The sequence below is a fragment of the Priestia sp. SRI_019 genome (assembly GCF_057586255.1).
Genome location: NZ_JBYCZN010000001.1, coordinates 1,092,594 through 1,147,391 on the forward strand (window position 1 = coordinate 1,092,594; position 54,798 = coordinate 1,147,391).

Genomic DNA, 54,798 nt, shown 5'->3' on the forward strand with positions numbered 1-54,798 from the left:
GGCTTCGAGGCTTTGAAGCCATTGATGAAAACCATCCTGGCTTTTGGGAGCAAAACGGCTTTCATCTTAGAGGAGATCCGTTTAAAGAAGAGCGTTTTTCTGGAGAAGATTTAGGCATTCCAGAAGATGAGTGGGTACATAAAGACTATGATTAATAAAAATGCCTATGCGCGCGCATAGGCATTTTGTCAGCGCTGGCGGTTTAATTCCCACACAACGTGGCGAAGTTCAGGCAAAATCAGTTTGGTCATAGCTAGGCGAACAGCACCGCTTGATCCTGGTGTAGAAAAAACGGCTTTTTCGTTAATCGTCCCGGCAATTGCTCGGCTCATAATCGCCGCGCTGCCAATGTCTTCGGTGTAGCTCAGCATGCGAAACAGCTCGCCAAATCCAACGATTTCTTTATGAATCAGCGCTTGAACGGCTTCAATCGTAACGTCTCGTTTTGTAATGCCAGTCCCGCCGTTTGTGAGAACAACGTCAATGTCCTCAGCACTGCATCCGGCAAGTATCGCTTGTTGAATCGACGTTTGGTCGTCTTTTACAATTTCATAGGAAGCGATCTGCATGTCGTGTTCTTTCAGAAGTTGGATCATTAGCGCGCCGCTTTTATCGGTTTCTTTTGTACGTGTATCGGATACCGTAATGACTTTGCAGCGAACGGGCTGAGTTGCTTTGGATTTATGTTCATGTACGCTCATTATGTACCTCCTTTACGCTTCCGTACGCTTGTAGTCACCGTTTTTGCCGCCTGATTTTTCAAGCAGATACGTTTCGCCGATAATCATGCCTTTATCAATGGCTTTGCACATATCATAGACAGTTAATGCGCAGGCAGAAGCAGCGGTTAAAGCTTCCATTTCAACGCCCGTTGAGCCTTCCGTTTTAACAGTTGCTTCTATTAATAAACGGTATTGATCATGGCTTGTATCCCAGTCAAATGAAAGGTTTACGCCTTTTAATAAAAGAGGGTGACACATTGGAATAATGTCAGACGTGCGTTTTGCTGCCATGATTCCCGCTACTTGTGCGACAGCAAGGACGTCGCCTTTTCCAATTTTATGTTCTACAATGGCTTCGTGAATTTCTTTGTTAACGAGTATGCTTGAACGAGCTGTTGCAACGCGGCGAGTGATAGATTTTTCGCTAATATCGACCATGTTGGCACGGCCTTGGTCATTAAAGTGTGTAAAAGAAGACATCGGTGTTTTCATCCTTTTTCAGTAAATTTTGTTGTATGATAGAAATAGTGAGATATGCTATGATTTTACACCATAGCATAAAAAGTGAACAGACATAAAGGAAGTGAAGAATGTATGTTAGAAAGCAGAACACCTATTTCAATTCCTGAAGCAATTGAAAAAGTCATGACATATAAAAGAAAAGGCAGCATCGAACGCGTATCCATCACGGAAAGTTACGGACGATATTTAGGAGAAGATATTATCGCCGACCAAAACGTTCCTCATTTTAATAAATCGCTTTATGACGGCTTTGCGGTTCGAGCTCAAGACTGCGCAGAAGTCTCAAATGAACATCCTGTGGAGTTCGAAGTTGTAGGTGAAATCGGTGCAGGCTCTGTTTTTGAAGGAGAAGTAAAGCCGTTTCAAGCGGTGCGTATTATGACAGGAGCGCAAGTGCCTCATTCATGTGATGCGGTTGTAATGCTTGAAGTCACAACTTCGTATGAAAAAGAAGGCAAAACGTATATGGCGTTAAGGCGGCTTGCTTCAAAGTGGGAACACATTGCGTTAAAAGGAGAAGAAACGAAAAAAGGAGACGTGCTTGTTTCCAAAGGAACGCGCATTAATCCAGGCGTCACGGCTTTTTTAGCTACGTTTGGCTATGCGGATGTCGCTGTCGTGAAGCAGCCGGTTGTTGGGGTTTTAACAACGGGCAGTGAGCTGCTTGATGTGAACGAGCCGTTAGAACCAGGAAAAATCCGCAACAGCAACTCCTATATGGCACTTGCGCAAATCGTAAGAAGCGGGGGAATTCCGAAATACTTAGGAAAGCTTGAAGATGATTTTGACCGCTGCTATGAAGCGGTAGAAAAAGCGCTTGAAGAAGTGGATATTTTACTAACGACCGGCGGCGTATCCGTTGGCGACTATGATTATTTGCCGGCTATTTACGAAAAGCTTGGTGCGAACGTGCTGTTTAACAAAATTGCGATGAGACCAGGAAGCGTCACAACAGTCGCAGAACGAAACGGACAGCTGCTGTTTGGACTATCAGGAAATCCATCTGCTTGCTATGTCGGGTTTGAACTGTTTGTTCGTCCGATTGTTCGTAGCTTTTTACATTCACCGGCGCCTCATTTACATAAAACAAAAGCGGTGTTAAACGGCCGTTTTAAAGAGCCTAACGCATTCACAAGAATGGTGCGAGGAGAAATTACAGACGAAGGCGGAAGGCTCTTAGTAACGCCTGTTGGCATAGACAAGTCGGGTGCTATTTCGTCTTTAGCTGCGGCGAATGGCTTGATTGTTCTTCCGGGTGGAGAGCATGGATATGACAAAGGAACAGAAGTGAACGTGCTGCATCTCGAAAACGAAGGAACGAGTTCGCTTTGGGTATAAATAGCATTCTGCTTATTGCTTGTCCTTTTTTTCAATAAGAACTTGAAGCAGCTCTGTAATTCGATCTAATTTGCTTTCAATGCGCACGAGTAAGTAAAAAGATAGCGCAACTGGAAAGCCTAATTCTTTAATATAACTAACCAAGTTTTCTATAATTGCATACCTCCTTCAATTAGAAGATACACTATAATATGTGATTTCTAAGTATTTGTTCACAGGACATACATCCATTTTTAAGACAAAAGTCCTTAAGAAATAAGAAAAAGCAGCCTCGGCATTGGCAAGCGAGGCTGCTTTTTTGTAAGGGTTCATTTATGCGTATCTCAGTATAAATGACTACTAGATTTTAACATGTTTTTAAATGTAAATACTACTTGCGTTATGACAGTTTCATCTAGTTTCCCTTTAACGTACTGGTTAGTTTTTATAGGTTTGGGCATCATATTCATAGCGGGAACATATTTAGTTTTTGTTAAAGAAAAGAAGCAGATCTTTAAATAAAGGTCTGCTTTTTATTTCTACCGAGAACTTATATTGCGGTAACTACTCTACTCGGGTATAGGCCATACCTCAAATACACTAATCTATTAATTAATATATTCCCTGTTTAAATTTCTTCCTTTTCTACTGTTCTCGCACTAATAATTCTGTTCTTATGCGTTTCTCCCCAGTCTTTCATAAGTAAAATGATTGGTTCGAGAGATCTTCCAAATTCGGTTAGGGAGTACTCTACTTTTGGAGGGATTTCTTTATAGATCTCACGGTGGACAATCCCATCTTTTTCTAATTCTCTTAATTGTAAGGTCAGCATCCGCTGTGTAATGGCAGGATACAGTTTTCGGAACTCATTAAAACGTTTCTTTCCATCGATAAGGTGATAAAGAATAATCCCTTTCCATTTTCCTCCTATTACGTCTAATGTGGTTTCGACCGGGCACCCGACTTTAGTGGGGGGATAATTAAATCCTATTTTTTGGTTTCTCATCCATTTTCACTCCCTGTAGTATACAATTTTATACTATGTTTAATTAATGTGCGTACTTCCTCTAATTTATTACAAAATATACAATATAATCATACCAAAAATAATAAGGAGGTCTAGATATGAAAACATTAGTGCTCATTGCACATCCAAATATTGAGTCTTCCCGAGTAAATAAAAAGTGGAAGGAATCAGTTTTGAACGAAACGGATCTAACAGTTCATGACCTTTATGAAACATATTGTGATCAGCCTATTAATGTGGAATTTGAACAACAGCTGCTTCTTGCCCATGATCGTATTGTTTTTCAGTTTCCACTGTACTGGTATAGCAGTCCACCACTTTTAAAACAGTGGTTTGATGAAGTGTTTACCTTTGGCTGGGCTCATGGTCCTGGCGGAACGAAGCTGACAGGAAAGGAGTGGGTATTGGCTATTTCTATCGGTTCACCTGAACATTCTTATCAAGCGGGCGGGTATAATTTATTTTCAATAAGCGAATTAACAAAGCCGTTCCAAGCATCTGCTAGTTTAGTTGGGATGAGCTATCTTCCTCCTTTTGTCGAGTATCGTGCAAATAAAATCAATGACTATGATATCATTCAAAGTTCAATTCGCTATGTAAAGCATATTACAAATACAGAATTAAATCCGAAAATTCGCCTTCGTAACTATTTAAAACAGCTAGCTGAATAATGTGTGAGGAACTGACTTTATAGAATATTTGATTTTACGGGAATTGAGACATTAGATCATTTACTAAGTGGAAGTATTGGATATCTTGAAGATGAAGCGTATAAAGATATGTTAAAAAAGGTGAAGATAAAATTAATCATCAATTCTTGCAAACCAGAAAAAGCTCCCTACGGAAATAGGGAGCTTTTTCTGCTACAAAAATTATTTCTCGCATAGGTCGACGTGTTGCTGCATCTTCAATAGTTTAGGTGAATAGTGGAATATTATTCGCTCTTTAACTTACAGCTTTTAGTTTTGCTTTAGAATTCAAGCTCCATAAGCTAAATAGTACGGTCATTAAACCAAGTATAAGGCTAAGCCAAACTATGCCACCTGTTAATGAATAAATAAAGGGAAAAAGAATAAAACATAATCCGGTAATGAGCGAAATCCAGTTTTGTCATGAATTTCATCCTGGTTTAGTAGTTCCCCAAAAAGAAATAATCATTTGAAGGGTTCCAAATACAATACTTGCTGAAGTAGCACCTGCATCGTATGAAAAACCAAGCATCCATGGGGCAATAACAAACTAAATACCGATTACAGCGTTAATAATACCTCTTGTTTTCACCACTATTTCTCCTCAAAGTATGGCACTCTTCATGCTCTCATTATTAAATTATATGTTTGTAAGGGACGTGTGTTGAGTATTCTTCAACGCCTGTTGAGATTTTTTCAATTTTTAATATAGGAACAAGCACTTCTGTTGATGAGTTCTCATAAGATGTTTCAAAATCAAGTATAAGAAAGAGAGTGGAAAACAAATGTACTATTGTGTTACTTGCTGCAGATTGCAAAATGAAAATCTTATTAAGAGTAAGCTATTTGAAAATGGAGTCTATATAGATCCATTTGTAGGAGAGAAAATCCCTTTAGGTATGTGTGCGCATAGATGTAACCATGAGCTATGCAAAAAAGAAAAAGTGATTAAAAAGATTGCGCCAAAGGAAGTATTTAAATTGAGGAAAGCAATAGAATATTTACCTGCTCATCGTCATGATCAAGAGAAAGTTCCATTTTCACAATAAATAGAGAGCGGTATCCGCGTTCATTTCACTTAATAGAAAGCCGTTGTTATTCCGCAAGCTGATTCATTACCAGTTGTACAGCTATTGCATCGTCTAAATAGCCGATTGGAAAGACATAGTCTGGGATAATATCGGTAGGCAAAATAAAATACAGTAGCGCACTTCCCAATATTGAGCGCTTGGTATCTGATGTTTTTTCATCACAATATTCAAGATACATTTGCTTTAATTGATCAATAAAGGTTCCGACGCTGCCGACTTGCTCTATTTTGGTTTGAAAGTTATTACAAATTATGCTGTGTCCTTCGTCTGTCTGTGCATATTGCTTATATTTTGTTAGTTCTTGTTCGACACGTTCAATCGTAAAGTTTGTATCTACTATATTAAAAGATTTAAGTATTTCTTGAATTTTATCAATGGAGTAATGAATGCCTGTTTCTACTTCATTTTCTGTATTGTTAGCTCCAGCAGGGTCAATTAATGCTTCAAGAGGAGTATTTAAATAGTGCGCAAATTGTTTTAAATGATGTAGATTTGCTTGCTGTTTTCCATTTATAATCCGTGAGATAGTTGCTGTATCAATCCCCGTAAGTGAGCTAAGTTTCCGCATAGATAAAGCATTTTCCTTTAATAAAGACCTTAATAACAAACCAAGACTTTGATCATTTTGGGTGTTAGACATAGCGATTCACCTCTTTATATTTTTCAACGTACAGTGATTATTTTATTGAAGGTTTATCAACAATATATGCAACAAATAAGCAAATCTCCTCAACATTATCAACAAAAGGAGAATACAAAATGGAATGGTTATTCATATTAGGTTTTGCATTATCATCAAGTATAGATAACTTCGGTGTAGGAATATCATACGGAGTTCGAAAGGTAAGGATAAAATGGCTTTCTAATTTACTGATAGCGGCTATTTGTTTCCTCTTTAGCATGGTGGGGATTATGTTTGGCAGGTGGATTTCAACCATCTTGCCAGGGGTGTTCCATGTTATTGTAGCCGTCGTATTATTAACGCTAATTGGGGTTCGTATTATTTTATTAGTTGTATCCCAAAGAAATAACGGAAGTGATGAATTAGATAGTAGTGGTCAAGAAAACGTACGATATATTGGGTGGATCGAAAGCAGTGTCCTAGGTGTTGCACTTTCAGCAAATGCACTCACAAAAGTTCTGGGAGCAGGTTTGCTTGGGTTATCGCTTTTAGCTATTTCGCTTACATCAGCATGTGGCAGTTTTATCACCGTATGGCTAGGAGTAATGGTGGGGAAAAAGCAGCAAATGTTCAAATTGGGAAATTCACCTTGAGTCAATTTGGAACGTTAATGAGCGGAATTACGATTTTAATTGTAGCTTTTACGCAAATATTTTAAAAGAAAAGGCGCCACTTACTAAAGCAAGTGGTGTTTTTTCTTTGTATTTTGTAGTAACTAGTTTTAAATAGGTTATACAAAGTAAAAAATAAATGTCTAATACTCCTATCAATGCTGCATGAGAATTTATTTTAATGATAGGATAAGTAAACTTAAGTCTGTCATTATTTTTTATTAGGTTTTAATCATATTCAAAAAGGGTATAGTATTCTTCAGTCAAGGCATCAGAATAACTGTCTCACCTCAAAATAAAGGCTAGAACATCCAGCTTTGACAGACAAGAGTGCGAAGCGTAAAATCGTTCTAATAGATAGACAGTTTACTAGTTTAAGCATTTTAAAAATCAGGTTGATCTTATATAAGGGAGCGTACACACTTGAAAAATCAGTTTGCTCAATTAATACAGAATAATGAAAGCGTTCATATTTACTACAATATTAATGATATGAGAAATTACGTAGACAATCTTGTGTCTTATATTGTTTCGGGGATTGAACAGGATAGACATACTTTAGTTATTGAAAGTGAAAGAGTAATTCCATTAATTTTTGAAAAATTAGAGGGGATTTTAACTAAAGGCCAATTAACGTACATACATACTATTAATAACTTTGATTATTATTGTTCCAGCGGCAGTTTTCAACCCGCTATCATTTTTGAGCATCTTTCTACACACTTAGATCCTTTCTATAAAAACAGTATGGCTTTTCAAATATGGGCTCATGTAGAATGGGGACAGCAAGAAGGAATAGTCCCTATTTTAGAGGAGTTTGAAAATGAAGCAGATACATTAGTAACGGAAGGCGGATTATATTTAGTATGCGCGTATGATGAAGACAGAGTACCAGAAGCTCTGAAACTCGCTTTAATGAAATGCCATCCATACTTAATTTCAGAAAACAAAATTAGGCCATCTGATTTATATATAATGACAGATGCAGTGTAATTAATAGTGTGCTTGAGCTTTTATTCTTGAAAAACAAAGGTAAATAGAGAACAAATAAAGAGCCTTATTTAAGGCTCTTTGTTTGTTGTTTCCACAGAGTATGGATACCATATACCGAATCTTCAATTAAAATCTCTATCCCTTAAAATGAAGTTTTTCCGTATCTGCTCTGTTTCATTTTCCATAACTTCTGGATAGTGCCTAGATAAGACATTAGCTAAACTTTCTTCTTTAGGTATATGCAAAAAACGTGAATATACTTCCGTACCACTTGGTAACTCATCTTCTTCACACAAGAGAAAGGCATCTAAACTCTCAATCAATTGGAAGTTCACAGTCTGGTCATAAACGTTGGTATAGCTGTCTTCACATTCTTTTGCTTTCTTTTCTGCAATTTCATAGGCTAGGTCAAATGATGGGGCTTTAATTAATAAAATACTTTCTTCAAATATCTGATGTTCTTCATAATTTTCGTCAATCTTTTCTATATTAGGTTTATCCACTATTAAGTACTTATAAAGAACCTTTACGCCATACCACTGGAAGTCTAACTCTTCGCTATTAGTTGTTTTCATATCAACTCTCCATTCTTAACTAAAGGAACTATAATAATTAATTTTATCATCGTATTCCCCATCGTCCTTCCGACTTATATACCTAAGTTTGTATGTCTTGTTCATTCACTAACCTATGATAAAATGGAAATATAATCAAGGTATTTCTATATATTAGGGGGATGTAAAATGGAATATATTGATCAAATAACAAATGCGGCGGTGAATGGAGAAAGCGAAGAGATAAAAGCGTTATTAAATAAAGAGCCATCTTTACTTAACGCTTTTAATTCAGAGGGATGGACGCCTTTACATTTAGCTTGTTATTTTGGGCAATATGTTGTATACAGCATATAAATAGAAAGACTTTTTAATCAGTAAAATAAATATAATTATGTTAAAATATAACTATATTTATTTTTTGGTGGTGAAATAGATGAACAATCGAAGCTTGGGATTACTTTTAGTCGGTACAGGAACAGTCTTTTTGGTTTTAGTTTTAACATTACATATTACGGGATTACTATATGGTGTTATTTTAGGTAGCAGCATCGTATTAAATGTGTCAGGTGCAGGTATACTTATGAAGTTTATAGCTGATGAAAAGCTGGCTAATTTGTAGAGGTCTTATAAAGTAAGGTCTATTTTTTATGAATTTTATGATGAAATTTATTTGATGAGAATGTTTGGGGGTACCTTACTTTGGAAATGAACTTTTTTTGGTTAGCGTTAGGATTAGCTGCCCTTGGTTATTTTATAGGCGATGGTTTAAAGAATTTTAGCAAACCTCAAAGAAAATCAAAATATCCTTATTTAATTAAAGAAAAAGATCTACACTATCACTTTCACTTAAGTAAAGGTGAAATTGAAGAGCTGTTAACAAAATATCCCGGGGCTCCAAAGATTGAGCTGAAAGGGACTACATATTATCCGTATCATCAATTCGTTGACTGGCTGTCGTCTAATGAAATCTATAAGGTGTAAAGGAGGAGAAGCATTTAGTCTTTAAAAGCTAGATGCTTCTTTTTTTGAAGATTGGATTCTAATGCCATCGTCACTAGAAATAAACGCTATATAAATTAAAAAATAATTTAACTTTATTGAGATTCACCATTAAAAAGTGCAAAAGTAGAACCGCATAGAAATACAAAAATATACGTATGTCATGGTTATCTAGGTTATCTTTGCCTAGAATCGTTGTACATATTACATAATCTTTCAATTTTAGGTAATAATATTTCTGAAAATACAGTTTGAGGAGACAATTCATGCGTAAGTACAAAAGAAAATTGATCATTTCTTTAAGCGTGCTAATCTTTCCATGGTTAACCGCGCCTTTTATAGGAACAAAATCATTTGTCCGCTTTTTGCCTGTAGCTACTTTCGCTAACTTATTCATCATTGTGTTTACCGTCATTGCCAATCAGAAAAAATGGTTTAGAAATAACAATCCTTTATTTCCTAAAGCACCTATAGATTTTACTTATATTTTAGGTCCTCACTTAATAGGAACGCTTTGGATATTTAAGCTAACGTACGGCTCTTTTCTAAAATACATACTTGCCAATACGGTGTTAGACTGGTTTAATATTTTTCCTTTTGGTGGTGCCTTGAAAAAAGCGGGTATATTTAAAATGAAAAAGATGCCGCCAAGCATGTACTGGGGAATGACTACGGTTTTAGCCGTTGTTTTATATGGATATCAGTACATCGTGGAAAAAGTAATTAGGCAAACAAATGATTCCCAATCAAGATTACAAACGCTTAAAGCAAACATCCAAAAAAGACCTTCCAGTAGCTGAAGGTCTTCTTTTATTTCTGTAGAGGGTTATGACGTATTTATTTAACTCTATTTATTTTCCATAATAAGTTTGCAAGGAAGGCACTAAAAAAGCCAATAGCAATTAAGCAAAAACCAATTTGATACAAAATAAAATTCCAGCTGTCTCCAAAAGAAAAGAGTGTAATTCTTCCTGATTCTATAATATCAACGATAATAAATAACGACATGGTAATAAAATATATTAAAAAGAACTTACTGTAGAAATAGCTTTTATAATCACTGCTCAATTTGCTCACCTCAACTTAATTTTACGGCAAGTTTATCTATATGTTTATTGTTTTAATTAAAAGGGGCCTAATTCAGGAAAATAATTATCATGAATTATAGCAAAGGCAGGTCTTTGTACTGCGGAGAATGTACATGATAGCAACTGAAAGTACACGGCATATTTATAGATTATAATTTTTTATCTATATTTAATTCTGAATATTTAAATTTATTTACATTTAAAATTGCTATAATAGATAGTAATAAAAATAGAAAGAGAGGCAGAAGTATGTTTAATCAATATCCTATTGGAAAATTTACGGTGAAAGAAAATATTCAGAAAGAAGATATTCAAGGTTGGATTCATGACATTGGAGATGCACCAAAGCAATTAGCTGATGCTGTAGAAGGGCTGACGAAAGAACAATTAGCCACACCTTACCGAGAAGGCGGTTGGACATTAAGTCAAGTTGTTCATCATTTAGCTGATTCACATATAAATGCTTATACTCGTTTTAAATTAGGCTTAACAGAGCAAGCGCCTACTATTAAGGCCTATGATGAAGTGGCTTGGTCGGATCTTCCTGATAATGATTTACCTATAGAAGTTTCTCTTCAACTTTTTTCAGCTTTACATAAGCGTCTTCATAAAGTGTTAAACTCACTTGATGAAATAGATCTAAAGAAAACGATCCACCACCCTGAAAACGGGGAAGTGACGATTGAACAATTAATAGCGACTTACGCTTGGCATGGAAAGCATCATATTGCTCATATTACGACATTAAGAAATCACAAAGGATGGTAGAATGGCATTTAACATATGTTAGAACCAAAAAAGCTCTTTTTAAAGGCTTTTTGGTTCTAATAAATGCCATTATGTTAATTAAAGAATATACAGCTTAAAAACAGAAAAACTCCCTCAATGCGTTAAGGAAGTTATTATCAAATCTGCATAGTAATTCATTCATCCTGTATCTTGCTGGGTGATGACTTATTTTTATAAGCCATCAGATCCAACTTTTGAAACACCTAAGGCAAGGTTTTTCCACAAAGTTTGTTCAACGATTTCGGCGTCCGCAGCATGACAATCAACAATGAGTATGACTTCCGAATGTTTGCCACGCAGAAGTCGTTGATTTTTCCTGATTACTTTAAATATAAATAGTTTAATTCCTAGTCCTAAGATAAATCCGATAAAAGCACTAATAATTCCCCAATAAATAGGGCCCCAGCTTAGTTTAAAGCCAATGCTTGCACCAATGACGGAAAAGGCTGTGGCTAGAGCCATTCCTAAATCAATAAGAGAAACTCCATCGGCTCGATGAAGGCTGTCAAAAATTCGACGATCTTCCGTTCGATTATTAAGAGGAACAATAAATATATCTTCTTTCTTTATCCCTTTTTTTTCTAGCTCTGAAACAGCTAATTCTATGTAACTGGAGTATTCAAATGTAGAAAAGACCTGCATGTTTTCACTCCACCTTTTTTCCTTTCGCAATACAAAAGCTTGGATGTTGATACGTTTTCTCGAAGAAATTTTTTTGCTCTCTTTCCACAAGTTTATTGTTCTCAACAGTATTCATGTAGGAATCAAAAGCAGCAAAACCATATAGAGAAGGGAAAAATAACAACCATTCTTTATTTAAAACGGAGGTAGCCTGTTTTATTTCTCCTAAAAATAGCAGAGAAATCCCTTCAAGCAGGTGAGAATAATAAAAGAAAACAACTGCCCAGATGATAACAAAGAAAGCACCAATGATCCGATGAATATAAAGTTGTCCTAGACCTGGCATCAACAAGGACCAGGCAACGGATAGGATGGGATTCCGTTTATCTAAATAGTTTATTTCCATGGCTCCTATACTAAAGGAGTTGAACCGATGATTTTCTCTTTCAGCTAACACGTATATTTTATTTAAATCAACGGTTGTTCGGTAACTATCCCATATAGCAAAAATATAAACGGGAATGTAAATAAGAAGCCATCTTGTATTAAGCACGTCTTTGGCCATATCAATGTTTCCTTGAAAAGAATAAATCATTGCTAAATTTACATGAGATTTAAGGTTTATGACGACCTCCCATATAAATAACACAAAGCCGCGAAGATATTTAGACAGTAGCAAGTGTCCAAACCCAGGAAAAGCTGCTGACCACCAAGCAACAATATAGGGGTTTCTTAAATGAATTTGAGTCGTTCCAAATATACTAACATGAGCAATATAGCGTCTTGCAGTATTGTCATTTTTATAATTATTCATATACGATCTCCTATGGTTTGGAAGGAAATATACTTTTTATACCTATCATTCATATTTAATATGGTCTTGTTTACTTATTTTATGCAATCCATTGATATACACTTAATCTTTGTCAAAATGGAGAATTTGTTGATAAGAAAAAGCTCTTTATTTATGTTAATAAAGAGGTGGTTAGATGCTTCATGGCGTCTTGATTCGTTTGTTCAAGATATAGAAATATATTCAACTTTATGGCATTGGACATATTGGGTTGCTTTCAAATAGTCAGGTTAACGGGTACATAAAAGAAGGGCTGAATGGCGACGGACAAAATACAAACTAATTATTTTTCAGGTGGACAAGGCAGGCTCGCCTTTTATATATTGGGGATTAGACCGTTTGCCTTTGTGTTTCACCAGTATGGACCTGATGAAACACACCCGAAGTCACAGACAGTATCTCCCCCGTCGAAATAGAGTAGACTGCTAAAAGTACCTCGGTTAATTGAGGTACTTTTATAGGTTCTTATACAAAGAGTCCGTGATTAAAAACTGCTTAAAGTGTTTTTTTAATCACGCATTGCGCCTGCTTCTCGAGAAGTCATTGCACCTTGTCCTTCATTTACGTCTCTTTGGATTTCTTGTTTTACTTTTTGTGGATTTGTTGCAGAAGCTGCTGGTTTTTCAGTAAAGCTAGCATTTTCTTTAGCCGGTTGATTTTGCTGCATATAATCTTTCCTTCCTTTTTTATTCGTACAAAAAGGAAGAGTGGATACCCACTCTTCCTTCAGCCATCAATTATAAAGTTGTCTTAGAAGCGTCCGCCGCCAAGTTGTTGCTCAGCTAATTGCACAAGACGTTTTGTAATTTCGCCACCTACTGAACCATTTGCACGTGCAGTTGTATCAGCACCAAGGTTTACACCAAATTCGCTAGCGATTTCATATTTCATTTGATCGATTGCTTGTTCAGCACCGTATACTACTAATTCATTGTTGTTGCTGCTTTTGTTGTTTGCCATGTTGTGTCACCTCCTTGTTTTTCTTAAGTTTCCTAGAGGCCAAGAGGTATATGTGTGGTAAATGATGGATGTTTATTTTTTTATCAGGATAACATACTAGTTTTTAGAAACAACCGACACTGTAAAAAGTGAAATTAGATGTTTCATTTCCTTGTGAAAAAAACTATATCCTTGCCATGTGTAGGAGAAAGAATGACATTTTGTTTGTCATTCTTTTTTCATGTTCATGTGTATACCATTTAAATGACAAATGACTAACACCTTTTGGTGACCATGAGATGCCCTCCTCGTCATGTAAAAGGATAAAGTGATTAAGCTTATTTATTTTCTTTTCCTTCTTGCTGATTCTGTCCTTTTTCAATTCCAGTGTTTGACTGAAATCCGACTCGATAAGTTCCTGATTTTTGTTGCTTTACTGAATCTGGCATTTGATACTGCTTTAAATCATCCTGAAACTGTCTTGTGCTTGGATTTCTTTCCACTTATATTCCTCCTCAGTAAATTAAGTTTTGACGCTTTAGTTTCCCCATTTCGTAAAACAATTAAGCATGTTGTATATGTCTCTTAGCAACAAGTAGCTAATTAATTCTCGGGAAATAAAAATATAACTTAACCTTCCACTTATTTTATCTTCAAATTTTCAAACAATAGGGCTAGGAGGTGTTTTTATGCCAATGAAAGACTTTAAAGATGTTGATAATTCAGTAATTGCAGAAAGAGTTGATTATAACAACTATAAAAATAAAGATAGCAATAATGATCCTACGCTTAACCGTATTGTCGAAGAAGATGGGCGTGCTCTCGACCCAAGGGAAACCTTAGAAAATTTCTTTACTGACCTTGAAGGTGAAGAGCCACAAGAAATTACAACTTAATAAAAAAAGTAGAAAATGACGGATCTTTTTTAGCGAAAAGACCTATGAAACGCAGATATTTTCATTAAAGAACCTGCTGTAAGCGAGTTAACAGGATTTAGAAAAATGAGGGCTATTAATAGAGGTGAACTTAATGTCGCACACAGAAACTGAACGAACAACGTATATGTATGATCCTTTCACTATACAAGATCTTGAAATGAATATATCTAAAGAAGGCGAAGGCAGCCAACTGCTAATAAATCGTTCAGGACTGAGTACCTCTACGTTCAAAACAAACATGAATAGAAAACATTTTGAACGTTATATTTATTAGCAGGAATATCCTGCAGCTTTTTATCTTATAAAAAGATCCTTCTATTTTATACGCTAGAAGGGTCTTTCCATTAAATATTCTCATTTCAGTATAGTAATCAATTGCTTGTGCCTAACGTATTGGGAAATTCACCTTCGTGCTAGATTTGGATAGGTAACAAAAGTGGTTAGTGTTTTTTTATATACTGTCTGTACATCCATTGTAGAAAGGATTTAACGAAATGCAGAAGCAAACCTTACTTTTTAATTTAGACGATACGCTTGTTCACTGTAATAAATATTTTAGAGACACCATAAATGCTTTTGTGGCTCAATTGCAGGAGTGGTTTGAGAATCTGACTAAGGAAGAAATAAAACAAAAGCAGTTAGAGATAGATTTAAAAAGTATCGAAAAGTATGGCCTTCACTCTTCCCGCTTTCCAGAATCATTAGTAGCTACTTATTTATTTTTTAGTGAACAAAATCATCAAGATATCCATGACGATAGAGTCGAAAGAATCAAAAAAATTGGTCAAAGTGTATTTGAAGTACCGATAGAGCCTTTGCCAAATATGTATGAAGTATTAGATAAGCTAAAAGAACAAGGACATAATCTCTACTTACATACAGGTGGAGACGAGGAAAATCAAGGTAGAAAAATTGTTCAGCTAGAGCTAGCTAAATACTTTGAAAAAAGAGTGTTCATTTCTGAACAGAAAGATACATCTGCATTAAAAGAGATACTAAACCAAATTAAGTACGATCCAAAAAAGACTTGGATGATTGGTAATTCATTAAAAACCGATATAAGACCGGCAGTAGAAGCTGGAATACATGCGATTCACGTGCCTTCTGAACTGGAGTGGAGCTACAACGAAGTTAAAATTGATATTGCGCCAAAAGGTAAATTGATAACCGTTAATTCGTTGCTGGAAGTTCCAGAAATCATTCAAAAGCATGCTCAAGAAACGGTTGTGTCTACCTAATATTAGGTCATATGTAAAAACAATATACAGAAACAGCCAACCGTTGATTAAACCTTATCCAACGGTAGCCAGATAAAATTCTTATGTTTTTTCTAATCAATTCACATACTATACAGAGGAGGTGACTGATATGGCGGATCAATCCAAAGAATCAGAAAAGATGATATGTGAAGATCATAATTCTCCAGTTGACGAAAGAAGCTACGATTTATACGAAGCGACGCGTAATTCACTTTTACGTAATGAATTAGACGATAAAAACAAAACCATTTTAAATAATATTGATAACGCAGCGATGGATGTTAATCTTGAGGAATAATAGGCATTAAAAAACCTTCTATTTCTTAGTCTCATAGCTATGTTACTAAGGATACACGTTTCTTTTTCTCTTGGTAAAGAAGACCCTAAATCATTAGGGTCTTTTTTAGGTATTTGTCCAAACATTCTATGGTTGTTTCACATACAGTAATAGGAGTCTACTAACAGAAAGGAGAAGATTTTTAATATGAGAAACAACTATCCTTATCAGCACTCTAATTACGGTGGTTATCAAGGGGCTATGTATCCTCAGCAAGGTAACTGCGGTTATCCACAAGCTAAACCATGTGGTCAATTGCCTCCTCAAACCATGCCTGCTCAGTATGACCCAGTTAAACAAAACACATCTTTTACTGGTCAAAATGTGTTTGTACCAGTGGTGCATCCTAGTCATATCACAAATGTTTATCAAAAAAATTATAAATATATGCACTCATTCCCGCATACAGAATCCGTTGTATGTCAGGAAACGCATCAGCATTTTTGTGCTCCAAGCTGTCCTCCTAGACCTCGTCCTTGGCGCTGATAGCCGAAAAAGCCCCTTCATTTTTTACTATGTGAAATTGATGGTATCTAGCTATCGTTAAACAAAGTAGCCTATTTTAGAGCAAAATACAATCGATATGAGCTATGTCTACATATAATACCTTAACCCATGTATATTTAAAGTTTTTTCCTTTAGTTAAATACCACGAAAAGAGGTGTTTGTATGTCTAGTTATGGTGGAGCAGGTTCTGGTTTTGCTTTATTAGTTGTTCTGTTTATTCTTCTTGTCATTATTGGATGCAGCTGTTACGGCCGCGGATTTGGCTATTAATAACAATAAAAAAGTCTTTCTCTAATGTGAGAAAGACTTTTTTATTCTAGGTTGTGCGGGGATACTTTTGTACGCAATAGAACTGATTGGGCGGAATTCAAACAATCTATTGCAGAGGGAGTAAAACTCATATATGGGTGGGATCTGAGGATGCTTCATTGTATGTAAAAGAAACTAAAAGGTTATTATTTTTTATTTATAGTGATATAAAACGTAGTCTATCCACTTCGTGGAGCACATTTCGTTTTTCATCATATGCTAAATGTATGAAGAAGAAGGAGGTGAAGTTTATGTTCTTTGGCGGTTATGGCGGAGGTTGTGGCTATGGTTATGGCGGCGGCTGCGGTTACGGCGGTGGCAGTGGTTTTGCTTTAATTATCGTGCTGTTTATCTTATTAATCATTATTGGCTGTGCTTGTTGGGGAGGATTTGGCGGTTGCTAATTATTAGCCTGCCTTTCTCTCTGACTTAAAAAAGTTAGCTTTATGCTAGCTTTTTTTATTTGTTAAATAGGGACATGTATAGTGATTAGTACTAATACTTGCTGTGTTAACTAATGGTTTACAGCTTGTTACTAAGCGTTTATGGAATTTTTTACATATTTATTGTAAGCTAAGCCTTAGAGGTGATGAAGGTGAATTTAGGGGAACAGCTGGAGAAGTTAAGAGAAGAGAAAAAGATGTCCAGGGAAGAATTAGCTGGGGAAATCATGTGAAATGATGATAGGAGGAGGAATGGAAATGAATGGAACAGATGCAATAGTATTAAATATAAAAGAGATTAGAAGAAGAAGTATAAAGGTTTGGCAAGCAATTCCTGATGATAAACTCGATTGGAAGCCAGATAAAGAAGCTATGACATGCATAGAAATGGTTCGTCATGTCTTGGAGTCAGAATACTATTATCATCTAGCTATCGAAAATTTGGGCAGCTTAAAGGAATTTGATTCTCCTTTTGAAAAAAGACCCTTACAATCTATAAAGGATGAATTGGAGTTTACAGCATCATACCACCAACAATTTTTAGACATGGTTACTACTTTTTCTGAAGAAGATTTAACTAACATTCAAATAGACCGTTCAGATGTTGGTTATATTCGTTCTTTAGGGGATATGTTGATGCGGATAGGCTATCATGAATCCGTACACGCTGGACAACTCTTACAGTATTTGAGAATTATGGAGGTTGATCGACCTAGAATATGGGATTAAATCAATTAACTAATATGTATATTATAGATAAAATTAGTTACCGTTTTTAGATAAATTAAAGAAATTTTTTGTGGTGCAAAATTACTCAAATGAAGAAGACCGTGCAACAAATTTAGGTATTTTCACAGAGGAGCTAACCTCTCATAAAAAAGATTTAGGTGATGGAAAGTTTGTAATTGCTGTGACTTCTCATAAATTGAATGAAAAAGGGTTAGACCTAGAGTAATATATTTGATTTAAAAGTGGAACCAAATGGGGTGTAGGCTAACGCGTACACCCCATTTTGATATATAGAATTCACAAGGAGAATTTTTCGCAAAGAAGATTATTTATTGGGGTAATCTGCCTTTAAATATTTTCGTAAGTGAAAATCATGAACTAATTTAATCGTTGGACGAATGAGCAACAGCACGCTCCCAAGAATAAATAACCAAATCCCTATCAAGAAGCCATTAATCGTATTTATAGCTTTATAATGACTAATAATTTTTACAGTGCGATTAAGCGCTTTAATTTATAGGTAGATTAGTAAGCACTCTCATTATGTAATAAAAGAAAACAAAGGGATCCTATATACGGATCCCCAAAAAGAAAGTTACGTTGATGCCTTATTTTGAAAGTTGACTTACAGGACGATGCATGTAGCTTCTTGGTAAAATAAATACTACGCTCAAGACTAATGACAAGATCCCCACTAGTACGACGTATTCTGTACCCATTCCTGATATAAATAGTCCACCTACAGCTGTACCAATCGTTGTTCCTAAGTTAACGGATGCTAAAAATAATCCATTTGCAAAATCAGGTGCTTCAGGAGCTGCTGATGAAATCCAATATTGATTAATATTCGTTCCTATACCAGCGAATATTCCCCAAACTAAAGTCATGATAGCCATAGGCCAAGTAAACTGTCCGGTAAAGAATAAAATGATGTAAACGACTCCCAACGCGAAAGGGAAAACTACTACCGTTTTGATGGCATTTTTCGTAAGTAACTTCCCTGCGATAATGTTTCCAATAATATTTGCCACACCGAATAGAATTAACATGAAGCTAATTAATTTTCCAGAGATGTTCGTAACGCTTTTAAGATACTCAGCAAGATAGCTGTAAACCCCAAATACTGCTGAATTCAGTAAAAGGACAGCAATAATGGAAAGCCAAGTAACGGGGTTCTTTAATACGCTGAGCTGAGTTCCGTAGGAAAGACTTTCTTTAACAGGCATAGAAGGGAAGAATGCCCATGTAGCAATAAATACTATAGCGTTAATGACAGCGAAAAATGTCATTGATAGTTGAAATGAAACTGTGCTTGCAAGAAAGCTTGCGATTGGTACACCAAGTACCATACCTGCAGATACGCCAATAAAGACTTTTGAAACGGCTTTTGGAGCGTCTTCTTTGTTAACGGAGTTCGCAGCCATTGTAAAAGCTGCTGAAAAATAAATTGGATGAAAGATAGCTGGAATCACACGCGCAATGATGGCAACAGCAAAGTTAGAAGTTAAGATAGAGATAATGTTACCTAAAACGAAAATACCAAGTACAAGCAACATCGCTTTCTTGCGGTTGACCCTTGAAAATAATAACGGCATAGTTGGACCGGATATTGATACAGTAAGTGCAAAGAGACTCACCAGCCACCCGGCCTTTGATACACTGATATGAAAGTGATCCGCAATGTAGGGCAGTATCCCTATAACCCCCATTTCGGTATTTATAATCCCGAAAGCTCCTAAGGTTAAGACAAATATAAGTAGCTTATGTTGTTTAGACATAAAATCAATTTCCTTCTTTCTAAAAGAGTTCTGTTCTAGCTGCTTAAAAGCCGGCTGTTTACCGAGCAATTGTCATGTTTTTACTTAGTCACTTTTTCAATGGTAACTGTAAAATCACCATGAATATTTTCAACGTTTTCTTTTCCAGACTCAATTTGACCTAGTATGATAAGGTCATTTGTGGCATCCTCAAAACCTTTATAAAAAATAGCTACATTTCCCCAAGGAGCGTAATAAGCAAAGTCGCCTTTTTTTGATGGATCTCCAGCTTGTCCATCATCTGCTGATAATCTTTTTTGTAAAATACTAATTTTCTCTTTACCTATATAATCTTCAAAAGTGACTGTTAAAGGCAATTGAGCTAGAAAAGCCATACTTGCTGGGTTATCGTACATCCTAATCAAGACTTCTTTATCGTTAAACGTTAATTTGATTCTTGTACCTGAAATAGAATCTTCTTTTGGCTGTTCTGGTGCTTGGTTTGAAGGATTACTTGCATTATGATCTCTGTCCGCTGCAGATGAATTATTGTTGCTACAAGCAGCGAGGCCAAGGCTTGTTACTAAGATAGAAGACAGACATAAAAATTTTTTCATTTTAAACTCCTTTCAATTTTGAATAATTAAAAGTGTTGCTTTCGTGATATGAACTTCGTTGCTATTTATTCTAATGGCTCCTTTTAAATATAGAAAATACTTATATCTTATATCATGGTATGCTTGATAAGCATTTCTGAGATATATATACTAAAGCTTGTGAAAGGAGAAGCGGTATATGGAAGTTCGAGTTTTGCGCTATTTTCTTACGGTTGCAAGAGAAGGAAACATCACGAGAGCTGCTGATTTTTTGCATGTGACACAGCCAACTTTGTCGAGACAATTAAAAGATCTTGAACAAGAGTTAGGTAAAAAACTATTTATTCGCAGCAGTCATAGTGTCATTCTGACAGATGAAGGAATGCTTCTGCGAAACAGGGCAGAAGAAATCGTTAATATGGTGGATAAATTAGAGGCAGAGTTTAGTTCGATGGAAGAAACAATAGGTGGTGATGTCTATATAGGCGGCGGGGAAACTGAAGCAATGAAACATATTGCACGAGTAGCAAAAGATGTACAGGTACGTTATCCCAATATACGATATCACCTTTACAGCGGAAACGAAGAAGATATAACGGAACGGCTTGACAAGGGATTGCTTGATTTCGGTATTTTAATTCAGCCAGCCGATATTTCAAAATACAATTATCTGAATATGCCTGCCAAAGATGTTTGGGGCGTTGTTATGAAAAAAGACAGCTCTCTTGCCGTCAAAGAAGGCATTCAAGCTGAAGATTTAGTAAACGTTCCACTGATTTGTTCACGACAAGCCGTGAAACAGACGTTTTCAAAAAATGAGTTTGCGGATTGGTTTGGCGAAGATTTTCATAAATTAAACATTGTCACTACATACAATCTTGCCTATAATGCGGCGATTATGGTTGAAGAAGGCGTTGGATATGCCATAACACTTGATAAAATCGTCAATACGTCTACGACTAGCAATCTTTGTTTCAAGCCGTTACAGCCAAGACTTGAATCAGGTTTAAATATCGTGTGGAAAAAGCATCATGTTCTTTCAGCTGCGGCGGCTGCGTTTTTAAAAGAACTGCAGGAAGAATTTGCTCCACCTAGAAAATGAAATTTTTGATAGCAGTCTACTTTAAAACAGCCATAAAATTGGCTGTTTTTTATTGTTTGAAAATGTAAAATAACGGTTTCTTTTTTCTTTAATTTATTACAAAAAAATCAAATGTACTTAAGGAATTTCTATCAATTATAGTAACAATTGTTAAATTTTATCTTAAAGGTGATATTCTTATAAATATTCAATCAGTATGCTTTCAAAGCTATTTATGGATTTTATTTATGGATTTAATGTTAGAGTATGAAACAAGTATGGAGAGCCATGATTGCTTTATTATTTTAAACGAAGGATGAGTGATGTATGAACAAGCTTATAATACCAGGCGTATTAGTGATCTTCGCTTTATGGATTTTAGTACAATTGGCTTTAGGAGGGGATATTTTCAAAAATCCTCTAAATTATTTTATTTTAATAACGGTTTTCTTTTTATTTATCCAACAAGCTAAGGAGAAATAGCCTGACATGATCGCTGCTGTGTAGTCTATAGCTATAGACTACTTTTTCTTTTGGGTACGTTAAAATAATTTTAGCTACAAGCTAATTAGAAAAGAAGGTTGAACCTTGCTTTATAAAAAGCACCTTACGACTGTAAAAATGGTTAAAATTCAAAAAAATATTAAACAGTACCTTGCAATAAACAATAGCTGGTGATATATTGTAATTATTAGGAAATCATTATGAATAAGTACTATACAATAAACAGTAGTGAACTGTGAAAAGAAAAGGGTGAAGAACAGTGAACGTACAATTTAAAAAAGGAGTTTTAGAGCTTTGTGTCCTTGTGTTGCTTGATAAAAAAGACCGCTATGGATATGAGCTAGTTCAAAAAATCTCCGATCAAATTGAAATATCAGAAGGGTCCGTATATCCTTTGCTGCGCCGGTTAACCAAAGAAGAATACTTTACAACGTATTTAAAAGAATCTACAGAAGGTCCTTCACGGAAATATTATCAGCTCACAGATAAAGGAAGAGATTATTTATATGAACTTGTCGATGAGTGGAACGAGTTTTCAAGAGGTGTTAATCAATTAATTAAAGAAGGTGTGAACAATGTCAAAGAGTAGCTTTTTACAGCAGTTAAATGAATCCTTAAAACCATTATCCGCAAAAGAACGGGCAGATATTTTACAAGATTATGAAGAACATTTTTCCATCGGCTTAGAAGAAGGAAAAACGGAAGAAGAAATTGTAACGTCGCTAGGTTCTCCGAATCAAATAGCTAAAGAACTGCTGGCAGATTATCATGTTGAGCAAGCAACAGCTAAGGCAACAACTCAAAATATTTTAAGAGCCACTTGGGCCGTAATTGGTTTAGCTTTTTTTAATGTAGTGATTGTTCTTGGGCCCGCCGTGGCATTAGCTGGCTTCATTTTGTCAGCTTGGGCCATAGGTCTATGTTTCTTGCTATCTCCTATTCTAGTTCTCGGTGAGGCTATTGTACATTCGAGCGGCTTTTTTCTCTTTAATCTTTTTATGTCTTTAGCATTTTGCGGACTTGGATATTTTATTATGTTAGGTATGTTAGTTGTGACGAAGCTAGCTATAAAAGGCTTTGTACGTTATCTAAAATACAATGTATCACTCGTGAAAGGCGGTTTAAAACGTGCTGAATAAAAAGAAACTCTCCATTCTTGCAGGTATTCTCATCCTTGTTGGGATTATAGGAGGCCTCCTTACGTATCGTGCTATTGATCCTGAACCTATTTCAAAAGAAAAAGTTATTAAAAGCAATCAAGTATCAAAGGTAAACATCGATACGGATAATACTCGTGTTCATGTATACCCTAGTAAAGGCAATAATATCAAAGTAACATTAAAAGGCGAAACATCTCCTAACATAAAAAGAGACTTCACTACTGACGTTAGAAATTCAACGCTTTTTATCTCCTATAATGAACAACAGCGCAGCTGGGTCAATTTTGACATTGTGAGTGTATTAAAACCGCTATCCATCAACGTTTATCTGCCTGAAAAACAGTATAATTCATTGGGGATTTCCAGCAACAATGGGTATGTGTCTGTTAAAAAATTACGCGCAGCAGATGTTTCCATTCGCGCAAACAACGGACGTGTAGAATTAGAGAACATTGATTCACAAAACTTGAACACCAGCGTACACAATGGACTTACAAGCATAAAAAATGCTGCAGCAAAAACGGTTCAAGCAAAAGGAAATAACGGGAAAATAACGCTGAGTAAAGTGGAAGGTAGTTTAGAAGGCGAAACGCATAACGGAAGCATCGCTCTTGAAACAGAAGAACTTGATCGAGATATTGACTTTAAAACGCACAATGGAAAGATTAAGATTACGACGGAAAAAGAACCAAGTAACGTTCAATTTAACGTTTCTGTCGACAACGGGAAAGTAGATATCTTGAATAAATATGATGGGGACGCTGTTATTGGAAAAGGAAAGAATATCATTAAACTAGCCACTCATAACGGCAGTATTTCAGTAATAAAGTAGCCTGTTAGCTATACGGCACAAAGCGCATCTGCAAAAAAGCAGAGGCACAGCTAGCCGCAGATAATCAAAAAAGGGTTTCACTCATTGAATGTTGATGAGTGGAACCTTTTTTTCTATGCAAGGTTAATACGGTAACAGCTTGTCATGACACGTGTAAATAGGCGTTAATTTCAAATTCTTTTGAATTTTTATTCATTTTAATTTATAATTTGGTAAGTAAATGCAGAATAAAGTTCTATTAGAACAATCTCTCCAAAGTTTGTGTGGAGCAAGATAAAGTACATTTATTTTAGTCTGAAAATTTATAATAGTTTCTTTAAACTTAAGACCACGCATGAAGGAGAGGCATTTACAAAACTAACTTAGGGGGATCAACATGGTATTTGGCGTATTAAAAGATAAGAAAGTGGGAGAATATCGAGTCATTATGACACCTTTAGAGGTTGCTGCTATTAAAGACGATGGCCATACGGTTCTTGTTCAAAAAGATGCTGGCGCCTTAGCGGGATTTACGAATGAACAGTATGAAAAAGAAGGGGCAGAAATAGTAGAAACAACAGAAGAGATGTATGAAAGATGTGACTTTATAGCAAAAGTTAAAGAGATTGAAGAAAATGAGTATAAGTTGCTCAAGGAAAATCAAATTATCTATACGTGTATACATCCAGCGGCACACAAAGAGCAGGTACAGGCTATACTCGATAGCAGATGTATTGCATTCACAGCGGAGGATTCACATCGATTTGGTTCAGTAAACTGTGAAGCAGCAGGAAAACAAGGCGCACTAATGGGGCTGCAAGCCATGCTGACGATTAACGGAGGAAAAGGAAAATTTGTTAGTGGCTTAGCTGGAGCTCCTGGTATGAAGGTACTGATTCTTGGAGGAGGACTAGTAGGAAGGTCAGCTCTGCAGGTGTTACATTCATTAGGCGCGTGGTGTACGGTTATGGATGTAAATTACGGAACGTTAAGAGATATTGGTAAAACGTATAATGAAAAAGTGAATACACAGCTATCAACTAAGCAAAATATTAAAAAATTGCTTCCTGAAACTGATATGGTGATTAACTGTGTGAAATGGCCAAAGGAACGGAAAGATTATTTAATAGATTGTGATATGCTCAATTTAATGGAAAAGGGATCAGTTATTGTAGATATTAGCAATGATACTGATGGTGCAATTGAGTCTTTCCGTGAAACAACTCATGAACATCCTACATATATTGAAAATGGTGTCGTTCATTACTGTGTAAGCAACATTCCTGGAGCGATTGCTAATTCTACTTCTGTAGCTTATGCAGCGTCCGTGCTGCCACATATTCAGTCCATCTTAAATTTGGGTGTAAAATCAGCCTGTATCAAAGATGGATTTTTAAGACGCAGTTTAACAGCTTATAAAGGATACCTTACACATGAAGAAACAAGTGCTATCCAAAATAGACCTTGGATCAGACCAGAGGACGTATTACATATACAAGAGGAGAAACTAGAGCCAGCACCGCCAGCTACATCAACGAGATCAACTAATTTTTTAAGCATGTAACGTGATGAAAGGAGGATATTAATGACTGTATATACGATACTAGTAGATTTTGCTTGTGCCAGCGTTCTGATTTTAATAGGCATGCTGCTTCGTGCAAAATTTAAATTTATCCAAAGAAGTTTTATTCCAGCAAGCTTATTGGCAGGTTTTTTAGGTTTAGCACTAGGACCTAGCTTTCTAAATGTTCTACCTTTTTCTGAAGATATTAGCTCCTATGCAGGGATTATTACCATTTTTGTATTTGCAGCAGTTGGAATAAACGGGTTTTCTTTTTCACCCGGCAATATGAAAAAAGATATTAATCGAATGGGCGCATATGCTACTTATAAAATTCTTTGTATAGGCCTTCAAATGTCTATTCCGATTGTCTTTTCTATTTTAGTGATTTCAAAGTTTGCTCCAGAAATTAATAACGGATTTGGTTTACTTTTAGCAGCCGGATTTTATGGAGGACATGGAACAGCGGCAGCGGTAGGTACAACCTTTGAAAACTTAGGCTGGGAAAATGCAACGGACTTAGGAATGACCGCTGCTACTGGCGGTATTTTAGCAGGTATTTTTGGTGGACTTATTTTTATAAAATGGGCAACTCGAAAGGGATACACTCATTACGTAAAAGACTTCTCGGAAATTTCGGAAGATCTAAAAACTGGATTAGTTCAGCCTAAAAATAGAACGGCAATGGGGAATGACACTATTTCACCAATTGCGATGGATCCATTAGCCTTTCATTTAGCATTATTAGTTGTGCCATCAGGTTTGGGTTATCTATTAAATAACTATATTGCGACTGCTTGGGGACTAGAATTCCCAACGTTTACAATAGCATTTTTAATAGCACTGCTTATGTACATATTGCTAGGCAAAGGAGAAAAAGGAGTTTATAAATACGTCGATAGTAAGATAGTCGACCGTTTGGGCAGTGCAGCAACCGATTTTCTTGTATTTTTCGGTGTAGCTTCAATTAAATTACCTATCGTTGTGGAATATGCACTTCCACTTGGTTTATTAATGCTTTCTGGCATAGCAATAGTAGTGGTGATGCTAGTCGTAATTGGACCAGCCATGAACTATGAAAGCTGGTTTGAACGTTCTATATTTGTGTATGGCTATTCAACAGGTGTATTTGCTATCGGACTTACATTATTAAGAATTATTGACCCTAATAATAAATCAAAAACACTTACAGATACAGCAGTAGTTGGACCGCTTAATACACCGTTAGAATTATTTGCATGGTCAGCAGGGCCTGTTATGCTGCTAAGCGGACAGCACTGGACGTTTGTTGGGATTTTTGCAGGCATATCGATTCTATGTTTCGTCATTGCTAGAATCTTCAAATGGTGGCACTGGAAGGTTCCTTTAGGAGAACGCCCTCCTGTTCCATTAGATAGAAATGAAAGTTTTGTTCAAATAACTGGAGAACATATTGAAAAATAACGTAGATTAAATAAAATATGCATACTAAACTCATTGTATTTATATCTTATGAATGAGAGACAAGAGCCCGTAAACGTATGTTTACGGGCTCTTACAATGCAACGAGAAGCTTGTGATAAGAAGGGGAAATTCTTCAGTTTTCTAACAGGATTTTTCTCTTGTCTTTCCTCCTGAACGAATTGTTCGCAATGGACTTACATTAAGCTTCTGATAAGTCCTATTGTACTCTCCATAAGCAGAAAACTTTAAAAAATGTACCTTCTTTTATGCTGAAAAAGGAATATTTTTTAAAGTGATACGATACTATTTTCTGATACAACCTATTCCTGCGAAAGGAGCAAAAATAAATGAAACGATATGTTGCCTACGGCTTGTTGCTCACAGTGTCTTTAGTATTTGCGGTTTTTTTAATTGTTGATTGGCGCCAATACGAAACTGGGTTAGAACACGCTATTAAGCCTGCTGATAAGAACTATGAGAACAGCGAAAACTATGTTTCTGACAAACGTATGATAGATGTCATTGTAAAGCTAACGGAAGAAAGCCCTGCAACATTTGGAACAAGATTAAAAAGTGCGCAAAGAGTAGATGAGAAACGTGTCCATGTGAATACCAATAAGCTAGAGGGCATTATTGAGTTAAAGGATATAAAAGGTAAGACTTTGGTATGGCGTGTGCTAGACGCCACATCAACTCATTTAATTATAGAAAGTAAGAACTGGGGAAATGAATAAGGGACCTACGGATGGTTTCTTTCTCAATTAAAAGAGGCTGAGATAAAAGTATGTTAGTGATGTCTCAACCTCTTTATGTCCTTCTTATAAGCTGCCATTACCGATTGTTCTTAAAAAATTTAGTCAAAACAGAGGATGAAAGATATTTTTGATTTAATACTCATTAAAGTAGGTTTGAATCTTTTGAGGATCCTTTGTTTTCGTTAAAGCAAGCATTAAAAGAATACGGGCTTTTTGTGGATTTAGCGAATCGGATGTCACAAACGTATCTTTATCATCTGATTCTTCATGTGTCACAACTCCGCTTCCTACCCGGCTAGATCTAACAATAACTACGCCTTTTTTTACCGCATCTCTAGCACCTGTTATGGCAGCATCGGATAGCAGTCCATTTCCTGCTCCTGCAACGACTATTCCTTTTGCTCCAGCTTTTACGGCTGTGTCATAAAAGTTCCTAGAATCGTTTTGATACCCATATATGATATCTACTTGAGGAAGCTTATCTAATTTTGATACATCGAATATTGATTGTGTTGTATGCTTGCGAGTTGGTTTGTTATAAAATATTACCTTATCTCCAGCTATTTCTCCTACATATCCTTGTTCAGGGGATTTAAACGTATCTACTGCCGTTGTATGTGTTTTTGTTATATAACGAGCTGCACCAATTCGATCGTTAAGCGCTACTAAAACGCCGGTATTTCGTGCGTCCTTCGTAGAGGCAATTTTCACTGCATTATACAAGTTTAGCGGTCCATCTGCACTTATAGCGGTAGCTGGTCTCATTGAACCAACCACAACCACAGGCTTATCACTCTTTACTACTAAATTTAGAAAATAAGCCGTTTCCTCCATCGTATCAGATCCGTGCGTCACGACAATTCCATCAACATCCTTAGAAGCTAATAGTGTATTAATTCGCTTCGCTAACTTTAACAAAATGCTGTTATCTATATTTTGACTTCCGATATTTACGACCTGTTCTCCGCTTACATTCGCTATTTTTTTCAACTGAGGAACAGCTTTGATAATTGTTTTAATGTTAAGAGCTCCTGATTCATATCCAGTTGTGTCTGTGCTGCTTTTAGAAGAGCCTGCAATCGTACCTCCAGTGGCCAAAATCTTTATATTAGGCTGCTCTTCTTTCACTGAATGTTTTACAGTCATTTTAGAATCATTTACCGATGCATTGACCAATGATAAAGGTCCCGAAAATAAGATAACGCTTGATAAAAAGGTGATGCTTACTGTTCTTTTCAGTTTCATCGTTACTTAGCTCCTTTTAGGCAAAAGACATGTAACGGTATTATTGGTAATTTGAATTTAAAATATCCAATCATTTGTCCGCACGAAGAATAAATGGATAAACGCATTATTCTTATGAGATCCTTCTTGTTTTTTCTGCTTTTTAAGATACATGATATAAACGTAAAATGGATTTCAGAAAGGGGTAAAGCAGTCTAGTAGCATCCTCTTCCTGTCGGAATATTAGGTATTGGAGAACCACTTATTTATGGAGTTATTCTTCTATTAGGACGCCGTTCATTACGGCTTGTATCGGTGGAGAAATTGGAGGAGCCGTAATTGGAATGTTCGGAAACGTTGGTTCCATCGCTATCGGTCCATCTGGTTTCGCTTTAATTCCATTAATTGCTCACGGTTTATGGCTGAAATATATCATTGCCTTGCCTTACTTGCAGGATATGCTGGAGGGTTCACCTGCACATATTTATTTGGCATACCAAAAGAGGCTATTACAGAAGGCTCTAATAACAAAGAAGTACCTGAAGCGAAGGCAAAAACTAAAGTTGCTGCAACAGGTGAGCAAAAAGAAATGAACGATACAACTTTAGGAAGCGCATTCAAACTTCCGTTTGACGGATATATTGTGCCTCTAGAAGACGTCCCTGATGCTGTTTTTTTCTTCAAAGATGCTGGGAGACGGTTTTGCCATCGAACCAATTAATAATATTCTTGTTTCTCCTATCAATGGGGAGGTTGTTAGCATCTTTCCTACAAAACATGCCATAGGTCTAAAAACAGATCAAGATCTAGAGTTATTAATTCACGTAGGGTTAGAAACAGTGAACTTGAACGGGAAAGGGTTTACATGTCTAATTAAAGAGGGAGAAAAGGTTACACAAGGAACCCCGCTTTTAAAAATAGACCTAAACTACATTAAAGAAAATGCTAAATCACTTGTTACACCAATCATCTTTACAAATTTATCTGAACATAATCAAATACAGTTATTAAAAACAGGGTACAATGAGCAAGGTATAACAAATATTATTGAGCTAGTTTCTAAAAAACAGTAAGTTAATTAAATCTAATTGATTATTTAAGGGTACTTTTCTAAATAGAAGAGTACCCTTTTTTACTGGCGGCAATTCATCACCTCTAGAGAGTAACCAGGGCTGGATTGGCTATTGGTTCGTTTTTGTAATATTAAACATTAAGCAATGATAGGTTACTTTTACGCCATTTTCGTCACGATGATTATTTTCATATAAATTGATCAACTGACGAAAAAAGGAAGGGCGCTGACAGTAGCTTTCCTCGTTACTGTTACTTGCTCCAATCTTTTTTATTGATGTAAAAAATGCCTGGACCGTCGGAAAGTATTGAATCTCTAGGTTCTCCATTTTTAATAGTTTAAATGGATGCTCTCTCAATGGAACTAATGCTTGTTCACAAATTTGAGACAACTCTTCAAGAGAAAAAAACAATTGGCCAGGTGAACTGTTACTGAAAAGACCAAGCTTTTGTTTCGCATGACTGTAGCATGAATGAAGCTCTTGAAATGTACGATTTCCAAAGGTTGAAAATAGCAAGCTGCCTGTAGGCTTAAGTTGTTTATACAATTTTTTGATTGTCGTATGAAGACTATTAAACCACTGAAATGTTGCATTCGAAATAATAAGGTCGTAATGTCCTTCTATACTTATTTCCTCGATATCTCCGCATATGAAAGAAACTCGATTTTCCCTTATTTTTTTCTTTGCTAACTCAATCATTCCTGATGACAAATCAACTGCTGTAATAGCAGCCTTAGGAAATTTTTTGCACAATAATTTTGTTAAATAACCCGTGCCGCAGCCAATTTCAAGAATAGCTATTTCCTGGTTAAAGAAATTGGTGGAAAGCTGATCTATTAACTGGTTTGCCATGCTTTTTTGTACATCGGCATAAGCATCATAAGTTTTAGCATGATTATTGAATCTTTTCTTTAAAAGTTGCTTATTAATCATAAATGAGCTCCTTTTCGAGAAATTTTTCTATAAGTTGCGTACAGTGCTGAGGCTTTGTAAAAAAAGGAATGTGGCCAGCTTTTTCTAAAATACACAGCTGCGCTTTTCCACCAATCCTTTCAGCTATGAAAGAAGAAGACTCAGGTAAACATATTTGATCATCTTTTCCATGGATCAACAAACAAGGAGTTTGAATTTGATTGAGTTGCATTCTAACATCTTTTTGGAGTAAATAATCCAGCCCTGTAAGGAGGGAGTGCGTACTGTCTCCTTGATAATCACGCTGAACAACTTCCATAAATTGATGGTGAAATTCTTCTTCTTTTTCAGATTTAGTGAACATAGCGTTATAAAATGCAATAAGGGTTTTTTCTTTATTACGCTGTAGCTGTTTTTTCATACGTTCAATGATACGTTGCTCCCATCCAAATGTATTATGCACGTCGTTTGTAAAGCGACTAGTTCCGCCAATTAATATGAGTCCTTCTATCTTGTAAGAGTATAAACTTGCAAGTTCAAGCGTTAAAAGGGAACCTAATGACCAACCTATTAAATAAACAGTACCTTGAGTAGAAGTAAGCAATTGGATTGCTCGTTCTCTAAAGTCACTTAGTTCTTTTACATCTCTCCAGTCTGTACACAAAACGTTACATATAGTAGACAATGGTTTTATGATCGGATGAAACGCTGCTTTTTCCATTCCCCATCCGGGAAATATTATAATAGTGGCTTGTTTCATTGAATCACACTCATTTCTTTTCCAATTAGAGAAATTCTCTTTATGGCCCAATTTAAATCTTCTCGAGTATGATCGGCTGTTACAGTAAAACGAATTCTTGCTTTATTCTCAGGAACAGTAGGGGGCCTAACTGGAATAGCAGCAATTCCCTCTTTCTGTAAGCGCTCTGCAAACTGCATTGTTCTTTTGTTTTCTCCTGTCAAAATTGGAATGATTTGAGATTGACTTTCGCATGTGTCGAATCCTTCGTATGTAAGTGCTTTCCTAAAAAATAGTGCATGTTGTTGAAGAATTGCGCGACGCTCTGTGTCTTGTTGCACCTTTTCAATCGCACCCGTTATTGCACCGAGTATAGCAGGGGGAAGAGCAGTTGAATAAATGAGTCCTCGCATTCTATTTTTTAAATAATCTATGAGCCACTGTTTTCCGGTAACATAAGCTCCAAATGACCCCAGCGCTTTACTAAACGTTCCCATTTGAATATCAATTTTATCTTGCAGATCAAGAAAATGCGCATACCCTTCACCACTTTTTCCGTATACACCGCTTGCGTGAGCTTCATCAACCATTAGTAGAGCGTTATACTGCTCTTTTAATTTAACAAGATCCTCGAGCTTGGCAAAGTCACCATCCATGCTGAAAACAGTATCTGTTACAATTAACTTTCGTGACTCCAAGGGAACTTTTTTTAATGAATTTTCCAGGTCGTTCATATCGTTATGGCGATAGCGTTGAATTTTTGCACGGCTCAGTAGGGATCCATCAATGATACTTGCATGATTTAACTTATCGCTGAAGATGAAACCATTACGCGGAACCAAGGCTGAGATGATTCCTAGGTTTGCATTATAACCACTATTGATAATAATTCCTGCCTCAGCTTTCTTCCAATTAACAAGTGCTCTTTCTGCTTTCTCATAAAGAGAGTGATTTCCTATTATTAAGCGTGAAGCTGTTGCTCCTATTCCATATGTCATCACAGCATCACTCATTGTTTTCTTCAGGCCATTATCTCCTGCGTAGCCTAAATAGTTATTAGAGGCAAGGTTTAACATCCTATGTCCATTGACTATAAGCCATGGTTGTTCAGCAAATTCTGTAGTAACAAGGTGCCGTTTTTGAAAAATTTCATCTAAATAGGCAAGTTCTCTTTTAATATCCTCTTCCCAATCCAATACGCTTTCACCACCGACAATAAGATTAGTTAACTTTATTTTTAATATAGTTAACATATATATCTAATCACTCCTTTAGAAGAGTGTCAAGATAAAATGGTTAAGTGTCATGTTAAATCAGGAGACGTAGTTTATAGCTTATTACTTCATAAATCTCAACACTACATGAGATGAAAGAGGTTATAAAAACTCTTAAATAAAAGAAACAAACTCCTAATGGTAGGGAGTTTGCTTCTTTTTGTTTTTTAAATACTCCTGTTTAATAACAAACGTCTTTTCCAACATGTTTTCGATTTATTTACACGCATCATAGTAATCTAGCAATTTTATTTGCTTTACTAAACACTTCATATTGATTATCCTCTTTTTCTTAGTTATAATGTAATTGTTACATTTGTAATAATAATGTAATATATTTGTAACTTATATACATTTTTGCGATGTTAGATAGAATGGTAGCTAATTTTAAAAAATGAAAAGCTGTTTATGGATAAGACCTTAGCGGTTGTGGTAGCAGCCGTGAGGTGAAAACTTTAGATAAAAAGGTGAGGACGATGTTGAAAAAAATATTTATTTTAGTTGTTCTAGGATATATATTCTTGAGTAGCAAGTATTTTCTTCAAAATTATGTGTATGCGGGCACATATGAGCAGGATATAAAGGTTAACGATGACTTGGTGTCGAGTCTTCTTGTAGAAAAAGCTGTTTTTTAACGGCTTTTAAGACGCTGAATTTTATATAAAGAGGTAATGGGTAGAGTTGTAATGTCTTAATATTGTCAGTCTCTTTCCTTATCTTCAAAGGTAAAAAGCAGGCGGTAGTTAAAATGTTTGCAGGACTTCGGGTCCTAATAGATTTTTACATTGCCTAGACAATAACGAAGTAGAGAAGAAAGATGTAATTGAGAAGAGAAGGCTGAGGGAGTAAGAATAAAATGAAAAACTATTTAAATGTGGAAGAAGGAAAAAATAGCTGGAAGCGTTATGTAAGTACAACAATCCTTGCTTCTGTATTTATGCTGTTAGGATCAGTTAGTTATATTATTGCTGAAATGATAATGGTTGCAGCTGATGAAAGTGGAAAATCATATTTTGATTTTGATAGCGGAGTAGCTGATGGTTGCAGCTGATGAAAGTGGAAAATCATATTTTGATTTTGATAGCGGAGTAGCTGTAGGAATCAATGCTAATCTTGATTTTCTGTTGTCTCATATTATGTACATATGCTGGGTTTTTGGTTTATGGATCGGGGTTCGTTTTATTCACAAACGAAGAATGAAATCATTAATCACTGCTAACAAACGTGTGAATTGGAAAAAAGTAATATGGGCTTTTGGAGCTTTTAGCCTGTTACTAATCGTTTCACAATTAATTGATGTCGTGTTTAACCACTCGGATTATTCATGGAATCATGTAAGTTTAAAAGAGTATGCCCTGTTAGTACTGATCACGCTTTTATTAGTACCTATTCAAACAACAACGGAGGAGCTGTTTTTTAGAGGGTTTCTTCTTCAATGGGTGAGTAAGAAAGTGAAGCGTCCTATTTTACTTGCTATTATTGTCGGACTAATGTTTTCAATAGGTCATTTTGCTAATCCTGAAATGAATAAATCGATTATATTGGTGGGACTAGATTATATTGTAGCTGGTTTTGCTCTTACATATATCGCGATTAAAACAAAAAGCTTAGAAATTACCATTGGCGCACACGCAGCCAATAACATGTTTCTCGCTCTATTCCTTACAACAGACGACTCTGTTTTCGGATCTATACCGAGTTTGTTTAAGGTAGCTAACACTGAGCCAGGAGCTAATCTTATTTGGTCGATTGTTATGTTTAGTGTTTTCTATATCTTATGTAGAGGGAAGATAAAAAAGGAAGAAGCAGCTGACAAAGATCAGCTTATTGCTTAAATTAGCAGAACCAATAACTAAACAGGATAGGAGATGTAACAGAGTGAGTGGAAATCACAATGAAAATAAACCATTGACTCGTGCAGAAATGAAGCGAGGCCACTTAGCTACTCAACATCGCATTTTGAATGTACTTATCGTTCTTGCATCGATTGCTGCAGTATATCTAGTAATAAAAACCATACTTTAAAAGAGCAGCATTAAATGCTGCTCTTTTTATTTTGTGAAAACACGCGCACGCAACTACCAATTGAAAAAAGCTTTTAACGAAATCATTGTAGCCGCGTAGATAAGAGATGAGATTAAAAAGGTAGGCAAATGCGCATGTTTTTCAAAAGGGAGCTCTTTACTGATCACGTTAAATAACATTGCACCTGAACTAAAAGCAATCATCGACTCAATAAGCAGTCCTGATGAGGGTCCGAAAACGCCCAGAATGGACCCAAGAAAAGTTGCTCCGGCCAGCATATAGCGGCCTCTAGTTTTGTGTAAGCGCGGATGTTTTTTTCCTAGATGGTAAGACCACCCGATAAAATGAAGGCTGATAGCCAGTCCGTAGAATACTGATTCAACTCGCTTAACATCGGTTGAAAATACGACATAAGAAATGATAAAAGAATAAACCATAAAAAAACTAGCCTGTACCATGTACACGGTCAGTTCCGTTAGGTGTGTGGCTGCTTTTGTCTGAGCAAATGAATACACAGAAAAATAGACGAGTAAGCCGAGAAGACCAAGAAAATATAGTTCAGTATCAAGGGCTAGCGAACCTCCAAACTCTTCTTGTTTCTTATGAAGCGTCGGTAAGATATAAATAAATACATAGGCAATAGCTACACCGCCTGATAATGAGAGCAGCTTTTGCTCCCCGATTGGAGAACGTTCGACAATCGTTAATGCGTATAGTTGAATGAGAATAAAAACAATACCTATTATGATTGATTCAATTGTAACCATGATGGTCTCCTTTTAAGGTTCACTTTTAGGGTTTAATTCCCTTTAATAGAAGAAGAGAAACCATGATTTAGATGGAAACATTGCTCAATTATAGATAGATGTTCGTAAACGTCATACTTTTAAGAATGGTGTTCGTTTATAGTATATACATATTTTACTTACTTATTATTAGCTAGAGAAAGGGTATTTATTATAAAGGAAAGCTGTTGAGTTCGTGGGTGAAGGCATATCCATTCTGTATTTTGGTATAGCTAGAACTTTTAAATGGCGGCCCTGAAGGATTCCTTTAAGAGAACACTTTCCTATTCCTTTTATTTATTATGTTAACTAAGAAACAACATTATGATATAAAATATAGAAAAAATGTTATTATATAGATATTGTTTTAAAAACAAAATGATGTATGGGGGATATCAGCTAATATGTTTTTTGTCATTATAGGATTTATAGCCGTCTTTATCACTTTATGTTCGTTAGAAGCTAAGCTAAGAACGATAGTGAAACAAAATGATAGATTAATTAAATTACTTGAAAAAAAGAACAGATAATAACAAAAAATCACCTAATAGGATAGTTGGGTGCTTTTTTACCGTGGAGGAGGATTTAAATTGAAAAGGAATTTTTTATTTTTAGGACTTATATCTATTTTTTTATTAGTATTGGGTAGCTGTGGTAGCAAAGAAGAAAGTGTGCGTTTCGAAGGTGAAGGAGATCAGTGGAAAGCTTTATATCTTTTAAATAAAGGAGAGAATACTGAAAACGGACAAGGCAGTATTATCTATAAAGGAAAAGACAAAGAGAAAGTAGGAAAAGTTTCTTATGTCGTGGAAGGGGAAACAAGCAAATTATCAGGTACGGATGACGAGACAGGTGGGAAAATTAATTTAAATGGGAGCTGCAGCGGATGTGCGACTCAAAGCAGCAGCACTCCTTTTCATGTGACAGTAAAATGGAATGGGAAAGAAGATAAATTTGATTTAACATCTAAGTAGAGCGATAAAACGTTGTATGTATATGAAACTACAAACCTGACCACATTAATAATGTATTTTTCCTATTCTAATAAAGTTAAAAATCCTTTGCCTACATCAGGGAAGGATTTTTTTAAAAAAATCTTGTATTTATTGGTTGTTTATCTAAATAAAGGGGAATCACATACAGTAAGAGCATACAAAGGGGATAAATAGTAGTGACAAATTATAGGTACTATACGGGATCCCTGTTCGTCAGGGAATTAGAACGTTTAAAAGAAGAATATATTCAACTTGATCTCGACGATGTGAAAAGAATGGTTGAAGAAGATATTTTACTGCTAGAAAAAGCGGTGAATATGTTGTCTACGAATACAGTTTATTAAATGAAGCAACTTACTTAAGATGCAATAAAGCATTATCTAACGACTACTGTTCATTCAATTTTAAAAAAAGCTACCTCTTTTGACTGGGAAGAGGTGGTCGTTTTCAATTTCCAGACTGGATAGGGCATACTAAATAAAAAAACGTTTGAAAGCATTTTATAATATTTTCTAGTTTCTAAGAAATATTGCCCAAACAAAAAAGGACATTTCTTCTATGCCCTGTTCCCTCGTATCAGCCCCGCCTACGCTAAATACTATGACAGCCACTCATGCCATCCAACCTATACTTAGTATAAACGAAAACGTTTACAAAGTAAAGATAATGATGAAATATTCTGTCTATTTTTTATATGAAACTTATCTATTTCGAATAATATCAAATATGATAGGTGACGTTTTTAATGTCTAGAGATTAACTCACTCATTAATCTGTTTAAAGCAATGTGTAATATATCATGTTCTGTATACTCTTGTTCAAAGGCTAGACTTCTTTTTTCTTTTTTCTTCAACAACTTTTTAATTTCATCACATAAATAAATCTGAGAATCCAAAAGCTTTATTTCTTTTCTATCCTCTATTTGTTTAGACATGAAATCAACTCCTTTATGACTCTTTAAGAAACTATTCTATCTTAAAAAGTAAAAATCCTTCTTCTATTACATCGGAATAACATAATAGGGTTTATCAGAAGGAACAACCTTAGATTAGAGAAAAATGGATCCTGTTTTTTTGTTTTTGAGAAACAATGTGTCAACAATGCTACAAGATGTTTTATTTTTTGGCTGAAAAAAGGTAGGTCTTTTCTGTTTTGACTCTGTATATCGTGTTCAATCTTAGTTACTATAATCATTTTTAAAGGAACCAATCAAGTAGAAGAATTCTTGGATCAGTTCTGTTTGCTGTCCAAGGTTCTTTTTCCGGAATAAGCAGCTTTGCATCATACATTCTTGATATGCAAACGTTCCTCTGAGAAGCGAGTAGTGAAAGACATTACGCTTACAAGCAGCACGAGTGAAATGATATATTTAGAATAATAATATTATTGGTGAAAATGATTTAGGAGAGAAAACTATGGAACTCAAACAGTTAAAAATTTTTCAAATTGCTGCCAGAGAACTAAACTTTACTCGAACAGCTGAAATCCTTCACTATGCTCAATCAAGTGTAACAGCTCAGATTAAATCTCTTGAGGAAGAACTTGCTGTCCGACTTTTTGACCGGTTAGGGAAACGGGTTATCTTAACTGACGCTGGAAAGCGCTTCAAGCTATATACGGACAAAGTGCTTGATTTAACCGAAGAGGCAAGGGAGACTGTAGGTGGGAATGAAGAGCCTAGCGGGACGTTAACAATATGTGCTTCAGAAACCCAATGCACCTATCGCTTACCAGCTTTGCTGAAACTATTTCAAGCTCGTTTTCCTAAAGTAAAACTGATTTTCCGACCTGGAATTTCTGAAAATGATTTTGAGGATTTACTTGCTCAAGGTCTCATAGATGCTGTTTTAATGTCTATGACTCGCATTAACTCGGACAAGCTGATTGCCGAGCAGCTTGTCTCGGAACCTATTGTTATAGTAAGTCCGCCGAATCATCCTTTAGCTGATAAATCTGAAGTAAGACCTGCGGACCTAGACGGTCAGTCGCTGCTTTTTACTGAGAAATGTGATTATCGGAATATATTTGAAGCATCACTTGTTGATGCAGCCGTTCAACCGTTATGTGATCTTGAACTTGGTGATGTAGAAGCCATCAAAAAATGTGTAATAGCTGGAATTGGAATAGCAGCATTACCTAAGCTAGCAGTGGAGAAGGAAATAGAGGAAGGGAGCATGAGTGTATTAAGATGGAAAGGTCCAGAGTTTCCAATTGTAACTCAGCTGGTCTGGCATAAAGACAAATGGGTGTCTCCAGCTTTGAGTGCTTTTTTAGATGTAACTAGAGAAGTAATACTGGATCATTAAGGGGATTAGTATTTGAATCTATTTTTATTGAACACCAAGATTGGTTTGCATAAATAAATTGATTACATAGTATAGAGATTACTAATCGTTTTTTTAGATAGTAACCATCTGAATATTCATCTGTCCTGATTGAGAATAGACTTGTATTATATATGATAAGAAGTTTGTTGGATATACATATAGTTTATTTATGTTCTCTACTACCTTGCTATTCTGTATGTGTATTGCCTAAACTATCATCAGTATAAGTTATCTGCAGCCTAACAGTTGAATCTGCTAATGGTAGAGAAGGTTAGGTTAAAATTTAATTAAGAGATGTATTAGAATTTAGACAATAGGAGGGGTATAAATGAAATCCTATAACTATTTTTGTTCTACTCAAATTGAGGTAGGAACGGGAAAAGCTAAAGAATTGCCAGAAATGCTAAAATCCCTAAATATTGGTTCATCCATTTTAATTGTGAGTGATCCAGGTGTGGTTCATGCAGGACTAGTTTCACCAATTACAACGGCCCTGGAGGCTTCTGGTTACCGAGTATTGTTATTCGACTCCATTGAACAAAATCCTCGAGATACAAATTGTTTGGAAGGTGCAAAATTATTTTGTGACTTTGGTGCAGATGCAGTTGTTGCCATTGGTGGCGGAAGTGCAATGGATACAGGAAAAGCTATTGCGCTGTGCGGCCCAAACGGCGGGAAACCATCTGACTATGCAGACGGCCGACTTCTGTATTCAAACATCGCGCCAGTTATTTGTATTCCAACTACTTCAGGCACAGGATCAGAGGTAACTCGTTCTGCCGTAATTACGGAAGCATCTACACATCGGAAAATGACACTCAAACATGCTTCATTAAGACCTGTCTTGGCGATTCTTGATCCTGAACTAACATTAAGTCTTCCGCCGTCAGTTACTGCTGCTACTGGCATTGATGCACTCGTTCATGCGATTGAAGGTTATACGTGTAAAGTAACAAATCCTATTTCACAAGCGCTCGGGGCTCAAGCAATGAGAACCATTGTTTCGGCATTGCCTATCGTTTTCCGCGACGGCAAAAATGAAGCGGCTCGTCAAGACATGCTGGAAGGAAGTCTCTTAGCAGGCCTTTGTTTTGGATCTGCAGATGTTGCCTCAGTACACTGCTTAGCAGAAGCGCTTGGAGGACTTTATGATACCCCGCATGGAGTTGCCAACGCAGTGTTTTTACCATATGTATTAAAGTTCAATTCTATGGAGAATAAGCACTTACATGCGACATTAGCAAGGTATATGAACTTTGCCAAGGATTCAGATTCAGATGAAATAGCTGTTGAAAAATTAATTCAAGGGATTATAGAGCTAACCGAATTATTAAATATTCCTAAATTAAAAGATTTAGAGGGTGTAAAGAAAGAAGACTTTCCGAGCATTGTAAGGTTGGCCATGCAAAACAACTCAACATCAAGTAACGTCCGTTTAATTACGGAGACTGATTATATGCAAATTCTTGAACAAGCTTACTTTAACTCTGTAGATCGAAATTGGGATTCTGGAGTAGAGAGCTTGAATTAAAGAATGAAACTTAAAAACTAGCCCCTAATTGTCAGGCTATGCCTAACGATTGGGGACTAGTTTTTAAGTAGTATCTTTTTTCAATAGGAAGATACATAATACCAGTTCTTATGTACTTTCTCTATTTGTTTAAAATCTCCGTCAAAATCGCTTTTTGAAGGTTTATGATCATTTGGGTCATAGACGAATCCTGAAAAATTGTCTAGCATCCCGCGGTACGTAAAGAAAAGAATTGATGTTTCTTTTCCTTTGGTTTCTAATACAATTTCTCCTCCACCTTTAGACAATTGAGTATACTCTTTAGGTAATTGAATAAGTGATGGACTATCAGACAAGTTAGGTTTAATCACGTCATTTTCTATTTTAGCCGCAATCTCTTCTCTCTTACCTTGGTGGACTTTGAAGTTCAAATCCAAGTTTACTTGATCAAAGGGAAAGAAGAACCATAATCCGATAGTAATGAGCTGAATAACAAACGGCTCCCACTTTCTACTATCATATCAACGAGATCCCACTGGAACAACGATACCAGAATAACTAACAAACTACTAAATAACGATAAAAGCAACAATTGACTACGTTTCACACATTTTCCTCTTTCTAAAATCATTCTTTTTATATTAAAAGCCTTATGTATCATAATGTGAATTTTGTGAGAGGCAAAAGCCAATCTTAATTAAACTTTCTTTCTGTTAAAAATCTTGTTCATGAGTAGCAAAATATGATAAAAAGTATTAGCTGCAAGAATACCTAAAGCAAAAAAATAAAATAATAATTGGTAATCTACCTGAATTCCTTCAAACAGAAAGTAAAATGCTAAAGCAGGAACTAATCCTGCTAACGAGTACATTAATAGTTTAGAAAAGTACATTTTTCTTGTCTGCATGTTACGTGCTACCATATCAATTAGATAGGAACAGATAATTCCAACAACTATATAAACGGGCAAAGTATACATGAACGTAAATACGAATGTATCTGTAAAGCTAAAGTAATAAACATTAGGTTCTTTTTCACTTTCAGGTGTTAAGCTAATGATTCCGTAGACAGTACTAAAAATAGCGGTAGATAAAATGGATATAACAACTAATTTTATAAAACGACTCAAGATAGTTCTCCTTTAATTCTATACTCATTTCAGCAGTTTATCTTTCCTAGTCTTCTTGTTTACTTCAATTGAATTTCAGCAGAGATAAATCGCTAGTGCTAAATAAATCTGTGGGCTATCTTGACCCACCCCAAGTAAGAGATTCCTAAAATAAAAGCCCAAAGAAATGCTACACGAATAGTTCTAGGTATAGAAATCCACAGCTTTAGCATGTTCCAAAGTAAGTGATCTTTATTCAATTTTTTCATTCTCTTCACCTCAATTATGTGATAGCTTTGATTCTTTATATGTTGATATTATTAGTGTAAAAAAGACCTCCTAACAAAAGAAGGTCTTTTTATTTAACTAAAGAAATGAAAATAATGCTAGTCTGAAATAGACAGAATGGCTCGCGGAACAGTGTAAAAACAATCATTTTAGTATGTTCCTTGTTCTTAATTCTCTTTTTTTATGTGTACACTGTTCAATACATTTTTGTTTTAAGAAACTTTTTAGCTTGTTTTCTTTTTTATTTAGTTCCTGTATCACTATGAATATACTTGTAGCAACTGAGAAGATTAGTCCTTCAAATATAACGATTAATCCCTTTACATATACATCTATAAGGTCAAATCCACTTATCTTATGAGAAGCGTAAAAAATTAAAAACAAACCAAATAATAAAGTAATTAAAGAAATTAAAAGAGACATTATGCTTTTTTTAAGAACGATATTTACAAAAAATATGAAAGCGGAAATTATGCCGATACCTAATCAATTGGTAAGAATAAAAGACATACACATTCCTTTAATCTGATTCCTTTTTATACCATTTTACCATAATTATATAGAAGAAACTCATCAAAAAGAAGCCCTTCCTATAGTTAGCGAGAGCTTTCAAAATGAATATGATTAGCCTAAAAGTTATTCATTCTCATTATTTATTAAATGTTTATACTCATTAAGAACAGGTAAATCAGTAGTAAACGATGTTTTCAAGGAGGAATACGATTATGCCCTACAATTCATTAAAAGAATTGCCTGATGGAGTAAAAGATAACCTTCCTCATCATGCTCAGGAAATTTATAAAGAAGCATTTAATTCAGCTAGTGACGAATACAAAGAAGAAGCTACGGCTCATAAAGTCGCTTGGAATGCAGTGAAAACAAAGTACAAAAAAGATGATGATGACAACTGGGTGAAAAAGTAGCGAGAAAAGAGCTTAAGAGTAGTTTAGTGGAATGGAGATCCGAATGATAAAATGTTCGGATCTTTTTATTGTGATTGTGAACGTAGGTTTCGTGTATGCAGGTGCTTCTAGCTGGTGCATACTCAATTAAGTGACTGATTTCACCATTACCATTTCTTTTGAACGTTTCTACAAAAGATTTTGTTCCTGCGCTCACGCCATCCATATCTAACAACCAAATGATTCGTTCTTAATCAGTTTTTGATATTGACAGACTGGTTATATTTTGTGAGACTTAATATACATGATGTTCATTAGTTTACATCATGTGCAGAATGTGTGTTGAGCATACATGGTAGTTTAAATAGTTAATTACTAGAAAAGGCCTAAATGGCTGCACCTATACAAGTCCCAATCATATGTCTAATACTTAATAAAAGTTATACAAGGAGACGAATGATGTTTAAAAAAGCAAAAGTAGATCCCAGGATAAAAAGAACAAATAAATACTTAAGAGACGCTTTAGTCGAACTTCTTAAAGAGAAAGACGTTACATCCATTACGATTCAAGAAATTACGGAAAAAGCGGAATTAACGCGGGGAACATTTTATTTGCATTACCAAGATAAGCAAGACTTTCTCATGCAGAGTATGAATGAAGTTCTAGAAGAGCTAATAGAGAAAGTAAAACCAAAACAAAATAATGAGGATTCCTCAGAAGTAGAAGAAAACGATGAATCCGTTTCTTTCTTAAAGCTTTTTGAATTCATCTATGACCATGCCGATTATTTTAAAGTTATGCTAAGTGATCGAGGATTACCTCAATTTAGAAGTCATATGACGGAAATTGTAAAGAGAAGAGTGTACGGAGAGCTAATCTCTTCGATTGGAGAAGCAGAGGATGGACTTGATATCCCTAAAGATATCCTGATTAGCTATATCACATCAGCTCATATAGGTGTGATTTGTTCTTGGTTAGAAAGTGATATGAAGTTTAGCCCTGCATTTATGGCTGATAAATTAACCAGGCTAACACTTTTAGGGCCAATTCGAGTGGCAGGCTTAGAAAATAAAATAAAGCTTCCTTACTGAAGCTTTATTTTTTAGTTTGTTCAAATAAAGATATTATTTTTAGTTTTTTACAATCATGAAAGGCAGAAAGGAATTGTAGTATGAAAATAGAAAAACACTGGGGGATTTCCTTACTGGCAGTTTTAGCTATTGGTCCTGGTTTAATGTTAAACACGTCATTAAATTCTATACGTGAAATTCTCCAACAAACGTTTAACAATCAATCTTATATTTCGATAACACCGGTTTTAATAGGGGTTATAAGCTTTGCATTTTTTATTCCGTTTGGACCTATCCTTCGACACAGAATAGGGGAGAGAAGGACTTATGTTCTTTCGATGTGTTTGTTTCTTATCGGAGCTATCGTAAGTATTGTGTCTAACAGCTTCTTAGGAATGGACATTGGTCGTTTTTTACAAGGAACAGGAACGGGTTTAGCACTTATGATGATGATTCCAATGCTGGTTCTTTCTTTTCCAATTCAGAAACGGAACTTGGCATTACTGATTCTTATTGGCGGATTTTATGGATCTAGCGTTGTGGGTATTTTTCTCGGAATGCTAGTGAACAGCTACGGACACTGGAGATGGTTATTTTATATAGCGGCCGTACTTTCCTTACTGGGAATAGGTTTTAGCTACAAATTTTTAACAAATGATCACGCCAAGCAACAGCACAAACATCATGAACCATTTGACATCATCGGTGTAGCGTTAATGTTTATGGTTACCGTATTTATTACGTTTACATTACTTAACCTTCAAAAATCAGGATGGGCATCTACTTATGTATGGATAGGCATAGTGGGAAGCATCACTTTTTTATGCTTTTTATTCGCAGCAGAATGGCATATTAAAAATCCGTTAATTCCCTTTCGATTAGTGGCTTCTCGAAAACCAGCTCTTGCTATCTTAATTGCTGTTATAGGCAATATTAGTATGAGTTTAACTCTTTTATCTCTACAAGGATTGCTTAAAAGCGGATCCGGTTTTGATAAAGGAGACACTTCACTGATCTATATCGGGCTTTTTGCGGGAATAGCAATTGCGGCCGTATTAAGTGCCGTATTATATGATAAAGTTGGACCGGGAGTATTAGGTATTATAGGAGCGGTCATTATTATGGGAGTGAACATACAGTGGATGTATGTAGACGGTCATGCTTCTGCTTTCCTCTTTGTTAGCAGCTTTGCCGCTTTAATCGCAGGAGTAGGGTTCACAGTTGCTGCAGGTCTTATGGGTGCAGCTTTAGGCGGACCACTACCAAGTTTAGTCCCTCGGATGGTCACGGTTCAATTTATAAGAGTTACAGTATCTGCAGTCATCCCTGTAATCAGCAGCATCGTCTTTGCCAAAGTGTATAAAGATCACCTTGCAACAGTAAGCGCAGAGAGCCAGATGGCTAGTAAAGAAAATTTCGCGCAATCTCTACATGTAAAATCTGAAATCATTACGTATCATACATTTTCTACGTTTTCGTGTGTATTGAGCATTGTGGTATTAATTCTCTCGTTTTTGATGTTCCTAACAGGTAAAGGCCACAAGCTGGCTCATAAGCCTCATGACAAAGAAACACATAAAGAAAAGCAGAGTACCGAAGAGGTTCCCAATAAAAAAGCTGCTCCCGTTTTTGAGCGTTCGCCTAAAGAGACTGTTTCGAATGGAGTCATTGGTGACAGCGAGTATAGAGCAGCGCTAAAAAAATTTGGTCAGTCTAAACCTTCTGCTGATAAAGTGCTGCATATGAGAGATCAAGACTATAGAAAAGCTCTTAAAAGGATGAAGGATATGGGGCAAGAAGTTAAACTGAAGAAATTTCAATAAAGAACAAAAAGAGCAAACTCGCGTGGCAGTGAGTTTGCTTTTTTCATTTCTACGGGTGCGCTTTACAGAATACAAAAATACAGAGGAGAACCTAGATGAATTCCGTCATTTATTAAAAGGGAGACACTGAATTCAATAATTCTGTTCAGAGCTACCCATTACCCACATAAATTTTAACTATAATATTCTTCTGCTTAGAAGAATATCTTTTTAGTTAGATGAATTTAGTATGTGAATTGAAGTTGGAGAAAAAATGTTAGTGACCCGAATAGGAAAAAAGAGACTACCCTATAAGATATTGTATGGATATAAAAGGACATTACTTTTGTAGATAACGTCCTTTTACATAGCTAATTATTCTTTTTCAGCTACCGTAAAGTATTGGACGTTCCTTTTAACAATGACCAACTCATTTGATAAGTCCAATATTTTACTTTTATCTTCAAACCTATACTGGATGTAGTTCTTTGCACGAATAAGTGATTTAGCTTCAACTAAATGACTTATTTCACCGTTAATTAGATGAAATGTTACTTCATACTTTTTCATAAGAAAACACCTCCATAGTATCAATTTTTACTATTACTTCATTTCTGATACTATTTCTTTTGACTGATGATTAAAAAGTTAGTTGTATTCTGTTAGGACAAACGGAACAAAAAGCATATAACAGAAACAAATTTTAATTGTCACAGGGCACCAAGTTAGGTATATAGCTGTTGTTATTTAGTATATTTTAGATGGAAACAGTACTTATAGCTGTGTTACAATATTCCTGTTATATAGAGTGAAATTCATTTTATCGTTCTATTTCGTTTTAACTTACTTATTAAAAATTCCATATTATGAATGGAAATTAGTTTACATAGGAAGGTTTCTAAAGTTGATTTAGAAATGAAATGGAGAGGGATCTGTGGAAAGAAACGAATTTAGAAGACAAAAAGCACTTCGATCAAAAGAGAAGAGAAAGAAAAAGCTTAGTCAACATAATGCCTTAAACCTATCACTAATCTTTATATCAATATGCATTGTTTGTCTGCTAATCAACCTATCATTGAGATAGAAAAATGTTCACCAAAAAGAGTATGTAAAAGAGAGGAAGACAATTTAATATGAGTAATCAACAAACAGTAGCCGAAAGCTCTAACATCAAAGTGCTGCCGATTATTACGTCGTTTCTTATTGCTGGATTTATCGGTTTATTTAGTGAAACAGCTTTAAATATGGCGTTAAAGGAGCTAATTTCTGGCTTTGGCATTCACGAAACAACCGCACAGTGGCTGACAACAGGGTATCTGTTAACGTTAGGAATTTTGGTACCTATTTCAGGTTTTATTCTTCAGCGTTTTACGACCAGACAGCTTTTTATAGCATCTCTAATCTGCTCCATCATTGGAACATTTATTGCCGCTATTGCACCAACTTTTGGGGTACTCATGATTGCCCGTGTCGTGCAAGCCGTTGGAACTGCTTTACTCTTACCGCTTATGTTTAACACGATTCTTGTTATTATCCCGCCGCATAAACGTGGAAAGTCAATGGGGATTATCGGCCTTGTTATTATGTTTGCGCCAGCTGTGGGACCAACCGTATCAGGCTTAATCTTAAAAACATTAACGTGGCACTGGATTTTCTGGATTTCACTTCCGCTGTTATTTGTTGCCTTAGTGTTTGGAGCTTTCTTTATGCAGAACGTTACCACACCAACGAAACCAAAAATCGATATGATTTCTGTTGTTCTTTCAACAATCGGTTTTGGCGGAATCGTGTTTGGATTTAGCAGCGCCGGAGAAGGCGGAGGCTGGGGAAGTCTACAGGTTATTCTAACTCTTGTGATTGGAGCTATTGCGTTAGTTGCATTCTCTATTCGTCAAACGAAGATGAAAGAGCCAATGTTAGACCTTAAAGCCTTTAAGTATCCGATGTTTACAATCGGTCTTCTGTTAATTCTAGTCTGCATGATGGTACTGCTGTCTGCGATGATGATTTTACCTTTATACTTACAAACATCACTAGCTTTATCAACCTTTGCCGCTGGCCTAATGCTTCTTCCTGGAGGAGTGATTAACGGAATTCTTTCACCGGTTATGGGCGGATTATTTGACCGCTTTGGTCCTAAATGGTTAGTTATCCCTGGTCTTGTAATTGTAGCCGGCACCATGTATGGTTTTTCAACCGTAACGCTGGAAACGTCAACAGGGTTTATCGTTGCTCTGCACATTGCGCTTATGATAGCTATTTCGATGATTATGATGCCGGCTCAAACAAACGGATTAAACCAGCTTCCACCTGAGCTGTACCCGCATGGAACAGCAATTATGAACACTTTACAACAGGTTTCTGGCGCAATTGGAACAGCTGTTGGAATTTCCATTCTTTCATCAGGTTCAAGAAGCTTCCTTGAGACGGTATCAGATAAAATGGATCCATTAAACCAAGTTCTTGCCTTTACCAACGGTGTTCAACATGCGTTCATCTTTGCGATCATTGTTTCCATTGTTGGATTGATTATCTCGTTCTTTATCAAGAGAGTTAATGTTGAACAGAAGGCGCATTAATAAAAAACACAGACCATTATAGATGGTCTGTGTTTTTTTTGTAATAGGCGGACACTATAAGAAGAACTAGATAAAATACATTGAGGTGAGTTCACTTATGATATCAAGAAAACACTTAGGATTTAACTTATCCATAATAGCGATTCCGTGGTTATCATTGTTGTTTATAGGAAAACGCAGCATAAAACGTTATTCGTTAGCAGGGGTTTTTATTATTATCTTAGAAATTATTAATCATTTGTATGGGCATCAGAGGAAGTGGTGGAGATTTTATGACAAAAAAGATTCGTTTATAAAAGATGAACTTCCTTTTAGCATTGGACCTTATATGCCACTTTCAATGTGGCTGCTTAAATCTTCGTATGGCAACTTTAAGAAGTTTATATTACTGAATATTATAGTTGATGGAATCTTTGCTTTTTACTTTATTGATGTTCTTAAAAGGTTAAAAATTGTAAGTTTAAACCGATTAAATCATTTTCAATTTTTTATCTATCTTCATTACAAAGCATATTTGTTATATGGAGTGCAGTATTTATTTGAAAAGGTGAAAAAATGGAGTTGATTTAACGACTTATATGGAATCATATACGCCCCTTTTATATGTTTGCAACGAAACATGAGAAAATTATCAATATAAGTTAAATAAGCAGTGCATTTTTATTTAACTAATTCAAATAAACGGAAATTACAAAAAGGCGTTTCTCCAGTTAATTTATAAAATAGAGGAGTGCGTTTAAAAGGGCACCCAAACAGAGATAATAAAATAAAAGAGAGAGAAGGTTATTCCTTCTCTCTCTTTTATTATTGTACTTTAGTTTTTACATATTTGATTGATAGAGCTACATGTACTAATAACTCTTAATGATTGTGCCTAGAAGATCGTGCTTCGTCCGCGGCATGAACAGCATAATAAGATGCTTCATTAGCTGCTCTTTTTGCTCCACTTATTTCATATAATTATTAACTAAATCATAGCAGCGGTCTCTTGTAACTTCCCATAATGTACGTACTTGTTCAGCTTGAGATAAAGTACCGCCACCTTCTTCATCAAAAGTTGCTTGAGCAGCTGCATCTCTAGACTTGATCCATTGACGTTGCTCAGCTTGAAGTTTATTCATTTCCGAAGCGGACAATTGCGTCTTTAAGACACCATAAATTTCATTCAACAAACCATCCCACAGTTGGTAATTCTGTCCGTACTGCTGCTTTCTTTCAAAATCGCTTTCAGAATTGGCACTAACTTCTAACATATCTTTGGTATGGTTCAATTTATATACATATTCTTCTTTTTTACTAGTAGTTGCTGGGCTGTTTGTAGCTGTTTGATTATCTGTAGACTGATTTTGGTTATTCGTTGCCTCGCTCTCTGAAACGGTTGTTATTGGGCCGTTTTTAGCGATATCTGTTAGATATAGACTGTTATTAGTAAAGATTGCAGAGTACATCCAATTATATTTTTTAGTAGTTTTAGCACCACTAGGTTTAATAACAGTTACAGTTTCTTTAGTTGCTATTTTGTATAGTGCTCCTTTTGAAGATTCTCCTGTTTTAGTAAAGCTAATTACAGAAAAGTCTTCCCATCTTTCCTTGATACCTTGTTTGTATAACTTACTTACTAATGATTTCTGTTGATTATAAAGGGAGCCTTTGAGACCATCGCTAACATAGTACTCGAATCTTCCCGTGTTAATTGCTTCTGTTAGTCCATTTATGTAATCACCCATAAAAAGGGCTGCTGTATCACTTGATGGAACAAATGTATTAGTAGGTGCTGGATTGTTACTCCCTGAATTACTTTGATTGCTAGAATCAGTTTGTGAATCATTTTTATGAGTGGCAGTTGCATTATTACTACCTGTCACATTTTGCTTATTATTTGCAGGAGTGCTAGTATTTTCTTCAGTTTTACTTTGAGTCATGTTGTTAGTGCTACTGCTATCTTGCTTAGTCTTAACAGCACTACTATTTTTAGCTTCTTGATTAGTACCTTTTTCTGTTTCTACTGTTTTTGAATCTGCTTTTTCCTCTGATTGGCAGCCGCTAACTAAAAATGTAGTTGCTGCTACTAATGAGATTAAACCTTTTTTGTACATGATTGTTCCTCCAAATTAATATGTATATTGTATCTATGTTTAATAGTATAGGTAGAATTTCGAATCGACTCATCCTACTTCAGCATCTATCAAATTCATAAAATAAAAAGAACAAAAGGGAGACCTTTACTTCCTTTCATTATTTATTGTGCTGAACAAAAACCGTCAGAATCTTCTTCTGCTCCTTCATGAGCTCTATAGCAGTGATCTAAAGTCGGACTTGATCCGTCACCACTTGCAGCTAGTTCTTCTTGGATTTTTTGGGAAGCTTCTGGCGATAACCAGTCACCAATGAAATCCATTACATCATTTGCAGCTTCAACTGATTCCATTTGATCTTGTGTTAATTCTGGTTGCTCAGCTGGTTCTTGAGAATCAGCCTCAGCTTCGTCTTGTTTTTGAGCAGCTGCAGCCTCTTCTTTCGCTCGTGCATCAGCCTCAGCCTCAGCTTTAGCCTGTGCCTGTGCTTCTTCTTCATCCTTTTTATCAGCTTCAGCTTGTGCTTTAGCTTCTTGATCTGCCTGCTCTTGTGCCTCTTTATCAGCTTTAGCTTGTGCTTCTATAACTTCTGCAGCCTTATCATCAGCCTCAGTTTTAGCTTTTTGATCTGCTTCTAGTTGCGTATAGTAATCATCTAACTCTTTTTTCATTTGCTTTTGTTCAAGGTCAGATAGCTGCGCTTGTTGATTTTGAATTTGGCTTTGCAACGTAGCGATTTGATTTGCAGAAGCATTGTCAATTATATTAACGTCTTGAATATAGTTAATGTCATTATCAAAGGTTACCTGCATTATAGAAAAAATATTTTCTTCTTGGTTGATTCCATAATAAATATATTCGTTGTTACCTACTTGGATATATTGATAACCAGCCATCAAATCCATAAGATAATTCCGGTCTGCATTATTAGCATTTGCAGCCTTTTGCAATTTAGTAGATTTAGTATGTAGCGTGCTAGGTGATGCTTCTTTTAAAGTATCTGCTGTACCTTTAGAAGCTTCTTTAGTATGTACTGCTGTTTCTGACTTCGTTTGTTCTTGTCGAGATGCTGGTTCACTATTTTCTTGCCCACAAGCTGTTAACGCTAAAACTAGCAGAGGTACTCCTAAAGCAATTTTTAACATTTTCATAGTTGTATTTCCTCCGTATTTCTCTTTTTTTTACTTTAATATAATTCTTAAGGATCATAAAAAGCCTTTCCTATTATACCAAAAATAACTATTAATGCTCATATTTTCTCAAAAATCCCAAAAAATAATAATTCTTTTCTATATCAAGTGGCTGCCTTTTGCCGTGTCAAAACAAAAAGCTCTTAGATAAACTTGGAACCTGTGTATTCATATCAAAAGGGATAATGTACTATAGTAACGGTAATTCGGAAAAGTGTTTTTATTAAAGAAGAATAAGTAATCTAATTGATGTCTGCTTTGCGGGATACTAAAATTAAGCGTAGCAAGTCAAAACATATTTCTACATAGCAGTAAAAACATAGAAGGAAGAGGGGAATAAATGAGTCACTCTGAGTTTTCTAAACAGAATTACACAATCTCTAACTTCAAGCAAAAGGGGTATCAAAAGCTTGTTCTATCTAAACCACTTGATGAACATGCAGCGGAAAAATGGAATAGTAGTGAATACGAAGCAGAAGTCCCAGTTACAAGGCAATGGTTTTGGAGTACGGATATAGGAGAATGGAAAGAAGTTGAAATTACGGTAGAGGGAAATAGTGAAAAGCCATATGAGGAATTCGTTGAAATGGCAGATTGTATATTAGAACAACTACATATCTATCTTAAAAGGTCATTGAAGTATTTAAAGCAGTTCATTTCTTCGCAAAAATTCAGCGTCTATTATCTGTCCGCTGTAAGTTTTGGGCGGCTTTTAAATTTTGACGGACATATTCTTGCAGGATTTTCTTTAGCTTTTGTTTATGGGGATTACCCCAATGCCTTTCAGTATAAAGTAAAATTCAACAGAAGCGGATGGCCTATCGGTTTTGAAGGTGGACCGTTATAAAAAATAAGAGTAGAGAACGACATATCAGTTTGTAACTATATATTTAGGGCGAATTTTTCAACAGCAGTTAAAGAGGGGAATGTACATTAAATGAGTAAATTCAGTGAAAAAAAGAAATTTGAAAAAGGATTCTCAGAAGAAGTAATTGACATAGTAGCGGTTACAGGTTCAGTAGGGATTGGTGCTGGAATGTCCAGTGGAGAGACTTTATGGACAGCATCAATTGATTTAATTGCATGGAAAAGTTTAGAGAGAAATGAAGCAGTCAAGAAAGAAGAGATACAGCTTAGATGGTTAGTGGACGAGGATGAAGTGGAAAAAGCAATGAATCTACTGCAAAGTAATACCGTTGTAAAGCTACAAGTACGTACGGGAACGGATTCAATGATGCTCGTTAATATTCTGGAACCAGAGTATGAAGACGGAGAGCTAGAAACGATAGTAAAAGAATCAGTGAAGCCAGTTTATTATTATGATGAGATACTTGGCAAGTTTACACTTGAAAAAAGTATTAAGGTTTTTGAAAGAAACATTGCTTGGGCGAATGAAAAGTGCGAGCTGTATTTTGACTGGCATAAAGATGAAAACATGATAAAGTCTGCGTTGAAGACAGCACATACACTTTTTGAAGAGCAGGATAAATGGAATCAAAAAATTAGAATGTATGCAGCGGCGGAACTGGTCGATCTAGCAAATGATTGGCTGCAGGAAGAGGATGAAATAGAGGGGATTACAAAAGACATGTTTATGGATTTTATGAGTTTAGATACTATATCCGTTTATCCAGAAGGTGATTTTGATTTTTATTTTTCTGATGGAGATATGTTTGCAGGACATAGCATCGTTGTAGAAGGAAATATAAATGGGACTTTTACTAGGGCTCAGATTGCAGGGTAAATAGATCAATTGAATGATAGCTGAAAAGCAATTATGTAGTTTAAGAGAAGGTTTTTATCCTTCTTTTTTTTATTTGATTTTATGTGTACGTTAAAAAGATTATTAATATTATTAAAATGTAAATTTATATTTTTAATTTATTTGTTAAAATTATTTAATTTTATTGTTTTTAACGTTGAATATTTGTTGTATAATCAAATTAACTAAAAGAAGGGGATTTGATTATGGCTTATAAAGTACTTACAAATTGTCCTGTCTGCAGTGAAACGTTAAAAATCACAAAGCTGCAGTGCAGTCATTGTCACACGACGATTGAAAATGAGTTCGAATTATCTAAGCTGGCATCCTTATCAAGTGATCAGCTTCATTTTGTAGAAGTGTTTTTAACATGCAGAGGAAATATCAAAGAAGTGGAAAAGGAACTGGGAGTTTCGTATCCAACCGTCCGAGGCAAGCTTACTGACATCATTTCATCTCTTGGATATGTAGAAAATAAGAAAAATGAAGTAGACGAGAAGAAAGTTGTGTCTATGCTAGAAAATGGTGAAATTACAGCAGAAGAAGCCATCAAGCTCTTAAAGGAAGAATAGGGGGGATTTTTGTGAAAGAGGAAATTACAAAAGTGTTAACAATGGTTCAAGAAGGCAAAATTGATGCAGAAAAGGGATCAGAACTGATACAAGTATTAAAGGAAAAAGAAGAAACAGGCAATACGCTTTTGAAGAAACCGAATGCGTATCTAGATAAAATGTTGAAAATTCGAGTTGTGTCAACTGAAAACGATAATGTAAAGGTGAATTTGCCAATCAAGCTTGTCAAGCTGGTATTAATGGCGGGACACAGCATCGCAGCAAGTATTCCTCAATCAGAAAAATATGTAAAAGATATAGATATAAACCTGATTGTTGAAGCAATCGAAAACGAGTTAGATGGCCAAATTGTTGATATTAAATCGGCGAACGGAGATACCGTTTCAGTCATCATAGAGTAATGGTTTACTTATGATTCATGTAAAAGTAAAAACAAAAGATGTTCGATTTAGCATTCCAGTTCCATATGCTCTTTTAAACATTGCTATTAGCGTTGCTTTTTCAAAATTTATCCAGAAGCATGCGGATAAATGGACAAAAGACCATTTTAAAAGAAAAGGGCTGAATTTCACTTTTCCGATAGTAGATAAAAGCATGCTAAAGCCTATTGTTAAGGAACTGAAGAAACATAAGGGAATGGTACTAGTAGATGTCAAAGCTACTGACGGTACAGAGGTAAGAGTTAAACTATGATTTAGTATAAAGTACAATTAGCTTTAGAGAACTAAATTGCAAATGGCTCCGCTTGTTTGAGCTCATTTAATAAAAGGAGCAAACTCTGGCGATAGGAGATGCTTCTTTTATTTATGTATACGCTTCTGTTTATAGGTATTGAGATAAGTTTTGATACAAAAAAGTGTCTCAATTTGGCTTAGAATCATTAAGTATAGTTGCG

Annotated in this window: 70 protein-coding genes and 3 pseudogenes (1 of these 73 cut by a window edge); 48 read left to right on the top strand and 25 right to left on the bottom strand. The window is 35.6% G+C overall.

From position 1 onward, the window contains the following. On the top strand, positions 1 to 155 hold the 3' end of the coding sequence (locus tag AC2YJL_RS05615; protein ID WP_153252718.1) for a sulfite oxidase-like oxidoreductase. Its footprint begins 508 nt before the window's first position; the window shows 155 of its 663 coding nt (coding positions 509–663); the start codon falls outside the window, past its left edge; it ends in the stop codon at positions 153 to 155. Between the two features lie 33 nt (positions 156 to 188). Here the strand turns inward: AC2YJL_RS05615 and AC2YJL_RS05620 are convergent, their stop codons facing one another. Next, positions 189 to 701 (bottom strand): MogA/MoaB family molybdenum cofactor biosynthesis protein, encoded by a 513-nt coding sequence (locus tag AC2YJL_RS05620; protein WP_251568527.1) that lies wholly within the window; start codon positions 699 to 701, stop codon positions 189 to 191. Positions 702 to 713: 12 nt separating this feature from the next. Next, on the bottom strand, positions 714 to 1,202 hold the full coding sequence (gene moaC / locus AC2YJL_RS05625) for a cyclic pyranopterin monophosphate synthase MoaC (RefSeq protein ID WP_230933339.1): 489 nt from the start codon (positions 1,200 to 1,202) through the stop codon (positions 714 to 716). Between the two features lie 114 nt (positions 1,203 to 1,316). Between moaC and AC2YJL_RS05630 the strand changes: the two genes are divergently transcribed. Next, positions 1,317 to 2,582: a molybdopterin molybdotransferase MoeA gene (locus AC2YJL_RS05630; RefSeq protein ID WP_251568529.1), complete on the top strand. Its 1,266-nt coding sequence runs from the start codon at positions 1,317 to 1,319 to the stop codon at positions 2,580 to 2,582. A 12-nt stretch (positions 2,583 to 2,594) separates the two neighbouring features. Here AC2YJL_RS05630 and AC2YJL_RS05635 read toward each other — a convergent pair whose 3' ends face one another. Beyond that, the gene (locus AC2YJL_RS05635; protein ID WP_269067671.1) at positions 2,595 to 2,726 is read right to left on the bottom strand and encodes a YvrJ family protein; all 132 of its coding nucleotides are present in this window, start codon (positions 2,724 to 2,726) and stop codon (positions 2,595 to 2,597) included. A gap of 463 nt (positions 2,727 to 3,189) precedes the next feature. Beyond that, entirely contained in the window at positions 3,190 to 3,567 is a 378-nt protein-coding gene (locus tag AC2YJL_RS05640; protein ID WP_230933337.1) for a winged helix-turn-helix transcriptional regulator, read from the bottom strand. Positions 3,568 to 3,686: 119 nt separating this feature from the next. Between AC2YJL_RS05640 and AC2YJL_RS05645 the strand changes: the two genes are divergently transcribed. Both AC2YJL_RS05645 and AC2YJL_RS05650 read left to right on the top strand, forming a co-directional pair. Next, positions 3,687 to 4,259 (top strand): NAD(P)H-dependent oxidoreductase, encoded by a 573-nt coding sequence (locus tag AC2YJL_RS05645; RefSeq protein ID WP_251568530.1) that lies wholly within the window; start codon positions 3,687 to 3,689, stop codon positions 4,257 to 4,259. 803 nt (positions 4,260 to 5,062) lie between these two features. Next, positions 5,063 to 5,326, top strand: coding sequence for a DUF3973 domain-containing protein (locus AC2YJL_RS05650; RefSeq protein WP_251568532.1), 264 nt, complete (start codon positions 5,063 to 5,065; stop codon positions 5,324 to 5,326). A 46-nt stretch (positions 5,327 to 5,372) separates the two neighbouring features. On the opposite strand, the gene AC2YJL_RS05655 is transcribed toward AC2YJL_RS05650, so the two are convergent. Continuing rightward, the gene (locus AC2YJL_RS05655; RefSeq protein ID WP_251568534.1) at positions 5,373 to 6,008 is read right to left on the bottom strand and encodes a DUF1232 domain-containing protein; all 636 of its coding nucleotides are present in this window, start codon (positions 6,006 to 6,008) and stop codon (positions 5,373 to 5,375) included. A gap of 119 nt (positions 6,009 to 6,127) precedes the next feature. On the opposite strand from AC2YJL_RS05655, the pseudogene AC2YJL_RS05660 reads away from it, so the two are divergent. Further along, positions 6,128 to 6,708, top strand: a pseudogene (locus AC2YJL_RS05660) (manganese efflux pump). Between the two features lie 376 nt (positions 6,709 to 7,084). Next, entirely contained in the window at positions 7,085 to 7,654 is a 570-nt protein-coding gene (locus AC2YJL_RS05665; protein ID WP_487374659.1) for an MEDS domain-containing protein, read from the top strand. 122 nt (positions 7,655 to 7,776) lie between these two features. Here the strand turns inward: AC2YJL_RS05665 and AC2YJL_RS05670 are convergent, their stop codons facing one another. Further along, positions 7,777 to 8,229 (bottom strand): DUF4288 domain-containing protein, encoded by a 453-nt coding sequence (locus tag AC2YJL_RS05670; protein ID WP_230933331.1) that lies wholly within the window; start codon positions 8,227 to 8,229, stop codon positions 7,777 to 7,779. Between the two features lie 168 nt (positions 8,230 to 8,397). On the opposite strand from AC2YJL_RS05670, the gene AC2YJL_RS05675 reads away from it, so the two are divergent. The 5 genes from AC2YJL_RS05675 (at position 8,398) to AC2YJL_RS05695 (ending at position 11,066) form a co-directional block, all read left to right on the top strand. Continuing rightward, positions 8,398 to 8,565 carry an ankyrin repeat domain-containing protein gene (locus AC2YJL_RS05675; RefSeq protein WP_251568536.1) on the top strand — a complete coding sequence of 56 codons (168 nt, stop codon included), beginning with the start codon at positions 8,398 to 8,400 and terminating at the stop codon, positions 8,563 to 8,565. A 79-nt stretch (positions 8,566 to 8,644) separates the two neighbouring features. Then, complete coding sequence (locus AC2YJL_RS05680) at positions 8,645 to 8,830, top strand: hypothetical protein (protein ID WP_230933329.1); 186 nt, start codon at positions 8,645 to 8,647, stop codon at positions 8,828 to 8,830. Positions 8,831 to 8,910: 80 nt separating this feature from the next. Continuing rightward, positions 8,911 to 9,192, top strand: a complete 282-nt coding sequence (locus AC2YJL_RS05685; RefSeq protein WP_025749994.1) for a hypothetical protein — start codon at positions 8,911 to 8,913, stop codon at positions 9,190 to 9,192. A 284-nt stretch (positions 9,193 to 9,476) separates the two neighbouring features. Continuing rightward, entirely contained in the window at positions 9,477 to 10,010 is a 534-nt protein-coding gene (locus tag AC2YJL_RS05690; protein WP_251568538.1) for a hypothetical protein, read from the top strand. A gap of 537 nt (positions 10,011 to 10,547) precedes the next feature. After that, complete coding sequence (locus tag AC2YJL_RS05695) at positions 10,548 to 11,066, top strand: YfiT family bacillithiol transferase (protein WP_230933327.1); 519 nt, start codon at positions 10,548 to 10,550, stop codon at positions 11,064 to 11,066. 192 nt (positions 11,067 to 11,258) lie between these two features. Here the strand turns inward: AC2YJL_RS05695 and AC2YJL_RS05700 are convergent, their stop codons facing one another. Both AC2YJL_RS05700 and AC2YJL_RS05705 read right to left on the bottom strand, forming a co-directional pair. Next, a complete protein-coding gene (locus AC2YJL_RS05700; RefSeq protein WP_230933326.1) occupies positions 11,259 to 11,729 on the bottom strand; it encodes an inorganic phosphate transporter in 471 nt (156 codons plus the stop codon). A gap of 4 nt (positions 11,730 to 11,733) precedes the next feature. Next, a complete protein-coding gene (locus tag AC2YJL_RS05705) occupies positions 11,734 to 12,522 on the bottom strand; it encodes a hypothetical protein (protein ID WP_487374660.1) in 789 nt (262 codons plus the stop codon). A 220-nt stretch (positions 12,523 to 12,742) separates the two neighbouring features. Here AC2YJL_RS05705 and AC2YJL_RS05710 point away from each other — a divergent pair. Beyond that, positions 12,743 to 12,844: pseudogene (locus tag AC2YJL_RS05710) on the top strand (esterase); the annotation flags it as partial. A 225-nt stretch (positions 12,845 to 13,069) separates the two neighbouring features. Here AC2YJL_RS05710 and AC2YJL_RS05715 read toward each other — a convergent pair. The 3 genes from AC2YJL_RS05715 to AC2YJL_RS05725 all read right to left on the bottom strand — a co-directional run bounded on the left by AC2YJL_RS05715 (position 13,070) and on the right by AC2YJL_RS05725 (position 14,003). Beyond that, on the bottom strand, positions 13,070 to 13,228 hold the full coding sequence (locus tag AC2YJL_RS05715) for a hypothetical protein (protein WP_165592303.1): 159 nt from the start codon (positions 13,226 to 13,228) through the stop codon (positions 13,070 to 13,072). Between the two features lie 83 nt (positions 13,229 to 13,311). Beyond that, positions 13,312 to 13,521 (bottom strand): alpha/beta-type small acid-soluble spore protein, encoded by a 210-nt coding sequence (locus tag AC2YJL_RS05720; protein WP_050690258.1) that lies wholly within the window; start codon positions 13,519 to 13,521, stop codon positions 13,312 to 13,314. Between the two features lie 317 nt (positions 13,522 to 13,838). Further along, on the bottom strand, positions 13,839 to 14,003 hold the full coding sequence (locus AC2YJL_RS05725; protein WP_230933324.1) for a hypothetical protein: 165 nt from the start codon (positions 14,001 to 14,003) through the stop codon (positions 13,839 to 13,841). Positions 14,004 to 14,189: 186 nt separating this feature from the next. Between AC2YJL_RS05725 and AC2YJL_RS05730 the strand changes: the two genes are divergently transcribed. The 9 genes from AC2YJL_RS05730 (at position 14,190) to AC2YJL_RS05770 (ending at position 18,248) form a co-directional block, all read left to right on the top strand. Beyond that, entirely contained in the window at positions 14,190 to 14,396 is a 207-nt protein-coding gene (locus tag AC2YJL_RS05730) for a hypothetical protein (RefSeq protein ID WP_487374661.1), read from the top strand. A 133-nt stretch (positions 14,397 to 14,529) separates the two neighbouring features. Continuing rightward, positions 14,530 to 14,712 carry a hypothetical protein gene (locus AC2YJL_RS05735; RefSeq protein ID WP_487374662.1) on the top strand — a complete coding sequence of 61 codons (183 nt, stop codon included), beginning with the start codon at positions 14,530 to 14,532 and terminating at the stop codon, positions 14,710 to 14,712. Between the two features lie 220 nt (positions 14,713 to 14,932). Further along, on the top strand, positions 14,933 to 15,676 hold the full coding sequence (locus tag AC2YJL_RS05740) for an HAD family hydrolase (protein WP_369361363.1): 744 nt from the start codon (positions 14,933 to 14,935) through the stop codon (positions 15,674 to 15,676). 130 nt (positions 15,677 to 15,806) lie between these two features. Continuing rightward, positions 15,807 to 15,995: a hypothetical protein gene (locus tag AC2YJL_RS05745; protein ID WP_013058440.1), complete on the top strand. Its 189-nt coding sequence runs from the start codon at positions 15,807 to 15,809 to the stop codon at positions 15,993 to 15,995. A 186-nt stretch (positions 15,996 to 16,181) separates the two neighbouring features. Then, positions 16,182 to 16,520 (top strand): CotD family spore coat protein, encoded by a 339-nt coding sequence (locus AC2YJL_RS05750; RefSeq protein ID WP_369361362.1) that lies wholly within the window; start codon positions 16,182 to 16,184, stop codon positions 16,518 to 16,520. Between the two features lie 183 nt (positions 16,521 to 16,703). After that, the gene (locus AC2YJL_RS05755) at positions 16,704 to 16,811 is read left to right on the top strand and encodes a YjcZ family sporulation protein (protein WP_016766356.1); all 108 of its coding nucleotides are present in this window, start codon (positions 16,704 to 16,706) and stop codon (positions 16,809 to 16,811) included. Between the two features lie 290 nt (positions 16,812 to 17,101). Beyond that, positions 17,102 to 17,254 carry a YjcZ family sporulation protein gene (locus AC2YJL_RS05760; RefSeq protein WP_013058439.1) on the top strand — a complete coding sequence of 51 codons (153 nt, stop codon included), beginning with the start codon at positions 17,102 to 17,104 and terminating at the stop codon, positions 17,252 to 17,254. Positions 17,255 to 17,551: 297 nt separating this feature from the next. Further along, entirely contained in the window at positions 17,552 to 18,022 is a 471-nt protein-coding gene (locus tag AC2YJL_RS05765) for a DinB family protein (RefSeq protein WP_487374663.1), read from the top strand. Between the two features lie 70 nt (positions 18,023 to 18,092). Continuing rightward, the gene (locus AC2YJL_RS05770; RefSeq protein WP_230933318.1) at positions 18,093 to 18,248 is read left to right on the top strand and encodes a hypothetical protein; all 156 of its coding nucleotides are present in this window, start codon (positions 18,093 to 18,095) and stop codon (positions 18,246 to 18,248) included. Between the two features lie 99 nt (positions 18,249 to 18,347). On the opposite strand, the gene AC2YJL_RS05775 is transcribed toward AC2YJL_RS05770, so the two are convergent. The 3 genes from AC2YJL_RS05775 to AC2YJL_RS05785 form a co-directional block, all read right to left on the bottom strand. Beyond that, positions 18,348 to 18,467, bottom strand: a complete 120-nt coding sequence (locus AC2YJL_RS05775; protein ID WP_269067670.1) for a YrhK family protein — start codon at positions 18,465 to 18,467, stop codon at positions 18,348 to 18,350. A gap of 163 nt (positions 18,468 to 18,630) precedes the next feature. Then, positions 18,631 to 19,800 carry an MFS transporter gene (locus AC2YJL_RS05780; RefSeq protein ID WP_487374664.1) on the bottom strand — a complete coding sequence of 390 codons (1,170 nt, stop codon included), beginning with the start codon at positions 19,798 to 19,800 and terminating at the stop codon, positions 18,631 to 18,633. 80 nt (positions 19,801 to 19,880) lie between these two features. Further along, complete coding sequence (locus AC2YJL_RS05785; protein WP_487374665.1) at positions 19,881 to 20,396, bottom strand: cyclophilin-like fold protein; 516 nt, start codon at positions 20,394 to 20,396, stop codon at positions 19,881 to 19,883. Between the two features lie 178 nt (positions 20,397 to 20,574). On the opposite strand from AC2YJL_RS05785, the gene AC2YJL_RS05790 reads away from it, so the two are divergent. The 8 genes from AC2YJL_RS05790 to AC2YJL_RS05825 all read left to right on the top strand — a co-directional run bounded on the left by AC2YJL_RS05790 (position 20,575) and on the right by AC2YJL_RS05825 (position 27,669). Then, the gene (locus tag AC2YJL_RS05790) at positions 20,575 to 21,477 is read left to right on the top strand and encodes a LysR family transcriptional regulator (RefSeq protein WP_230933315.1); all 903 of its coding nucleotides are present in this window, start codon (positions 20,575 to 20,577) and stop codon (positions 21,475 to 21,477) included. Positions 21,478 to 21,783: 306 nt separating this feature from the next. Next, entirely contained in the window at positions 21,784 to 21,939 is a 156-nt protein-coding gene (locus AC2YJL_RS05795; RefSeq protein ID WP_230933314.1) for a hypothetical protein, read from the top strand. Between the two features lie 280 nt (positions 21,940 to 22,219). Further along, entirely contained in the window at positions 22,220 to 22,549 is a 330-nt protein-coding gene (locus tag AC2YJL_RS05800) for a PadR family transcriptional regulator (RefSeq protein WP_028409849.1), read from the top strand. Continuing rightward, on the top strand, positions 22,536 to 23,099 hold the full coding sequence (locus AC2YJL_RS05805; protein ID WP_230933313.1) for an HAAS signaling domain-containing protein: 564 nt from the start codon (positions 22,536 to 22,538) through the stop codon (positions 23,097 to 23,099). Before AC2YJL_RS05800 ends, AC2YJL_RS05805 begins: the two co-directional genes overlap by 14 nt. Further along, positions 23,089 to 23,952 carry a DUF4097 family beta strand repeat-containing protein gene (locus AC2YJL_RS05810; protein WP_487374666.1) on the top strand — a complete coding sequence of 288 codons (864 nt, stop codon included), beginning with the start codon at positions 23,089 to 23,091 and terminating at the stop codon, positions 23,950 to 23,952. The genes AC2YJL_RS05805 and AC2YJL_RS05810 overlap by 11 nt, the downstream gene beginning before the upstream one ends. A 376-nt stretch (positions 23,953 to 24,328) precedes the next feature. Further along, complete coding sequence (locus AC2YJL_RS05815) at positions 24,329 to 25,495, top strand: alanine dehydrogenase (protein WP_251568549.1); 1,167 nt, start codon at positions 24,329 to 24,331, stop codon at positions 25,493 to 25,495. Positions 25,496 to 25,516: 21 nt separating this feature from the next. Then, complete coding sequence (locus AC2YJL_RS05820; protein ID WP_251568551.1) at positions 25,517 to 26,935, top strand: sodium/glutamate symporter; 1,419 nt, start codon at positions 25,517 to 25,519, stop codon at positions 26,933 to 26,935. 347 nt (positions 26,936 to 27,282) lie between these two features. Continuing rightward, a complete protein-coding gene (locus tag AC2YJL_RS05825; RefSeq protein WP_230933311.1) occupies positions 27,283 to 27,669 on the top strand; it encodes a hypothetical protein in 387 nt (128 codons plus the stop codon). Positions 27,670 to 27,822: 153 nt separating this feature from the next. Here AC2YJL_RS05825 and AC2YJL_RS05830 read toward each other — a convergent pair whose 3' ends face one another. Continuing rightward, entirely contained in the window at positions 27,823 to 28,935 is a 1,113-nt protein-coding gene (locus tag AC2YJL_RS05830) for a type II asparaginase (protein WP_251568553.1), read from the bottom strand. Positions 28,936 to 29,142: 207 nt separating this feature from the next. On the opposite strand from AC2YJL_RS05830, the pseudogene AC2YJL_RS05835 reads away from it, so the two are divergent. Both AC2YJL_RS05835 and AC2YJL_RS05840 read left to right on the top strand, forming a co-directional pair. Then, positions 29,143 to 29,425, top strand: a pseudogene (locus AC2YJL_RS05835) (glucose PTS transporter subunit IIA); the annotation flags it as partial. Positions 29,426 to 29,579: 154 nt separating this feature from the next. Then, the gene (locus AC2YJL_RS05840) at positions 29,580 to 29,987 is read left to right on the top strand and encodes a PTS sugar transporter subunit IIA (RefSeq protein ID WP_308201959.1); all 408 of its coding nucleotides are present in this window, start codon (positions 29,580 to 29,582) and stop codon (positions 29,985 to 29,987) included. 108 nt (positions 29,988 to 30,095) lie between these two features. Here AC2YJL_RS05840 and bioC read toward each other — a convergent pair whose 3' ends face one another. The 3 genes from bioC to bioF are packed head-to-tail and all read right to left on the bottom strand — an operon-like array spanning position 30,096 to position 32,834. Beyond that, positions 30,096 to 30,920: a malonyl-ACP O-methyltransferase BioC gene (bioC, locus tag AC2YJL_RS05845; protein ID WP_230933308.1), complete on the bottom strand. Its 825-nt coding sequence runs from the start codon at positions 30,918 to 30,920 to the stop codon at positions 30,096 to 30,098. Further along, the gene (locus AC2YJL_RS05850) at positions 30,913 to 31,659 is read right to left on the bottom strand and encodes an alpha/beta fold hydrolase (RefSeq protein ID WP_487374667.1); all 747 of its coding nucleotides are present in this window, start codon (positions 31,657 to 31,659) and stop codon (positions 30,913 to 30,915) included. The genes bioC and AC2YJL_RS05850 overlap by 8 nt, the downstream gene beginning before the upstream one ends. Next, positions 31,656 to 32,834 carry an 8-amino-7-oxononanoate synthase gene (bioF, locus tag AC2YJL_RS05855; RefSeq protein ID WP_251568747.1) on the bottom strand — a complete coding sequence of 393 codons (1,179 nt, stop codon included), beginning with the start codon at positions 32,832 to 32,834 and terminating at the stop codon, positions 31,656 to 31,658. The genes AC2YJL_RS05850 and bioF overlap by 4 nt, the downstream gene beginning before the upstream one ends. 934 nt (positions 32,835 to 33,768) lie before the next feature. Here bioF and AC2YJL_RS05860 point away from each other — a divergent pair. The 3 genes from AC2YJL_RS05860 (at position 33,769) to AC2YJL_RS05870 (ending at position 34,937) form a co-directional block, all read left to right on the top strand. After that, entirely contained in the window at positions 33,769 to 33,963 is a 195-nt protein-coding gene (locus AC2YJL_RS05860) for a hypothetical protein (protein WP_487374668.1), read from the top strand. 145 nt (positions 33,964 to 34,108) lie between these two features. Continuing rightward, a complete protein-coding gene (locus AC2YJL_RS05865; RefSeq protein WP_487374725.1) occupies positions 34,109 to 34,747 on the top strand; it encodes a CPBP family intramembrane glutamic endopeptidase in 639 nt (212 codons plus the stop codon). Between the two features lie 43 nt (positions 34,748 to 34,790). Further along, complete coding sequence (locus AC2YJL_RS05870) at positions 34,791 to 34,937, top strand: hypothetical protein (RefSeq protein WP_230933305.1); 147 nt, start codon at positions 34,791 to 34,793, stop codon at positions 34,935 to 34,937. 53 nt (positions 34,938 to 34,990) lie between these two features. Here AC2YJL_RS05870 and AC2YJL_RS05875 read toward each other — a convergent pair whose 3' ends face one another. Continuing rightward, positions 34,991 to 35,704, bottom strand: coding sequence for a hypothetical protein (locus AC2YJL_RS05875; protein ID WP_025749947.1), 714 nt, complete (start codon positions 35,702 to 35,704; stop codon positions 34,991 to 34,993). A 608-nt stretch (positions 35,705 to 36,312) separates the two neighbouring features. Between AC2YJL_RS05875 and AC2YJL_RS05880 the strand changes: the two genes are divergently transcribed. Next, a complete protein-coding gene (locus AC2YJL_RS05880) occupies positions 36,313 to 36,696 on the top strand; it encodes a hypothetical protein (RefSeq protein WP_251568555.1) in 384 nt (127 codons plus the stop codon). A 197-nt stretch (positions 36,697 to 36,893) separates the two neighbouring features. Continuing rightward, complete coding sequence (locus AC2YJL_RS05885) at positions 36,894 to 37,061, top strand: hypothetical protein (RefSeq protein WP_153252171.1); 168 nt, start codon at positions 36,894 to 36,896, stop codon at positions 37,059 to 37,061. 398 nt (positions 37,062 to 37,459) lie between these two features. On the opposite strand, the gene AC2YJL_RS05890 is transcribed toward AC2YJL_RS05885, so the two are convergent. After that, the gene (locus AC2YJL_RS05890; RefSeq protein WP_050690279.1) at positions 37,460 to 37,651 is read right to left on the bottom strand and encodes a hypothetical protein; all 192 of its coding nucleotides are present in this window, start codon (positions 37,649 to 37,651) and stop codon (positions 37,460 to 37,462) included. Between the two features lie 481 nt (positions 37,652 to 38,132). Here AC2YJL_RS05890 and AC2YJL_RS05895 point away from each other — a divergent pair, with 481 nt between their 5' ends. Both AC2YJL_RS05895 and AC2YJL_RS05900 read left to right on the top strand, forming a co-directional pair. Further along, positions 38,133 to 39,023, top strand: coding sequence for a LysR family transcriptional regulator (locus AC2YJL_RS05895; RefSeq protein ID WP_230933303.1), 891 nt, complete (start codon positions 38,133 to 38,135; stop codon positions 39,021 to 39,023). 349 nt (positions 39,024 to 39,372) lie between these two features. Then, positions 39,373 to 40,575 carry an iron-containing alcohol dehydrogenase gene (locus tag AC2YJL_RS05900; RefSeq protein ID WP_230933302.1) on the top strand — a complete coding sequence of 401 codons (1,203 nt, stop codon included), beginning with the start codon at positions 39,373 to 39,375 and terminating at the stop codon, positions 40,573 to 40,575. An 80-nt stretch (positions 40,576 to 40,655) separates the two neighbouring features. Here AC2YJL_RS05900 and AC2YJL_RS05905 read toward each other — a convergent pair whose 3' ends face one another. Both AC2YJL_RS05905 and AC2YJL_RS05910 read right to left on the bottom strand, forming a co-directional pair. Next, on the bottom strand, positions 40,656 to 40,985 hold the full coding sequence (locus AC2YJL_RS05905) for a hypothetical protein (RefSeq protein ID WP_230933301.1): 330 nt from the start codon (positions 40,983 to 40,985) through the stop codon (positions 40,656 to 40,658). Positions 40,986 to 41,251: 266 nt separating this feature from the next. Continuing rightward, the gene (locus tag AC2YJL_RS05910; RefSeq protein ID WP_230933300.1) at positions 41,252 to 41,683 is read right to left on the bottom strand and encodes a hypothetical protein; all 432 of its coding nucleotides are present in this window, start codon (positions 41,681 to 41,683) and stop codon (positions 41,252 to 41,254) included. Positions 41,684 to 42,675: 992 nt separating this feature from the next. Here AC2YJL_RS05910 and AC2YJL_RS05915 point away from each other — a divergent pair. From AC2YJL_RS05915 to AC2YJL_RS05925, 3 genes are all read left to right on the top strand, one after another. Next, positions 42,676 to 42,873, top strand: coding sequence for a ChaB family protein (locus tag AC2YJL_RS05915; RefSeq protein ID WP_028409873.1), 198 nt, complete (start codon positions 42,676 to 42,678; stop codon positions 42,871 to 42,873). A gap of 438 nt (positions 42,874 to 43,311) precedes the next feature. Then, entirely contained in the window at positions 43,312 to 43,944 is a 633-nt protein-coding gene (locus AC2YJL_RS05920; RefSeq protein WP_230933299.1) for a TetR/AcrR family transcriptional regulator, read from the top strand. An 80-nt stretch (positions 43,945 to 44,024) separates the two neighbouring features. Further along, entirely contained in the window at positions 44,025 to 45,746 is a 1,722-nt protein-coding gene (locus AC2YJL_RS05925; protein ID WP_230933298.1) for an MFS transporter, read from the top strand. A gap of 354 nt (positions 45,747 to 46,100) precedes the next feature. Here AC2YJL_RS05925 and AC2YJL_RS05930 read toward each other — a convergent pair whose 3' ends face one another. Continuing rightward, the gene (locus AC2YJL_RS05930) at positions 46,101 to 46,295 is read right to left on the bottom strand and encodes a hypothetical protein (RefSeq protein ID WP_230933297.1); all 195 of its coding nucleotides are present in this window, start codon (positions 46,293 to 46,295) and stop codon (positions 46,101 to 46,103) included. 563 nt (positions 46,296 to 46,858) lie between these two features. Here AC2YJL_RS05930 and AC2YJL_RS05935 point away from each other — a divergent pair. Further along, the gene (locus AC2YJL_RS05935; protein ID WP_230933296.1) at positions 46,859 to 48,304 is read left to right on the top strand and encodes a DHA2 family efflux MFS transporter permease subunit; all 1,446 of its coding nucleotides are present in this window, start codon (positions 46,859 to 46,861) and stop codon (positions 48,302 to 48,304) included. Between the two features lie 97 nt (positions 48,305 to 48,401). Beyond that, positions 48,402 to 48,869 carry a hypothetical protein gene (locus AC2YJL_RS05940; RefSeq protein WP_230933295.1) on the top strand — a complete coding sequence of 156 codons (468 nt, stop codon included), beginning with the start codon at positions 48,402 to 48,404 and terminating at the stop codon, positions 48,867 to 48,869. A gap of 382 nt (positions 48,870 to 49,251) precedes the next feature. On the opposite strand, the gene AC2YJL_RS05945 is transcribed toward AC2YJL_RS05940, so the two are convergent. Both AC2YJL_RS05945 and AC2YJL_RS05950 read right to left on the bottom strand, forming a co-directional pair. Then, positions 49,252 to 50,400 carry a lysozyme inhibitor LprI family protein gene (locus tag AC2YJL_RS05945; protein ID WP_230933294.1) on the bottom strand — a complete coding sequence of 383 codons (1,149 nt, stop codon included), beginning with the start codon at positions 50,398 to 50,400 and terminating at the stop codon, positions 49,252 to 49,254. 143 nt (positions 50,401 to 50,543) lie between these two features. Then, positions 50,544 to 51,530, bottom strand: coding sequence for a hypothetical protein (locus AC2YJL_RS05950; RefSeq protein WP_487374669.1), 987 nt, complete (start codon positions 51,528 to 51,530; stop codon positions 50,544 to 50,546). Between the two features lie 379 nt (positions 51,531 to 51,909). On the opposite strand from AC2YJL_RS05950, the gene AC2YJL_RS05955 reads away from it, so the two are divergent. From AC2YJL_RS05955 to AC2YJL_RS05975, 5 genes are all read left to right on the top strand, one after another. Further along, the gene (locus tag AC2YJL_RS05955; RefSeq protein ID WP_230933292.1) at positions 51,910 to 52,416 is read left to right on the top strand and encodes a hypothetical protein; all 507 of its coding nucleotides are present in this window, start codon (positions 51,910 to 51,912) and stop codon (positions 52,414 to 52,416) included. Between the two features lie 90 nt (positions 52,417 to 52,506). Continuing rightward, positions 52,507 to 53,313: a DUF2262 domain-containing protein gene (locus AC2YJL_RS05960; RefSeq protein ID WP_230933291.1), complete on the top strand. Its 807-nt coding sequence runs from the start codon at positions 52,507 to 52,509 to the stop codon at positions 53,311 to 53,313. Between the two features lie 224 nt (positions 53,314 to 53,537). Continuing rightward, on the top strand, positions 53,538 to 53,903 hold the full coding sequence (locus tag AC2YJL_RS05965) for a DUF2089 domain-containing protein (protein WP_230933290.1): 366 nt from the start codon (positions 53,538 to 53,540) through the stop codon (positions 53,901 to 53,903). Positions 53,904 to 53,914: 11 nt separating this feature from the next. Further along, complete coding sequence (locus tag AC2YJL_RS05970; protein ID WP_230933289.1) at positions 53,915 to 54,304, top strand: SHOCT-like domain-containing protein; 390 nt, start codon at positions 53,915 to 53,917, stop codon at positions 54,302 to 54,304. A 10-nt stretch (positions 54,305 to 54,314) separates the two neighbouring features. Continuing rightward, on the top strand, positions 54,315 to 54,596 hold the full coding sequence (locus AC2YJL_RS05975) for a hypothetical protein (RefSeq protein ID WP_153253988.1): 282 nt from the start codon (positions 54,315 to 54,317) through the stop codon (positions 54,594 to 54,596). Positions 54,597 to 54,798 lie beyond the last annotated feature (202 nt).

Coding starts and splice junctions, on each gene's coding strand:
- AC2YJL_RS05630 (WP_251568529.1), top strand. CDS start 1,317: ATGTTAGAAAGCAGAACACCTATTTCAATTCCTGAAGCAATTGAAAAA.
- AC2YJL_RS05705 (WP_487374660.1), bottom strand. CDS start 12,522: ATGAATAATTATAAAAATGACAATACTGCAAGACGCTATATTGCTCAT.
- AC2YJL_RS05780 (WP_487374664.1), bottom strand. CDS start 19,800: ATGTCTAAACAACATAAGCTACTTATATTTGTCTTAACCTTAGGAGCT.
- AC2YJL_RS05755 (WP_016766356.1), top strand. CDS start 16,704: ATGTCTAGTTATGGTGGAGCAGGTTCTGGTTTTGCTTTATTAGTTGTT.
- AC2YJL_RS05925 (WP_230933298.1), top strand. CDS start 44,025: ATGAAAATAGAAAAACACTGGGGGATTTCCTTACTGGCAGTTTTAGCT.
- bioC (WP_230933308.1), bottom strand. CDS start 30,920: ATGATTAATAAGCAACTTTTAAAGAAAAGATTCAATAATCATGCTAAA.
- AC2YJL_RS05785 (WP_487374665.1), bottom strand. CDS start 20,396: ATGAAAAAATTTTTATGTCTGTCTTCTATCTTAGTAACAAGCCTTGGC.
- AC2YJL_RS05805 (WP_230933313.1), top strand. CDS start 22,536: ATGTCAAAGAGTAGCTTTTTACAGCAGTTAAATGAATCCTTAAAACCA.
- AC2YJL_RS05655 (WP_251568534.1), bottom strand. CDS start 6,008: ATGTCTAACACCCAAAATGATCAAAGTCTTGGTTTGTTATTAAGGTCT.
- AC2YJL_RS05935 (WP_230933296.1), top strand. CDS start 46,859: ATGAGTAATCAACAAACAGTAGCCGAAAGCTCTAACATCAAAGTGCTG.
- AC2YJL_RS05950 (WP_487374669.1), bottom strand. CDS start 51,530: ATGAAAATGTTAAAAATTGCTTTAGGAGTACCTCTGCTAGTTTTAGCG.
- AC2YJL_RS05850 (WP_487374667.1), bottom strand. CDS start 31,659: ATGAAACAAGCCACTATTATAATATTTCCCGGATGGGGAATGGAAAAA.
- AC2YJL_RS05690 (WP_251568538.1), top strand. CDS start 9,477: ATGCGTAAGTACAAAAGAAAATTGATCATTTCTTTAAGCGTGCTAATC.
- AC2YJL_RS05700 (WP_230933326.1), bottom strand. CDS start 11,729: ATGCAGGTCTTTTCTACATTTGAATACTCCAGTTACATAGAATTAGCT.
- AC2YJL_RS05915 (WP_028409873.1), top strand. CDS start 42,676: ATGCCCTACAATTCATTAAAAGAATTGCCTGATGGAGTAAAAGATAAC.
- AC2YJL_RS05875 (WP_025749947.1), bottom strand. CDS start 35,704: ATGGTTACAATTGAATCAATCATAATAGGTATTGTTTTTATTCTCATT.
- AC2YJL_RS05900 (WP_230933302.1), top strand. CDS start 39,373: ATGAAATCCTATAACTATTTTTGTTCTACTCAAATTGAGGTAGGAACG.
- AC2YJL_RS05695 (WP_230933327.1), top strand. CDS start 10,548: ATGTTTAATCAATATCCTATTGGAAAATTTACGGTGAAAGAAAATATT.
- AC2YJL_RS05680 (WP_230933329.1), top strand. CDS start 8,645: ATGAACAATCGAAGCTTGGGATTACTTTTAGTCGGTACAGGAACAGTC.
- AC2YJL_RS05840 (WP_308201959.1), top strand. CDS start 29,580: ATGCTGTTTTTTTCTTCAAAGATGCTGGGAGACGGTTTTGCCATCGAA.
- AC2YJL_RS05645 (WP_251568530.1), top strand. CDS start 3,687: ATGAAAACATTAGTGCTCATTGCACATCCAAATATTGAGTCTTCCCGA.
- AC2YJL_RS05830 (WP_251568553.1), bottom strand. CDS start 28,935: ATGAAACTGAAAAGAACAGTAAGCATCACCTTTTTATCAAGCGTTATC.
- AC2YJL_RS05715 (WP_165592303.1), bottom strand. CDS start 13,228: ATGCAGCAAAATCAACCGGCTAAAGAAAATGCTAGCTTTACTGAAAAA.
- AC2YJL_RS05860 (WP_487374668.1), top strand. CDS start 33,769: ATGAAAAACTATTTAAATGTGGAAGAAGGAAAAAATAGCTGGAAGCGT.
- AC2YJL_RS05650 (WP_251568532.1), top strand. CDS start 5,063: ATGTACTATTGTGTTACTTGCTGCAGATTGCAAAATGAAAATCTTATT.
- AC2YJL_RS05790 (WP_230933315.1), top strand. CDS start 20,575: ATGGAAGTTCGAGTTTTGCGCTATTTTCTTACGGTTGCAAGAGAAGGA.
- AC2YJL_RS05675 (WP_251568536.1), top strand. CDS start 8,398: ATGGAATATATTGATCAAATAACAAATGCGGCGGTGAATGGAGAAAGC.
- AC2YJL_RS05750 (WP_369361362.1), top strand. CDS start 16,182: ATGAGAAACAACTATCCTTATCAGCACTCTAATTACGGTGGTTATCAA.
- AC2YJL_RS05730 (WP_487374661.1), top strand. CDS start 14,190: ATGCCAATGAAAGACTTTAAAGATGTTGATAATTCAGTAATTGCAGAA.
- AC2YJL_RS05975 (WP_153253988.1), top strand. CDS start 54,315: ATGATTCATGTAAAAGTAAAAACAAAAGATGTTCGATTTAGCATTCCA.
- AC2YJL_RS05745 (WP_013058440.1), top strand. CDS start 15,807: ATGGCGGATCAATCCAAAGAATCAGAAAAGATGATATGTGAAGATCAT.
- AC2YJL_RS05620 (WP_251568527.1), bottom strand. CDS start 701: ATGAGCGTACATGAACATAAATCCAAAGCAACTCAGCCCGTTCGCTGC.
- AC2YJL_RS05640 (WP_230933337.1), bottom strand. CDS start 3,567: ATGAGAAACCAAAAAATAGGATTTAATTATCCCCCCACTAAAGTCGGG.
- AC2YJL_RS05895 (WP_230933303.1), top strand. CDS start 38,133: ATGGAACTCAAACAGTTAAAAATTTTTCAAATTGCTGCCAGAGAACTA.
- AC2YJL_RS05735 (WP_487374662.1), top strand. CDS start 14,530: ATGTCGCACACAGAAACTGAACGAACAACGTATATGTATGATCCTTTC.
- AC2YJL_RS05865 (WP_487374725.1), top strand. CDS start 34,109: ATGAAATCATTAATCACTGCTAACAAACGTGTGAATTGGAAAAAAGTA.
- AC2YJL_RS05825 (WP_230933311.1), top strand. CDS start 27,283: ATGAAACGATATGTTGCCTACGGCTTGTTGCTCACAGTGTCTTTAGTA.
- AC2YJL_RS05795 (WP_230933314.1), top strand. CDS start 21,784: ATGAACAAGCTTATAATACCAGGCGTATTAGTGATCTTCGCTTTATGG.
- AC2YJL_RS05960 (WP_230933291.1), top strand. CDS start 52,507: ATGAGTAAATTCAGTGAAAAAAAGAAATTTGAAAAAGGATTCTCAGAA.
- AC2YJL_RS05920 (WP_230933299.1), top strand. CDS start 43,312: ATGTTTAAAAAAGCAAAAGTAGATCCCAGGATAAAAAGAACAAATAAA.
- AC2YJL_RS05945 (WP_230933294.1), bottom strand. CDS start 50,400: ATGTACAAAAAAGGTTTAATCTCATTAGTAGCAGCAACTACATTTTTA.
- AC2YJL_RS05820 (WP_251568551.1), top strand. CDS start 25,517: ATGACTGTATATACGATACTAGTAGATTTTGCTTGTGCCAGCGTTCTG.
- AC2YJL_RS05940 (WP_230933295.1), top strand. CDS start 48,402: ATGATATCAAGAAAACACTTAGGATTTAACTTATCCATAATAGCGATT.
- AC2YJL_RS05765 (WP_487374663.1), top strand. CDS start 17,552: ATGAATGGAACAGATGCAATAGTATTAAATATAAAAGAGATTAGAAGA.
- AC2YJL_RS05890 (WP_050690279.1), bottom strand. CDS start 37,651: ATGTCTAAACAAATAGAGGATAGAAAAGAAATAAAGCTTTTGGATTCT.
- AC2YJL_RS05760 (WP_013058439.1), top strand. CDS start 17,102: ATGTTCTTTGGCGGTTATGGCGGAGGTTGTGGCTATGGTTATGGCGGC.
- AC2YJL_RS05955 (WP_230933292.1), top strand. CDS start 51,910: ATGAGTCACTCTGAGTTTTCTAAACAGAATTACACAATCTCTAACTTC.
- AC2YJL_RS05930 (WP_230933297.1), bottom strand. CDS start 46,295: ATGAAAAAGTATGAAGTAACATTTCATCTAATTAACGGTGAAATAAGT.
- AC2YJL_RS05815 (WP_251568549.1), top strand. CDS start 24,329: ATGGTATTTGGCGTATTAAAAGATAAGAAAGTGGGAGAATATCGAGTC.
- AC2YJL_RS05720 (WP_050690258.1), bottom strand. CDS start 13,521: ATGGCAAACAACAAAAGCAGCAACAACAATGAATTAGTAGTATACGGT.
- AC2YJL_RS05965 (WP_230933290.1), top strand. CDS start 53,538: ATGGCTTATAAAGTACTTACAAATTGTCCTGTCTGCAGTGAAACGTTA.
- AC2YJL_RS05740 (WP_369361363.1), top strand. CDS start 14,933: ATGCAGAAGCAAACCTTACTTTTTAATTTAGACGATACGCTTGTTCAC.
- AC2YJL_RS05670 (WP_230933331.1), bottom strand. CDS start 8,229: ATGAAAACAACTAATAGCGAAGAGTTAGACTTCCAGTGGTATGGCGTA.
- moaC (WP_230933339.1), bottom strand. CDS start 1,202: ATGTCTTCTTTTACACACTTTAATGACCAAGGCCGTGCCAACATGGTC.